The 55,836-nt window shown below is 64.2% G+C and carries 56 protein-coding genes and 1 tRNA gene (1 of these 57 only partly in view); 31 read left to right on the top strand and 26 right to left on the bottom strand.

All coding sequences use genetic code 11. From position 1 onward, the window contains the following. On the top strand, window positions 1-283 hold the 3' end of the coding sequence (locus tag OE747_RS03115) for a DUF1523 family protein (RefSeq protein WP_263827145.1). It extends 362 nt beyond the left edge of the window; the window shows 283 of its 645 coding nt (coding positions 363-645); its start codon lies beyond the left edge, outside the window; the stop codon is at window positions 281-283. A gap of 69 nt (window positions 284-352) precedes the next feature. Next, the gene (locus OE747_RS03110) at window positions 353-781 is read left to right on the top strand and encodes a c-type cytochrome (protein ID WP_263827144.1); all 429 of its coding nucleotides are present in this window, start codon (window positions 353-355) and stop codon (window positions 779-781) included. An 8-nt stretch (window positions 782-789) separates the two neighbouring features. Here the strand turns inward: OE747_RS03110 and OE747_RS03105 are convergent, their stop codons facing one another. Further along, complete coding sequence (locus tag OE747_RS03105) at window positions 790-2,367, bottom strand: beta-1,6-N-acetylglucosaminyltransferase (protein WP_263827143.1); 1,578 nt, start codon at window positions 2,365-2,367, stop codon at window positions 790-792. A 146-nt stretch (window positions 2,368-2,513) separates the two neighbouring features. Between OE747_RS03105 and OE747_RS03100 the strand changes: the two genes are divergently transcribed. Next, on the top strand, window positions 2,514-3,332 hold the full coding sequence (locus tag OE747_RS03100) for a sulfotransferase family protein (RefSeq protein ID WP_263827142.1): 819 nt from the start codon (window positions 2,514-2,516) through the stop codon (window positions 3,330-3,332). 6 nt (window positions 3,333-3,338) lie between these two features. On the opposite strand, the gene OE747_RS03095 is transcribed toward OE747_RS03100, so the two are convergent. Then, window positions 3,339-3,899, bottom strand: coding sequence for a TetR/AcrR family transcriptional regulator (locus OE747_RS03095; protein ID WP_263827141.1), 561 nt, complete (start codon window positions 3,897-3,899; stop codon window positions 3,339-3,341). 132 nt (window positions 3,900-4,031) lie between these two features. Here OE747_RS03095 and OE747_RS03090 point away from each other — a divergent pair, with 132 nt between their 5' ends. Beyond that, the gene (locus OE747_RS03090; RefSeq protein WP_263827140.1) at window positions 4,032-4,451 is read left to right on the top strand and encodes a pyridoxamine 5'-phosphate oxidase family protein; all 420 of its coding nucleotides are present in this window, start codon (window positions 4,032-4,034) and stop codon (window positions 4,449-4,451) included. A gap of 234 nt (window positions 4,452-4,685) precedes the next feature. On the opposite strand, the gene ilvD is transcribed toward OE747_RS03090, so the two are convergent. Further along, a complete protein-coding gene (gene ilvD / locus OE747_RS03085) occupies window positions 4,686-6,518 on the bottom strand; it encodes a dihydroxy-acid dehydratase (protein WP_263827139.1) in 1,833 nt (610 codons plus the stop codon). A 106-nt stretch (window positions 6,519-6,624) separates the two neighbouring features. Here ilvD and OE747_RS03080 point away from each other — a divergent pair, with 106 nt between their 5' ends. Further along, window positions 6,625-7,194, top strand: a complete 570-nt coding sequence (locus OE747_RS03080; RefSeq protein WP_263827138.1) for a helix-turn-helix domain-containing protein — start codon at window positions 6,625-6,627, stop codon at window positions 7,192-7,194. On the opposite strand, the gene OE747_RS03075 is transcribed toward OE747_RS03080, so the two are convergent. From OE747_RS03075 to OE747_RS03060, 4 genes are all read right to left on the bottom strand, one after another. After that, a complete protein-coding gene (locus OE747_RS03075) occupies window positions 7,191-7,964 on the bottom strand; it encodes an isocitrate lyase/PEP mutase family protein (protein WP_263827137.1) in 774 nt (257 codons plus the stop codon). The genes OE747_RS03080 and OE747_RS03075 overlap by 4 nt on opposite strands. Continuing rightward, entirely contained in the window at window positions 7,961-8,614 is a 654-nt protein-coding gene (locus tag OE747_RS03070) for a methylated-DNA--[protein]-cysteine S-methyltransferase (protein ID WP_263827136.1), read from the bottom strand. The genes OE747_RS03075 and OE747_RS03070 overlap by 4 nt, the downstream gene beginning before the upstream one ends. Window positions 8,615-8,677: 63 nt before the next feature. Then, the gene (locus OE747_RS03065) at window positions 8,678-9,325 is read right to left on the bottom strand and encodes a ChrR family anti-sigma-E factor (protein WP_263827135.1); all 648 of its coding nucleotides are present in this window, start codon (window positions 9,323-9,325) and stop codon (window positions 8,678-8,680) included. A gap of 5 nt (window positions 9,326-9,330) precedes the next feature. Further along, window positions 9,331-9,888, bottom strand: a complete 558-nt coding sequence (locus OE747_RS03060; RefSeq protein WP_404818290.1) for a sigma-70 family RNA polymerase sigma factor — start codon at window positions 9,886-9,888, stop codon at window positions 9,331-9,333. A 219-nt stretch (window positions 9,889-10,107) separates the two neighbouring features. Here OE747_RS03060 and OE747_RS03055 point away from each other — a divergent pair, with 219 nt between their 5' ends. The 6 genes from OE747_RS03055 (at window position 10,108) to OE747_RS03030 (ending at window position 15,074) form a co-directional block, all read left to right on the top strand. After that, a complete protein-coding gene (locus OE747_RS03055; RefSeq protein ID WP_263827134.1) occupies window positions 10,108-11,406 on the top strand; it encodes an NAD(P)/FAD-dependent oxidoreductase in 1,299 nt (432 codons plus the stop codon). Beyond that, a complete protein-coding gene (locus OE747_RS03050; protein ID WP_263827133.1) occupies window positions 11,403-12,164 on the top strand; it encodes a DUF1365 domain-containing protein in 762 nt (253 codons plus the stop codon). Before OE747_RS03055 ends, OE747_RS03050 begins: the two co-directional genes overlap by 4 nt. Beyond that, window positions 12,161-13,387 (top strand): MFS transporter, encoded by a 1,227-nt coding sequence (locus tag OE747_RS03045; protein WP_404818289.1) that lies wholly within the window; start codon window positions 12,161-12,163, stop codon window positions 13,385-13,387. The genes OE747_RS03050 and OE747_RS03045 overlap by 4 nt, the downstream gene beginning before the upstream one ends. Next, complete coding sequence (locus tag OE747_RS03040; protein WP_263827131.1) at window positions 13,384-13,962, top strand: DUF3833 domain-containing protein; 579 nt, start codon at window positions 13,384-13,386, stop codon at window positions 13,960-13,962. Before OE747_RS03045 ends, OE747_RS03040 begins: the two co-directional genes overlap by 4 nt. Beyond that, window positions 13,959-14,690: an SDR family NAD(P)-dependent oxidoreductase gene (locus tag OE747_RS03035; protein WP_263827130.1), complete on the top strand. Its 732-nt coding sequence runs from the start codon at window positions 13,959-13,961 to the stop codon at window positions 14,688-14,690. The genes OE747_RS03040 and OE747_RS03035 overlap by 4 nt, the downstream gene beginning before the upstream one ends. A gap of 66 nt (window positions 14,691-14,756) precedes the next feature. Further along, window positions 14,757-15,074: a DUF3775 domain-containing protein gene (locus tag OE747_RS03030; RefSeq protein ID WP_164131190.1), complete on the top strand. Its 318-nt coding sequence runs from the start codon at window positions 14,757-14,759 to the stop codon at window positions 15,072-15,074. A gap of 85 nt (window positions 15,075-15,159) precedes the next feature. On the opposite strand, the gene OE747_RS03025 is transcribed toward OE747_RS03030, so the two are convergent. Genes OE747_RS03025 through OE747_RS03010 form a run of 4 tightly spaced genes read right to left on the bottom strand, consistent with a single transcriptional unit; the run spans window position 15,160 to window position 18,650 of the window. Continuing rightward, window positions 15,160-16,302, bottom strand: a complete 1,143-nt coding sequence (locus OE747_RS03025; protein ID WP_263827129.1) for a saccharopine dehydrogenase family protein — start codon at window positions 16,300-16,302, stop codon at window positions 15,160-15,162. Between the two features lie 3 nt (window positions 16,303-16,305). Further along, window positions 16,306-17,361: a saccharopine dehydrogenase gene (locus tag OE747_RS03020; protein ID WP_263827128.1), complete on the bottom strand. Its 1,056-nt coding sequence runs from the start codon at window positions 17,359-17,361 to the stop codon at window positions 16,306-16,308. 14 nt (window positions 17,362-17,375) lie between these two features. Further along, complete coding sequence (locus OE747_RS03015; protein ID WP_263827127.1) at window positions 17,376-17,990, bottom strand: glutathione S-transferase family protein; 615 nt, start codon at window positions 17,988-17,990, stop codon at window positions 17,376-17,378. 9 nt (window positions 17,991-17,999) lie between these two features. After that, window positions 18,000-18,650: a histidine phosphatase family protein gene (locus tag OE747_RS03010; protein WP_263827126.1), complete on the bottom strand. Its 651-nt coding sequence runs from the start codon at window positions 18,648-18,650 to the stop codon at window positions 18,000-18,002. Window positions 18,651-18,813: 163 nt separating this feature from the next. On the opposite strand from OE747_RS03010, the gene OE747_RS03005 reads away from it, so the two are divergent. After that, on the top strand, window positions 18,814-20,010 hold the full coding sequence (locus OE747_RS03005; RefSeq protein WP_263827125.1) for a Zn-dependent hydrolase: 1,197 nt from the start codon (window positions 18,814-18,816) through the stop codon (window positions 20,008-20,010). A gap of 84 nt (window positions 20,011-20,094) precedes the next feature. After that, window positions 20,095-20,790 carry an SGNH/GDSL hydrolase family protein gene (locus OE747_RS03000; RefSeq protein ID WP_263827124.1) on the top strand — a complete coding sequence of 232 codons (696 nt, stop codon included), beginning with the start codon at window positions 20,095-20,097 and terminating at the stop codon, window positions 20,788-20,790. Between the two features lie 147 nt (window positions 20,791-20,937). Here OE747_RS03000 and OE747_RS02995 read toward each other — a convergent pair whose 3' ends face one another. From OE747_RS02995 to OE747_RS02980, 4 genes are all read right to left on the bottom strand, one after another. Continuing rightward, window positions 20,938-21,336, bottom strand: a complete 399-nt coding sequence (locus OE747_RS02995; protein WP_263827123.1) for an MAPEG family protein — start codon at window positions 21,334-21,336, stop codon at window positions 20,938-20,940. Between the two features lie 67 nt (window positions 21,337-21,403). Beyond that, window positions 21,404-21,691, bottom strand: a complete 288-nt coding sequence (locus tag OE747_RS02990; RefSeq protein ID WP_263827122.1) for a hypothetical protein — start codon at window positions 21,689-21,691, stop codon at window positions 21,404-21,406. Between the two features lie 103 nt (window positions 21,692-21,794). Beyond that, window positions 21,795-22,499, bottom strand: coding sequence for a response regulator transcription factor (locus OE747_RS02985; RefSeq protein WP_263827121.1), 705 nt, complete (start codon window positions 22,497-22,499; stop codon window positions 21,795-21,797). Then, window positions 22,496-24,394 (bottom strand): hybrid sensor histidine kinase/response regulator, encoded by a 1,899-nt coding sequence (locus OE747_RS02980; RefSeq protein WP_263827120.1) that lies wholly within the window; start codon window positions 24,392-24,394, stop codon window positions 22,496-22,498. The genes OE747_RS02985 and OE747_RS02980 overlap by 4 nt, the downstream gene beginning before the upstream one ends. Window positions 24,395-24,628: 234 nt before the next feature. Between OE747_RS02980 and OE747_RS02975 the strand changes: the two genes are divergently transcribed. From OE747_RS02975 to OE747_RS02935, 9 genes are all read left to right on the top strand, one after another. Further along, on the top strand, window positions 24,629-26,620 hold the full coding sequence (locus OE747_RS02975) for an AMP-binding protein (protein WP_404818288.1): 1,992 nt from the start codon (window positions 24,629-24,631) through the stop codon (window positions 26,618-26,620). Between the two features lie 68 nt (window positions 26,621-26,688). Further along, the gene (locus tag OE747_RS02970) at window positions 26,689-27,507 is read left to right on the top strand and encodes an ABC transporter ATP-binding protein (protein ID WP_263388893.1); all 819 of its coding nucleotides are present in this window, start codon (window positions 26,689-26,691) and stop codon (window positions 27,505-27,507) included. Window positions 27,508-27,548: 41 nt separating this feature from the next. Next, the gene (locus OE747_RS02965) at window positions 27,549-28,535 is read left to right on the top strand and encodes a branched-chain amino acid ABC transporter permease (RefSeq protein ID WP_263827118.1); all 987 of its coding nucleotides are present in this window, start codon (window positions 27,549-27,551) and stop codon (window positions 28,533-28,535) included. 82 nt (window positions 28,536-28,617) lie between these two features. Beyond that, entirely contained in the window at window positions 28,618-28,875 is a 258-nt protein-coding gene (locus tag OE747_RS02960; RefSeq protein WP_263827117.1) for a hypothetical protein, read from the top strand. 3 nt (window positions 28,876-28,878) lie between these two features. After that, window positions 28,879-29,955, top strand: a complete 1,077-nt coding sequence (locus tag OE747_RS02955) for a branched-chain amino acid ABC transporter permease (RefSeq protein ID WP_263827116.1) — start codon at window positions 28,879-28,881, stop codon at window positions 29,953-29,955. A gap of 79 nt (window positions 29,956-30,034) precedes the next feature. Beyond that, entirely contained in the window at window positions 30,035-31,318 is a 1,284-nt protein-coding gene (locus OE747_RS02950; protein WP_263827115.1) for an ABC transporter substrate-binding protein, read from the top strand. Between the two features lie 110 nt (window positions 31,319-31,428). After that, window positions 31,429-32,265, top strand: a complete 837-nt coding sequence (locus tag OE747_RS02945; RefSeq protein ID WP_263388890.1) for an ABC transporter ATP-binding protein — start codon at window positions 31,429-31,431, stop codon at window positions 32,263-32,265. After that, the gene (locus tag OE747_RS02940) at window positions 32,253-32,789 is read left to right on the top strand and encodes a hypothetical protein (RefSeq protein ID WP_263827114.1); all 537 of its coding nucleotides are present in this window, start codon (window positions 32,253-32,255) and stop codon (window positions 32,787-32,789) included. Before OE747_RS02945 ends, OE747_RS02940 begins: the two co-directional genes overlap by 13 nt. A gap of 14 nt (window positions 32,790-32,803) precedes the next feature. Beyond that, a complete protein-coding gene (locus OE747_RS02935) occupies window positions 32,804-34,024 on the top strand; it encodes a phenylacetate--CoA ligase family protein (protein WP_263827113.1) in 1,221 nt (406 codons plus the stop codon). A 54-nt stretch (window positions 34,025-34,078) separates the two neighbouring features. On the opposite strand, the gene OE747_RS02930 is transcribed toward OE747_RS02935, so the two are convergent. Further along, on the bottom strand, window positions 34,079-35,230 hold the full coding sequence (locus tag OE747_RS02930; RefSeq protein ID WP_263827112.1) for an adenylate/guanylate cyclase domain-containing protein: 1,152 nt from the start codon (window positions 35,228-35,230) through the stop codon (window positions 34,079-34,081). A 105-nt stretch (window positions 35,231-35,335) separates the two neighbouring features. On the opposite strand from OE747_RS02930, the gene OE747_RS02925 reads away from it, so the two are divergent. Further along, a complete protein-coding gene (locus tag OE747_RS02925; RefSeq protein ID WP_263827111.1) occupies window positions 35,336-37,003 on the top strand; it encodes an ABC transporter permease in 1,668 nt (555 codons plus the stop codon). A gap of 10 nt (window positions 37,004-37,013) precedes the next feature. Here OE747_RS02925 and OE747_RS02920 read toward each other — a convergent pair whose 3' ends face one another. The 5 genes from OE747_RS02920 to OE747_RS02900 form a co-directional block, all read right to left on the bottom strand. Beyond that, a complete protein-coding gene (locus tag OE747_RS02920) occupies window positions 37,014-37,889 on the bottom strand; it encodes an adenylate/guanylate cyclase domain-containing protein (protein ID WP_263827110.1) in 876 nt (291 codons plus the stop codon). Window positions 37,890-38,071: 182 nt separating this feature from the next. Next, window positions 38,072-39,079, bottom strand: a complete 1,008-nt coding sequence (locus OE747_RS02915; RefSeq protein ID WP_263827109.1) for a Fe(3+) ABC transporter substrate-binding protein — start codon at window positions 39,077-39,079, stop codon at window positions 38,072-38,074. 109 nt (window positions 39,080-39,188) lie between these two features. Then, on the bottom strand, window positions 39,189-40,796 hold the full coding sequence (locus OE747_RS02910) for an arylsulfatase (RefSeq protein ID WP_263827108.1): 1,608 nt from the start codon (window positions 40,794-40,796) through the stop codon (window positions 39,189-39,191). Between the two features lie 134 nt (window positions 40,797-40,930). After that, complete coding sequence (gene ykgO, locus OE747_RS02905; RefSeq protein WP_011048967.1) at window positions 40,931-41,056, bottom strand: type B 50S ribosomal protein L36; 126 nt, start codon at window positions 41,054-41,056, stop codon at window positions 40,931-40,933. 77 nt (window positions 41,057-41,133) lie between these two features. Continuing rightward, window positions 41,134-41,208: transfer RNA gene (locus tag OE747_RS02900), tRNA-Val, on the bottom strand. Window positions 41,209-41,358: 150 nt separating this feature from the next. On the opposite strand from OE747_RS02900, the gene OE747_RS02895 reads away from it, so the two are divergent. Beyond that, window positions 41,359-42,219 (top strand): N-formylglutamate amidohydrolase, encoded by an 861-nt coding sequence (locus OE747_RS02895; protein ID WP_263827107.1) that lies wholly within the window; start codon window positions 41,359-41,361, stop codon window positions 42,217-42,219. 112 nt (window positions 42,220-42,331) lie between these two features. Further along, window positions 42,332-43,954, top strand: coding sequence for a DUF4139 domain-containing protein (locus OE747_RS02890; protein ID WP_263827106.1), 1,623 nt, complete (start codon window positions 42,332-42,334; stop codon window positions 43,952-43,954). 15 nt (window positions 43,955-43,969) lie between these two features. On the opposite strand, the gene OE747_RS02885 is transcribed toward OE747_RS02890, so the two are convergent. Continuing rightward, window positions 43,970-45,232, bottom strand: coding sequence for a DNA polymerase IV (locus tag OE747_RS02885; RefSeq protein WP_263827105.1), 1,263 nt, complete (start codon window positions 45,230-45,232; stop codon window positions 43,970-43,972). A gap of 68 nt (window positions 45,233-45,300) precedes the next feature. On the opposite strand from OE747_RS02885, the gene OE747_RS02880 reads away from it, so the two are divergent. After that, a complete protein-coding gene (locus OE747_RS02880) occupies window positions 45,301-45,735 on the top strand; it encodes an NUDIX hydrolase (protein WP_263827104.1) in 435 nt (144 codons plus the stop codon). Window positions 45,736-46,069: 334 nt separating this feature from the next. Here the strand turns inward: OE747_RS02880 and pyrF are convergent, their stop codons facing one another. Next, window positions 46,070-46,804 (bottom strand): orotidine-5'-phosphate decarboxylase, encoded by a 735-nt coding sequence (gene pyrF / locus OE747_RS02875; protein ID WP_263827103.1) that lies wholly within the window; start codon window positions 46,802-46,804, stop codon window positions 46,070-46,072. A 174-nt stretch (window positions 46,805-46,978) separates the two neighbouring features. Further along, entirely contained in the window at window positions 46,979-47,239 is a 261-nt protein-coding gene (locus tag OE747_RS02870) for a hypothetical protein (RefSeq protein ID WP_263827102.1), read from the bottom strand. Window positions 47,240-47,456: 217 nt separating this feature from the next. Between OE747_RS02870 and clpB the strand changes: the two genes are divergently transcribed. Together clpB and OE747_RS02860 are read left to right on the top strand one after the other, a co-directional pair. Next, a complete protein-coding gene (gene clpB / locus OE747_RS02865) occupies window positions 47,457-50,075 on the top strand; it encodes an ATP-dependent chaperone ClpB (RefSeq protein WP_263827101.1) in 2,619 nt (872 codons plus the stop codon). Window positions 50,076-50,233: 158 nt separating this feature from the next. Next, entirely contained in the window at window positions 50,234-50,929 is a 696-nt protein-coding gene (locus OE747_RS02860; protein WP_263827100.1) for a DUF6629 family protein, read from the top strand. Between the two features lie 3 nt (window positions 50,930-50,932). Here OE747_RS02860 and OE747_RS02855 read toward each other — a convergent pair whose 3' ends face one another. Beyond that, a complete protein-coding gene (locus tag OE747_RS02855) occupies window positions 50,933-51,328 on the bottom strand; it encodes a hypothetical protein (protein ID WP_263827099.1) in 396 nt (131 codons plus the stop codon). A gap of 131 nt (window positions 51,329-51,459) precedes the next feature. Continuing rightward, complete coding sequence (locus tag OE747_RS02850) at window positions 51,460-51,897, bottom strand: DUF302 domain-containing protein (RefSeq protein WP_263827098.1); 438 nt, start codon at window positions 51,895-51,897, stop codon at window positions 51,460-51,462. A 113-nt stretch (window positions 51,898-52,010) separates the two neighbouring features. On the opposite strand from OE747_RS02850, the gene OE747_RS02845 reads away from it, so the two are divergent. The 3 genes from OE747_RS02845 (at window position 52,011) to msrQ (ending at window position 55,166) form a co-directional block, all read left to right on the top strand. After that, window positions 52,011-53,564, top strand: a complete 1,554-nt coding sequence (locus OE747_RS02845) for an FMN-binding glutamate synthase family protein (protein WP_263827097.1) — start codon at window positions 52,011-52,013, stop codon at window positions 53,562-53,564. A 105-nt stretch (window positions 53,565-53,669) separates the two neighbouring features. Continuing rightward, a complete protein-coding gene (msrP, locus tag OE747_RS02840) occupies window positions 53,670-54,569 on the top strand; it encodes a protein-methionine-sulfoxide reductase catalytic subunit MsrP (RefSeq protein WP_263827096.1) in 900 nt (299 codons plus the stop codon). A gap of 3 nt (window positions 54,570-54,572) precedes the next feature. Next, window positions 54,573-55,166 carry a protein-methionine-sulfoxide reductase heme-binding subunit MsrQ gene (gene msrQ / locus OE747_RS02835; RefSeq protein ID WP_263827095.1) on the top strand — a complete coding sequence of 198 codons (594 nt, stop codon included), beginning with the start codon at window positions 54,573-54,575 and terminating at the stop codon, window positions 55,164-55,166. The last annotated feature ends 670 nt before the right edge of the window (window positions 55,167-55,836 follow it).

The following is a 55,836-nucleotide window of genomic DNA, read 5'->3' as shown; positions in this document are numbered from 1 at the left end:
TTATGGCTGGCGCAACGAATTTCTGTCGATCTTTCCCAACGCGGTGGCGATCAAGCCGGTGGAGGGGCCCGACGTGCGCCTGATCCCCTGGTTCAACATAATTGTCCTTACCCTGTTGGCGGCGCTGTTCTGGGCGATCTGGGTGCGCTGGCGCCGGTTCCGCGAGGCGCGCATCGACCCAGTGATCGAGGATGTCGAAGACAGTCTCTATGCCGCCGGCGAGGCGATCGAGGAACGCCGCGGTCGGTTCCGGCGTTGGCTCGACAGCTGGAAGTCGAAATAGATTTTCGCGCTTGACCTTACCCCTGCTGTAACCCCCAGACCGGGCACATCGTAGGCACAGGAGCGACCGATGAAACGTGCAGTACTTTTCTTTGTGGTGTTGGCCGTTCTGGCCGGGGCCTATGCCATTTGGGTCCGCCCCCAGGGGCAGGAGGATGCCGCCGCTCCGGCGGCGGGCGCTGCATTGGCGGCCGTAACCGTGCCGGACAGCCTGTCCGAGAACGGCCGGATCGGAGAGCGCCTGTTCCAGGCCAAGTGCGCAACCTGTCATGGTGCCAATGCCGCTGGCCAGCAGGGCATTGCGCCACCGCTGATCCACAAGATCTATGAACCGTCGCACCATGCCGACGAGTCGTTCCATCGTGCGGTCACTCTGGGTGTGCGCGCGCATCACTGGCCCTTTGGCGACATGCCGCCGGTCGAGGGGCTGAGCCGGGGCGATGTGACGATGATCGTGGCCTATGTCCGGGAGGTTCAGGCGGCCAACGGCATCCGTTGAAGGCCGGATCAGTCGGCGAACATGTGGTCGTTCTGCATGATCCGAAGCGCCTGATCCCAGGGGATCGACAGAAACTCGGCCAGCTTGTCGGCATTGTCCTCGGGGGTCGAGGTCTGGTGGATGCGGCCATAGCGCGCAAATCCCGCGTCGCGAATCCGGTCTGACTCGTAAGTCATCTCGTTGCGGATCGTGGGCAACAGCCGTTCCAGCGTTGCCTTGGGCGTGCGTTCACCGGCCAGGCCCACGCGATAGGCATGACCGATCAGATAATCGTCGGTGAACTGGCATTCGATCTCCAGCATCCGGGTGACCGACCTGTCGGAAAAGAAGTCGTGCATCAGGTCCAGATTTGACGGGTCGAGACAGATGACAAGACGATCCGTCTCGAAATACTCAAACAGCATCCGCATCAGGGCGCGGCGGTGCCGGGTCCGTTTCTCCAGCGTCGCCTGAATGCCACCCAGATCGGGCAGGGGCGCGCTTTCTTCGCTGAAGAGGTATTCGATGGTCGGCACGTTCATGACCTGCCGGATCCGTTCCAGCAGCCGCTTGGCCACGTGCCATTTCTTGCATACCACGATCATCAGTTCACGCTCGCGGCCCAGCGAGCTTTCGGTTTCCCAGAACCGCATGGCGAACCGTCGCCCGATTCGGCCGCGACCGGTCAGGAACTTGAACAGGTTTCTGCCCTCGTTCGAGATCTGGAAATCGACATTGTGGGTCGCGTAGAGACGGCCAAGACGCGCCTTGAGCTCCTTTGCTTCGGGGCTGATCTTGCGGGCGAACAGGAAATCCTGGCTCAGCAGGAGGTCATAATGGTCGTTGTAGAAGGTCACCGGCATTCCATAGTCCGAAAACATCAGGAAGGTCAGCGTACGGGTCTCGATCTCATACTCGGGGATCAGGTGCCGGACCAGGGTCTGAAAGAATGTCTCGTCCGGGATCCAGGTGCTGGCGAAAAACCGCATGACGTCGCGGCGGCTGCGGGTGAAATCCAGGATCCATTCGATGGTGCGGCGACGCAGGCACCACCACTGGCTGCCGATCATGATCTGGATGTCTGATGGAATCTCGCGGGTGAGGCCAAGCCGTTTCTGAGCTTCGAACATGGCGTAGAAGCGTTTCTTCTGCGTCCGTTCGTTGAACCAGTGGCGGTAAATCAGCCGCTCTTCCTTCCAGCCGGTCTTGATCCAGTCACTTTCGAAATAGTCGAAGCTTTCGATATAGTCCCGGTCGTGTGCATCCAGAAAGCGGTGCGCGTATTCGGCGGTCTTGATCGCCATGCAGTCGCCCGACAGCATGTAGAAATGGGTGGCGCGCGGAAACTCGTCCACCGCCGCCTCGATGGCGTTCAGCGTGGCCTGCACCAGCGACCATTCACCCCAGCCGCATTTGATGCGGCGGCGGGCAAAGGTGACATTGGGGTTGTCCGCCAGGGCGCTGCGAATGCGGTCATAATCGGCGCGCCTGGCGCGGGCGTCGAAATGGATCGACATGTAGTCGCCCGCGGCCGTCAGGCGCTCGGCCTGCATGACGATCGCGTCAGGGTCCTTGTGGCACAAAAGGATGTAGGCGATTTTTGCCATATCGGAAACGATCGACCCCTGTTTCTGCTCGTTGTTTACCCTGATAAAGGTGAAGACCGATTGAATAAACAGAGTAAATTTGGTTTTTTGGAGCAAACACGCCCGTTCCCGGATTATGGCGACACGTGGCACAGGAGGCAAGGCAGATGGGTTTCCCCGGCACATGGATGACGGAAAGCGAAAGTGTGGTCTATCGGGTGGTGCCGAAATGCGCCTGCTCGACCATCGGGCAGATCATGTATTACTCGGATCACGGCACATTCTTCGATGGCGACATCCATGATGCCCAGCAGGGCCTGCACAAATGGGCGCTCGAGGCCAGCCAGGGGCCGATCAAGCGCAATGTGAAGGCCCACAAATCCTATGCCTTCACCTGTGTGCGTAACCCGTACACACGTATCCTCAGTTCATTCTTCGACAAGATCTGTGGCATTCAGCGCAACGGCAAACGCTACCGTGGCAACCTGGTGCCGATGCTGGTCTACAAATACGGGGTCGAGGTCGGCGGCGACGATGGCAAGCAGGAGTTCGACCAGATCGCCAGTTTCCGCCGGTTTCTGCTGTTTGCGCGCGACACCATCCGCTGGCGGCGCCCGATGGACCCGGACATTCACTGGTCGGCGATGTCGGGCCATATCTCGACCTTCATCTGCAACGGCGGGCGCTACGACAAGATATTCTGGACCGAGGCGTTCAACGACGGCATGCAGGAGGTGCTCGACAATATCGAGACGCCGCACAAGGTCAGGCTCGACAAGATCCCGCGCTTCAACGAGAGCGAGGGGCATGGGCCGAAACGGCTGCACCCGGTCGAAGACTATTTCGACGATCTGTCGAAACATCTGGTCTATGAAATCTACAAGCGCGATTTCGACCTGTTCAAGTATGATTTCGAGAACCCGGGCAACAAGATGCCGATTGACGAGATCGACCTGGACGAAGTGCACGCGAAGCTGGGTGAATAGAGGGGGTCAGGACAGGCCGGGCGGGACACGCGTTTCCGCCAGCGTCAGAAGTTCGGTCACCACGCCCTCAAGCTCCGTCGGGTTCAGCCTGTGGCGCAGGCTGCTGCCCAGATAGCAATCATAGATCAGGTGCGCCTTGCGGCGGGCCACCGGGGATGGGTGACCCATCACGCGGAGAAGATCGGTCAGAAAACCGATGCGCCGGGCGTCGATCTCGTCGACCGCGTCGCGGGCCAGCGCCTCACTTTCGGCCCAGAACCGTATCGGCCATTCCAGGCTTTCCGGCTGGCCGAACGCGGTGTGAAACAGGGTTTTCAGCGCCGCGCGCGGATCGGTCGTGCCTTGCAGATCGGCGATGATCCGGTTGGTCGCCACATGTTTCCAGCGGGCGATCACGGCGGCATGGAAATCGGCCACGTTTTCGAAGTGATAATAGAAACTGCCGCGCGTCATCCCCTGCGCCCGCGACAGCTGATCGGCCTTCAGGGCCACATAGCCTTGCTGCGCCAGGGTCTCCAACCCGATCTCGACCCAGCGTTCAGCGGAGAGTCTTGTGCTGCGCGGCATGGCGCTTCCCTGTTGAACATACAGTTATGTATTTACACTGCGCCATCGCCGTGACTATGTAAAATACATAAATGTATGTTTTTGAGTCGCAGTAGGGCCCGAAACCTGCCCCTGACCTTAAAGAAACCCCGAATGACTGATATCCAGACCCGTATCCGCGCATTGGCTCCCCGCCTGCAACTTGTCTCGCTGGCCACGGTGACCGAGACCGGCGCCCCCTGGGTGCGTTTTGTCGCGGGCCGGATGATGCCTGACCTGTCGATCTGGTTCAGCACCCATCTGAGTTCGCGCAAGATCGCGCATCTGCGCCGCGATCCGCGGGTTCACGTCACAGCGGGGGCCGCGGATTTCACCGCGCAGGAATGGCTTCAGGTCGAGGGGCGGGCCGAGATCTCGACCGCGCAGAGCGACCGCGAGGCCTTCTGGTTCGATGGGCTGCTGGCCTATGTCAGCGGCGTTGACGATCCCGAATATGCCGTGGTCAAGGTGATCCCCGACCGGATCGAGATCGGGGCGATGGGGCGAGAGCCGCTGGTCTGTCAGGCAGGCTGACCGTCTCGGCTTGCCTCGGCAATTGCCCTGTGCCTTTGCAGTTCTTCGGAGCAGCCGGGCAAGCCCGGAGAACGGGGCGCTCCCGCCCGTCGTCGACGTTTCTGACGAAACATCTCCTCCCGTTGGGTCGGGCGCCGCGCCATTGGCGCGGCGCCCGGCTCAACCCCGCAAGGGGGTCCGGCGTCAGCCGGGGACATGTAGCGAGGGCGGGAGCGTCCCGCCCCATGCAACGGTTCAAAGTTGGCGCACAGCACCTTTGGCCGCGCTGGTGGCCAGTTTGGCATAGGCCTTGAGCGCGGTGGACACCTTGCGCTTGCGCGGCTGCGCCGGGTGCCAACCCAGCTTGTCCTGTTCCGCGCGGCGGGCGGCCAGATCCTCGTCGGACACCGCCAGGTGGATGGTGCGGTTGGGGATGTCGATCTCGATCCGGTCGCCCTGGCGCACCAGCCCGATGGTTCCGCCTTCGGCGGCCTCGGGCGAGACATGGCCGATCGACAGGCCCGAGGTGCCGCCCGAGAACCGCCCGTCGGTCAGAAGGGCACAGGCCTTGCCCAGCCCTTTCGACTTCAGATAGCTCGTCGGATACAGCATCTCCTGCATGCCCGGCCCGCCGCGCGGGCCCTCGTAGCGGATCACCACCACGTCGCCTTCCTTGACCTTGCCCGTCAGGATATCGCTGACGGCGGCGTCCTGGCTTTCGCAGACATGCGCGGTGCCAGTGAACTTCAGAATGCTCGCATCCACCCCGGCGGTTTTTACGATGCAACCGTCCAGTGCGATATTGCCGAACAGCACCGCCAGACCACCGTCCTGGCTGAACGCGTGCTCCTTGCTGCGGATCACACCCTTTTCACGGTCGGTATCCAGTTCCTTGAACCGGTTCGCCTGGCTGAATGCCTGCGTCGTCCGCACCCCGCCCGGCGCGGCCTTGAACAGCTCTTCGGCCTCGGGGTTATTGGCAACCGTGATGTCCCATTTTGCAATTGCCTCGGCCATCGAGTTGGTGTGCACCGTCGGCACGTCGCCATGCAGCAGGCCAGCGCGGCTCAGCTCGCCCAGGATCGAGAAGATGCCACCGGCACGGTGCACATCCTCCATGTGGACGTTGTGGATATTGGGCGCGACCTTGCACAGGCAGGGCACCTTGCGGCTCAGCCGGTCGATATCGTCCATGGTGAAGTTCACCTCGCCCTCATAGGCGATCGCCAGCAGGTGCAGCACGGTGTTGGTCGATCCGCCCATGGCGATGTCGAGGCTCATGGCATTCTCGAACGCTTCAAAGGTCGCGACCTCGCGCGGCAGCAAGCCCTTTTCCTCGCCGACATAATGCCGCTTGGTGATGTCGACGATCTTGCGCCCGGCCTCCAGGAACAGTTTCTTGCGGTCAGCATGGGTGGCCAGCGTCGAACCGTTGCCGGGCAGCGCCAGACCCAGTGCTTCGGCGAGGCAGTTCATCGAGTTGGCGGTGAACATGCCCGAACAGGAGCCGCAGGTCGGACAGGCGTTTTCCTCGATCTGTTTGACCTGCTCGTCGGTGAACTTGTCATCCGCCGCCGCAACCATCGCATCCACTAGGTCGATCTTCTTCATGTCCAGATCGGCGATGTCGATCTTGCCGGCCTCCATCGGCCCGCCGGACACAAAGATCGCCGGGATGTTCAGGCGCATCGCGGCCATCAGCATGCCGGGGGTGATCTTGTCGCAGTTCGAGATACAGACCATCGCATCAGCGCAATGGGCGTTGACCATGTACTCGACGCTGTCGGCAATCACCTCGCGCGAGGGCAGGGAATAGAGCATGCCGTCATGCCCCATCGCGATGCCGTCATCCACCGCGATGGTGTTGAACTCCTTGGCGACGCCGCCCGCCGCCTCGACCTCGCGCGCGACCATCTGGCCCAGGTCCTTCAGATGCACATGGCCCGGCACGAATTGGGTGAACGAGTTGACGATGGCGATGATCGGCTTGCCGAAATCGTCGTCAGTCATGCCGGTTGCGCGCCATAGGCCGCGCGCGCCGGCCATGTTGCGGCCGTGGGTCGAGGTTCTGGATCGGTACATTGGCATGGTGCTGTTTCCCTTTTGCCGGTCCCTGAAAAACAAGGTGCGTATGTTATAGCGCACGCTATCCGATGTGCGTTATAACGTACAAGTGGAATCGAAGGGCGGATACATGGACTCGGCTGTGGAATCGGGGGATGTCACCCTCAAACTGCGCGAGGTTCGCGCGGCAACCGGCCTCAGCCTGTCAAAGGCGGCCGAGCTGACCGGGGTTAGCAAGGCGATGCTAGGTCAGATCGAGCGCGGCGAATCAAGCCCCACCATCGCGACGCTGTGGAAGATCGCCAAAGGGTTCCAACTGCCGCTCAGCGCACTGATCGGCCCAGCCTCGCTGCGCGATCCGGCTGACGAGCGGCTGTTTCGCACGGTGACCTTTCCCGGCAGCATCAAGGTCAAGATCGTCTTTCCCTTTGACCCGATGCTTGGCGCCGAAACCTTTCACGTGACACTGGCCCCCGGTCAAAGCTACGAGTCCGCGGCCCATGCCAGCGGTGTCACCGAAGAGGTGTTCGTGCTGCATGGCGCGCTGGAGATTCTGCGCGACGGGGACTGGGTGCCGCTCAGGACCGGGCAGGGGCTGCGCTTTGCCGCCGACCTGCCGCATGGCTATCGCAGCGGTGCCGAAGGCGCCGCCTTTCTCAACATGCACCACTATCCGCAACAACCCGGTGTGCCGGTCTAGCCATCGGTCCCCAGCGCCGATTGTGCCGCCTCGGTCACGCCGTTCATGGCGGTGATCCATGGCATTGGGCCGTGGCTGACACGAGCCACGCTCAGACCCGCCAGGGTCGCGTTGTCCGGCGCCTTGCCGGTCTGCATGATGTTCACCGGCAGCAGGGTCTCGGCGCAGAGCGTTCCGATCAACTCGGGCGTCACCAGCCCGGGGACGAACAACCCGTTCGCCCCGGCAGCGGCATAGATGTGTGCGCGCTCCAGCGCCTCCTCCATCAGCGCGGGATGATCCAAGGGCTTGCTGCCCTGGAAGAACACATCGGTGCGGGCATTGATGAAGAGCGGCACACCGGTTGCCTGGGCGGCGTGGCGCAGGGTTGCGATGCGTTCGGCCTGTTCCTCGGCAGGCAACAGGCCGGTTCCGCCAATCCGACGGTCTTCGAAATTGACACCGACGGCGCCCGCCGCGATCACCCGTTCGGTATTTGTCGCCAGATTCACCCGGGTCTGGGAATATCCGGTTTCGAAATCGAAAGTGACGGGCAGGTCGACGCCTGCCGCGATCCGGGCCAGAATCTGCAAGGCGAACTCAAGCGGGATTTCCTGCCCGTCCGCATATCCCTGTGCCGCCGCAAGCGACCAGCTGCCCGTGGCGATGGCCTTTGCGCCGGCCTTTGCAATTGCACGGGCGCTGCCGGCGTCCCAGGCGTTGTACAGGATCAGCGGCGCACCGGGCCGGTGCAGTGCGGTGAACCGCTCGGCGATAGAAACCTGACTCATGCTTGCGCTCCTTGGATGGGAAAGAATTTTGCCTCGTGATCAATCAGCCAGCGTTTTCGCCAAAGGCCGCCACCATACCCGGTCAGCGCGCCATCGGTGGCCGTAACCCGATGACAGGGAATTACAATGGAGATCTGGTTGGCGCCGTTTGCCCGCGCCACGGCGCGCACCGCCTGACTGCGGCCCATCCGTTTTGCAAGCTGTCCGTAAGAGATTGTTGTCCCGGCGGGCAGAGTGATCAGTGCGGCCCAGACATCGCGCGTGAACAGGGTGCCATGCAGCGCCAGAGGCAGGCCAAATCGGTCTCTGCGACCTTCGAAATACTCTGACAGTTGTCGTTCCAGCCGATCCGTCAACGGGTGGTGACCAAAGCCCAGATCACCATCGCAGGCTCGATAAAGCCTGCGAACCTGCTCCGGCAAGATCCGGCGATCGGCGAATTCCAGCAGGTGCAGTCGGCTGTCATCGCAACCCGCCACCATGGTGCCCAGCGGCGTGTCGAGACGCGCCAAACGCAGGCCCGCCTGTCTGGGAAAGGCGTCGGTTGCCAGCGACAGCATCGCCGCCACACTGTCACGCAACGCTTGCGGCGTGGCGCAAGCGTCCACGCCGCTGGCGTGCCGGTCCTCTCTACAGGAAACAAAAGTCATGCGCCTATACTAGCGCGATGACGGCCAACCCGCAGTCGGTTTTTCGAACATGTGAAGTAACAGTCAGATCCGCAGGAAAGGCTGAACCAACCGGGGGATCCAGCTGTTGAACCGCAACGGCGCGTCGGTCACCGCCAGGCAGATGCAATCCTCTCCCGGATCGGCCACCGGCATATGCTCCAGTTCTTCGTCAGCGACCTCGACATCGCCGCGCGTGAACCGGTCCACCTCGTCCGAAAAAGCTCCTTGCAACACCATGGTCAATTCGACGCCACGATGCCCGTGGTCGGGCACGGCGGCCCCGGCGGGGATGAACAGCAGCCGGGCCGAGGCCGCGCTGCTGGTCGGCAGGATCGCCTGCCGCACGCCCATACCGACGGGTTTCCAGCGGATAGCCGAAACATCGCCCCCCACATAGTCGCGCAAAGGCTGGGGCAGCACCGAACAGGCATTGCGGCGCCTGGCGGGTACGGCAGTGCCGGTGCTGATGCGGGCAAATGTCGCCTCCAGCGCATCGGCGGCCATCGCCTCGGTGCCGCACTCGGCCAGCAGGCAGCCGCCCACAGCCTCCAGCGCTTCGGCCTGGGCGCGGCAGCTGTCGCAGAGCGACAGATGCGTTGCGACCATCAGGTTGAACGCCTCGGGCAGATTACCGGCGGCATAGGCTGTCAACAGCGTATCGGTCAGGTGGTGTTTGATTGTTTCTGTCATGGTCGTCACTTCATCGCGTGGCGCAATCGGTCGAGCGCCAGTCTGATTCTGGATTTGATGGTCCCCAGCGGAAGGCCGGTGCGGGCGGCGATCTCGCGGTGGCTGAGATCGCCGAAATAGGCTTGTTCGATGAGTTCGCGCTGCGCGTCGGGAAGGGCACGGATTGCCACACGCAACATTTCGGTTTCCTGCTGCATCGCCATCACATCGGCGACAGGCGGTTCAGGTTCTGGCCCCCAGGGCAGGTCTTCGGGCTCTGGCCTGCGATCCTTGCGCAGGGCGTCGATCCGCCGGTTGCGTGCAATGGTGAAAATCCAGGTCGAAACGGTCGCCCGTGTGGGGTCGTACAGGTGCGACTTGTTCCACACCGTCGCCATGACCTCTTGCGCGCAATCCTCGGCCAGGGTCGGGGAGGCGCCGGATCGCATCAGAAAAGACTTAACGCGCGGCGCAAAATGGGCAAACAGCTCGGCAAAGGCGGCCCTGTCCTGAGCCTCTACGATACGGCCGAGGTGACCGCTCCAATCGTTCTCTGCCCGCGCCCCGTCCTGTTTCCGGTCCAAGTGCTTTCCTTCGCTCGCGTCCTTGCACATAGGGCCACGCCGCCCGACCGGGCTTTCCCCGTCAAGGCTGGCGTCGGGCCGGTCTGTGTTCGTTGCGATCAACATAACCACGATACGGCGCCCGGGCCAAAGCGGATCAGTCACAGGCAAAGGATTTTCTTTTCATCCGATTCCGCCCGCGGGCCGTACATCTGACATGAAGTTAAGGCGGAGCAAGACATGCCATTTGAACTGAATGGGGGCGTGCCCCGACGGATCGCCGTGATCGGGGGCGGTATCTCGGGCATGGGGGCGGCCAACCTGCTGGCCGATACCCACAACGTGACACTGTTCGAGGCCGAATCCCGGCTGGGTGGCCATGCCCGGACCGTCGTCGCCGGCAAGCGCGGCGATCAGCCCGTCGATACCGGCTTCATCGTGTTCAACAATGCCACCTATCCCAATCTGATCGCCCTGTTCGACCGCCTCGGTGTGCCAATCGCCAAAAGCGACATGAGCTTTGCTGTGTCGGCCGAGGGCGGTGCGGTCGAATACGCGCTGCACGGGGCTGACGCCCTGTTCGCGCAGCGGCGCAACCTGATGCGTCCGGGCTTTCTGCGCATGGTGCGCGACCTCTTCCACTTCAACGCGCATGCAGCCGATGCCGCGCGGGACCGCTCTATCACCGTCCGACAGCTTCTCGACCGTCTTGGAACCGGCGACTGGTTCCGGCGCTATTACCTTGAACCCTTTTCGGGCGCGATCTGGTCGACGCCCAAGGAGAATATCCTCGATTTCCCGGCTCACGCGATGATCCGCTTCTTTGAAAACCACGCTCTGCTGACCTACTCCGGCCAGCATCAATGGTACACGGTCGAGGGCGGCTCGGTCGAATATGTCAGCCGGCTGGAACAGGCGATGCGCCGCAAGGGCGTGTCGCTGGCACTGGGTGCGCCTATCGTCGGGGTGCGGCGCACCGAGCTTGGGGTCGAGATCCGGATGCGGGGCGGCGAGTGGCAGGTGTTCGACGAGGTTGTGTTTGCCACCCATTCCGACACCACCCTGGCGCTGCTTTCCGATGCCACCCGGCGAGAAAGCGCGGCCTTGGGCGCGGTCCGCTACCAGCCGAATGAGGCGGTGTTGCATTCCGATCCCGCAATGATGCCGAAACGGCGCAAGTGCTGGGCCAGCTGGAACCATACCGAGGAAAAGGGCGCCAATGGCGGACCTATCGGCCTGACCTACTGGATGAATTCCTTGCAGCCGATCCCGCAGGATGACCCGCTGTTCGTGACACTGAATGCCAGCCATCGCATCCGCGAGGAACATATCCATGATGTGACCACCTTTGCCCATCCTGTGTTCGACGCAGGTGCGCTTGCCGCGCAAGAGGATCTGGCGCGGATGAACGGAACCAACTCGACCTGGTTCTGTGGCGCCTGGATGAAAAACGGGTTTCACGAGGACGGGCTGGCCAGCGCCATCGACGTGGTAGCAGGCATCAACCGCACCGTCGCCTTGCCGGTTGCCGCGGAATGAGCGCGATGGTCGAACATATCCCGGCCCATACCTTCCATGGGCGCAAGGGCGCGGTGCGGAACGCGTTCCGCTATTCGGTGGACTATGTGTTTCTCGACCCCGAGGCGCCCGTATCCGCGCCGCGCCTCTTCTCGCGCGACCGCGCGAACCTGTCGGGCGTTTTCGACCGCGATCACGGTGGCAGTCCGGGGCAGGGGCGCGGAGCGGCCTGGCTGCGCGAGCAGTTCGATCTGTTTCAACTGCCCCAGCCTGCCCGGATCGCGCTGCTGACCCAGCCGCGCCTGTTGGGGCATGTGTTCAATCCGGTCAGCTTCTGGTTCTGTTTCGATGCGCAGGATGCGCTCTATGCCGTGGTGGCCGAGGTGACCAACACCTATGGCACCCGCCACAGCTATCTGTGCCACAAGCCCGATCTTTCGCCGATCGGCCCGCAGGACCGGTTGGGCGCGACCAAGCTCTTGCATGTCTCGCCCTTTCAGCCGCGCGAGGGGTCTTACACCTTCCGCTTTGACCTGAGCGCGGACCGGCTTGGGGTCTGGATCGATTATGGCCGCGAACGGGGCGGGCTGGTGGCCACGCTGACCGGCCACAGGCGACCATTGACCAACCGGGCGATCCTGTGGTCGGCGCTGCGCCGTCCGTTCGGCGCGCGCCGGGTGCTGGCGCTGATCCACTGGCAGGCATTGAAACTCTGGTGGAAAGGTGCGCGGTTCCGCTCGGAACCCTCGCCCAACAGCCCGGATGTGAGCCGGGGATGACCATGTCCGTGCCCCTGCCGCGCGCAGCACCCCTGACCGGCTACGCGCTGTTTGCCGCCATGTTGGCGGCAGCGGGCCTGCCGATCTATCTGCATGCCCCCAAGTTCTATGCCGATACCTACGGCGTCAGCCTGACGGCGCTGGGGGCGGTGCTGTTCGGATTGCGGCTCGTTGACGTGGTGCAGGATCCGGGACTTGGCTGGCTGGCCGCTCGCTTGCGCCGCCATCTGCGGGTTGCGGTACCGGTGGCGGCGGCGGTCATGGCAGGCGGCATGCTCGGTCTCTTTGCCGTAACCCCGCCAATTCCGCCGCTGAGCTGGTTCGCGCTGATGCTGGTGCTGGTGTTCTCGGCCTTCAGCTTTCTGACCATCTGTTTTTACGCACAGGGCGTGACCAATGCCACCGGTTTGGGCGGTCATATCCGGCTGGCGCGCTGGCGCGAGGCGGGCGCACTCTTGGGCATCTGCGCCGCCGCCGCCGCGCCGGTCCTGTTGCCGGGCGGCTATGCCGCCTTTGCCCTGGCTTTTGTTGGTCTCGCCCTTGTCGCGACGGTGGCGCAGCGCACGGAATGGCGCGCAGGCCCGGTGCCGAATACCGGCTTTGCGCCCGTTCTGCGCGACCCCGTCGCGCGGCGCCTGCTGCTGATCGCGGGGCTGAACGCGGCACCGGTGGCGGTCTCCTCGACCCTGTTCCTGTTCTTCGTGGCAGACCGGCTGGAAGCGCCCGGCGCCGAGGGGCCGTTGCTGATCCTGTTCTTTCTGAGCGCCGCCGCTGGCGCGCCGCTCTGGGGCATGCTGGCCGAGCGGCGGGGTGCCCGGCCGACCCTGATGGCCGGTATGGCGCTGTCAATCGCGGCTTTTGCGCTGGTGCCACTACTGGGCCCGGGCGACGTGGCGGGCTTTGCCCTGATCTGTGCCGTGTCCGGTATCGCTCTGGGTGCCGACATGACCCTGCTGCCCGCGCTCTTTGCCGCCCGCATGGCGCGGGTGGCGCCGGGCGCCGCGCCGGGCTGGGGCCTCTGGGCCTTTGTCACCAAGTTCACCCTGGCGCTGGCCGCGCTGGTGCTGCTGCCGATGCTCGATGCCGCCGGTTACTTACCCGGCGCGACCAGCCCGGCAAGCGCCCTGACGCTGCTATCGCTGCTTTATGCCGCGCTGCCCTGCCTGCTCAAGGCGGCGGCGCTGGGCCTGTTGGCCCTGACCGATCCGGAGGACATGTCATGACAGATCCGATCCTTTTCACCTTGCTGGGTGTCGCGCTGACGGTGACCGCACTGCTGCTGGTGCGCCGCTATGCGGGCTTCTCGGCGCAAGCGCCCGGCGACTATGCCGGGGCGGGACCTCAGTTCGACCTGCGCAGCCATCTGAACGGGCCGATTTCCTGCGAGGGCGTCATCTATGGTCCGACCGGCCGCGTCGCCTCGCGCTTTACCGGCGCGTTCGAGGCGACATGGGAGGGTAATCGCGGCACCATGCGCGAGCGCTTTCACTATGACAGCGGCACCGTGCAGGATCGCGAATGGCAGCTCAGTATCGGCAACGATGGCCGGATCCAGGCCAGTGCACCTGACGTGATCGGCACCGGCCGGGGCGATCAGAGTGGCCCGTCGGTGCGCCTGCTCTATCGTCTGCGCCTGCCCGAAGGTGCCGGTGGCCATGTGGTCGACGTGACCGACTGGATGTATCTCACCCCGGGCGGCGCCATCGTCAATCGCTCTGAATTCCGCAAGTACGGGATAAAGGTCGCGGAACTGGTTGCCACCATGCACCCCGCCAACGTGGAGCGCTCTGCTGCATGACGGACTGGACCGGCAAACGATACTGGCTGGTCGGCGCCTCCGAAGGGCTGGGCGCGGCGCTGGCCCAGCAGATGAGCGCCGCCGGCGCGCACCTCGTGCTCTCCGCGCGCGGGCGCGACGGGCTGGAGCGCCTCTCAGCCCGCTTGCCGGGCCCGGCAGAGGTGCTGCCAGTGGATATCGCCGATGACGGCAGCGTCGCTGCCGCCGCGCATGCGCTGGGCGAGATCGACGGCGTGGTGCTGCTGGCGGGTGTCTATTGGCCGATGCGGGCACAGGATTGGGACAGCGCCCGCGCGGTGGCCATGGCGGATGTGAACTTCACCGGTTACCTGCGGGTGCTCGGGGCCGTGGTGCCGGGCATGGTGGACCGCGACCGGGGCCATATCGTCATCACCGGCTCGCTCGCCGGGTTTGGCGGGCTGCCGGGCGCCATCGGCTATGCGGCGTCCAAGGCGGGTGCGATGGCGCTGGCCGAATGCCTGCATGCCGACCTGCACCGCACCGGCGTCGCGGTGCAACTGGTCAATCCCGGTTTCATCCGGACCCGTCTCACCGATCTCAACACCTTCGCCATGCCGATGCTGATGGAGCCGGAAGACGCCGCTCGCGCAATGTTCCGGCACATGAACAGCCGCCGTTTCGCCACCAGTTTCCCTGCACCTTTCGCCTGGCTGTTCCGGTTCGGACGTTTCCTGCCGCAGTGGCTCTATGTCCGTCTGTTTGCGTGAGATCAAAGACGGAACCCGCCATGCCTGTTTGATGAAAGACAGGATATGCGAACAGGAGACTTGGGAATCATGGAAATTTCGGCACGCAAGGTGGCGCAAGTGGCGCTGATGGCCCGTGAGCTGGGGCGCGCCGAAGGCGAGCTGCGCGCCTTCATCGACCGGATGAGCGAGGACGAACAGGCCGAGCTGGTGGCGATCATGTGGATCGGACGCGGCAGTTTCGAGGCGGAGGAGTTCGAAGAGGCCATCGCGACCGCGCGGGCCGAGGCGACGACGCCCTGCGCCGATTACCTGCTGGGCTCACCGCATCTGCCGGACCATCTGGAAAACGGACTCGATGCGCTGGGCATTTCGGCAGAGGATGTCGAAAACGATCTGATGTAGGTCCCGGTGGAGGGGGGCGAGGGGCTCTGCCCCTCGCGCTCCCCGGAGTATTTTTAGCGAAATGAAGGCGCAGGCGCGTCGCAGGTCAGGCGGCGTGGTTCACGATCTGCAAGTGCTGCGCCAGTTTGCCCACCTCATCCATCCAGCGGGCCAGCAGTTTCGGATCGCTGGAGGCGGCGTGTACCCCGGCGGGGATTTCGCGGTTCAATACCGCCTCGACCGCCAGCGAGACCGGGATCGAGACCAGCCGCGCCATGGCGGTGCCGCGCGCGTCGCCCCAGGCATCCATCACATATGATTTGTGCCAGACCGCGCGCCCATCCTTCTCGGCCTTCAGCCCCACGCAGAGAACGACCCGGTCGGGTTCACCTTCGTCATAGGCGTTCTCGGCCCAGAACTGGTCGGACATCTGCTTGAGCCGGGCATCACCCTCAGGGCCTTTAAGCGCTTCGATTTCACGGAACACCGGGGTCCAGGCCTCGGCCCAGCCGTTGAGCCGCAGGGTGCCGCGCACGAATTCCTTCACGGGCCAATGCTCTTCGAAATGGTACTGGCCCATGAAGGGCAGCGAATCGCGGTTGGGATAGACCTCGAAGCTTTCCGGCGTGGGCAGCGGCGCGGTGTAACTGCTGATCGCATCCCAGGGCCGCGCCACATCGAGCGGGGCATAATCGCGGATCGAGCGCGAGGGCGAGCGCAGCGCCTTGAGCACGCCCAGCGGCGACCAGCTGAACTTGTAGCGGAACGGGTTGGGATGCTTCGGGATGCCGCCGCAATAGGAGATGAAACTCAGGTGGTTCTGGGCGTCGAAGGCATCAGAGGCGCGGTAATCGGCCACCAGTTCATGCGCCATCAAATGGTCGATGCCGGGATCAAGGCCGATCTCGTTTACCAGGCTCACACCGGCGGCGCGGGCGCGGTCGTCCAGCGCGCGCATTTCGGGCGCGATGTACGACGACGAGACGAAATGCGCGCCCTTGGAGATCGCCAGTTCCGCCAGCGGCACGTGCCAGTCACCGGGCAGCATCGAGACCACCAAGTCGCCCTTGGTCAACACCGCGCCCAATGCGTCGATGTCGAATGCGCGGATGTCATCGGTCAGGTCGCCCAGCTCGGCCCGCGCCTTTTCGACGGTTCGATTCCAGACGGTGACGGGATGGCCCGCCTCGATCAGGCGGCGCAGGCCGGGAATGGCCGACAGGCCGGTGCCACACCAATGGATGGTCATCGCTCAGATCCCTTTCATATGGGTTTTGAATTCGGCCTCGGCCCGGCCCCAGACCCCTGTTTCCAGGTCGGTCAGTGTCAGCAGCGAGGGCAGGAGTTGCGCGGCATAGTCCTGGCTGCTTTCAACCGGCAGCATCGAGGGCAGGTTGTCGATCGCCATCACGTCAAGCACCGGGTCCTCGGCCACGCGCAGCACCGGCGCGTCCCAGCTGGTGGCGCGATCATAGACCGGCACCGGGTTGTAATCGCTGTCGGGGTCGCAGGCCACGTCGCCGATGGCGGTCAGGGCGCGGGGGGCGCCCAGTGCCTCGCGTGGCACAAAGACCGGCGTGCCGGGGCGGGCGAAGATGCAGTTGAGGAATATGTCATGGGCCAGGATCTCGGGGAACGGTCCGCCGCTGGCGGTCTCGGCCATGTCCCATTTGGTCACTTCGACCCCCATCGCGGTGCAGAGATCGGCCGCCCCGGTGCCGACCCGGCCCAGCGCGCCGATTACGATGGCGCGGGGGCGCGGCGCGCCAGTGGCGTCGAGTTCCGCGGCAAGCGCTGCGTTCAGCGCGTCCTTGCTGGGATAGACACCGACCGGGCCGCAGATGCCGCCCTGCTGCTGCGCGGCCCAGGCCTTGAGCGTCACGGCAGCCCCTGCATAACCCGCCCAATAGCCGAATGCCGCGACCCGGCGGCCGGTCTCGTCCACCAGATATTCCAGATCGTAAAGCGTGCCGCCCCCGGCCTTGAACCGCTCCAGCAAGCGGCGGCCCGAATGCTGCCCCTTGAAGGCATGGCCGAACATGATGTGGCGGTGCGGCAGGGGGGTGCCGTCCTCGGGCAATTCCTTGAGCCCAAAGATGATGGCGTCGCGCGGGGCATCCGGCCAGCTGTTCTCGGGCGCGATCTCGCATCCAGCGTCGCGGTAGCCGCCCAACTCAATCGCGCGGACCGAGCTTTCCTCGACCGTGACCCGAAGACCGGCGGCGATCAGGGCGGCGGCGCCTTCGGGGGTCAGTCCGACCCGTTCCTCGTTGGGGCGCTGTTCGGCCCGGACCCAGAGATGCGTCATGTCTTGTCCTTTGTTCAAAGCAGACCGGCGGCCTTGACGGCCTGAACCGAGGCGCGCGCGTCCATCGCGGCGCGGAAGGCGCGGATTTTCGGGAACGGTTCCAGGTCGACACCGTCGCCCTCGAGCCAGCCGGTTACCACGTAGAGATAGCAATCGGCGATGCAAAGCGCCTCACCCAGCACAAAGGGGCCGCGCAGCCCGTTTGTCTCGACATGGGCGGCAGAGGCGGTCATCGTCTGGGGCACCTTGGCGCGCATGTCGGCCCAACTGCTCTCCTGATCGGCCCAGCGCGCGCCGCGCATCTTGTGGGCGTGGTTCACATGCATGGTGGAGGCAAGGTAATACATCACCTCGCGCATGCGGGCGCTGAGCAGCGGATCGGTGGGAACCAGCTCCTTGTCGGGCGCGCTCTCGGCGATGAATTCCAACAGCGCACCGGTCTCGGTCAGGATGCCGCCCGGCACCGCCAGCGCGGGCACCCGGCCCTTGGGGTTGATCTGGTGGTAGGCGGGTTTGGTCTGTTCGGCGGCGCCAAAGTCGAGCTGAACCTTCTCATGCTCGATCCCCGCCTCGTGAAGTGCGATGGCGACGGCCACGGAAATGGTGCCGGGTGCACAATAAAGCTGCATCGGATCCCCCTAGAGATGCGTCTGGGCAAACTGCCGCTCTGGGGCCTCCAGATGCGGGACGGCGTTGAACAGCACCGGGCTGAGATGTGTGCCGATCGGGTAGAGACGATGCATCGACGTGTTCATGATGGCAAGAGCCACCCGCGCCATCGCCGGTATGTCCAGCCCCATCGCCTGACGCATCACCATCGAGATGAGCCCGCCCGAGGTGACCACGATGGCCGGACCCGCCCCCTGGGCGATTTCGGCGAGCGCGGCCTGAACACGGGTTTCGAACTGCTCGAAGCTTTCGGGCGCGTCCTGGATGCGGCCTTCGGCCCAGGCGGTGAAGGTCATCGGCAGGTGCTCGACAAAGCCTTCGCGATCCTCGGGGATGGTGATTCCGTGCTGCGCCTCGAAAAGCTGGGCGAGGGTGAAATACTCGATCTCGTTCAGGCGCGGGTCCTGTACCACATCGGCCAATCCCATGCTGGCGGCCGTCTCCAGGTGGCGGGTAAGGGTGCCGCAATAGACGCGCGGATGATGGGCGCGGGTGTCGGCCAGATGCGACCCCAACCAGCGCGCCTGCTGATGGCCCAGCTCGCTCAGCCGGTCATAGCTTTCCTCGTCGCGGGCGGCGGTATTGGCCTGGCCATGACGGATAAGGGTGATGTGAGACATGTCATCCTCCGCTTCGGGCAGACTCTTAGGCAAGGATCGGGCCGGGGGCCAGAGGGGTTTGGCGCCGGGCGCGTGAATTTCCCGGCTGCTGGCGCGTGTGGTTGGTTGCGGATGCCTCCGGCGGGAGTATTTTTGGCGAAATGAAGGGATGGGAGGACAGGCGATGACGGTGAACGCGGAGCGGTTTATGGAGGATCTGCACAAGCTGCGCAGCTTTGGCGCGGCGGGGCTGGGCAAGGGCGTGGTGCGACCGGCCTATTCCGAGGCGGATATCGCGGCGCGTCGCTGGCTGGCGGGCCGGATGGAGGAGGCGGGGTTGCAGGTGCGGTTCGACCCGGTCGGCAATCTCTTTGGTTTGGCACAGGGGCCGTCGCTGCTGATGGGATCGCATTCCGATAGCCAACCCGAGGGCGGCTGGCTGGACGGCGCGCTGGGGGTGATCGCGGCGCTGGAAATCGCCCGGAGCAGCGCGAGGCCGGTTTCCGTGGTCAGTTTCCAGGACGAGGAGGGGCGATTCGGGGTCACTACCGGCTCGGCCATCTGGTCGGGGCATCTGCCGCTGGCCGAGGCGGATGGGCTGAGTGATCACACGGGCGTGTCCTTTGCCATCGCGCGGTCCGCAATGGCGGATCTGACAGGCGATTTTGTCGATCCGTCGCAGTTCACCGGCTTTGTCGAGATGCATATCGAACAGGGGCCGACGCTGGATACCGAGGGCGAGCAGATCGGGGTGGTTGGCGATATCGTCGGGATCCGCGACATGAAGGTGACATTCGAGGGGCAGCAGAACCATGCCGGCACCACGCCCATGCATCTGCGCCGCGACGCGTTCCAGGCGCTGGGTGAGTTCAACACGCGGCTGGGAGAGCGATTCCGCAACGTGGTCACCCCGCGCACGGTCTGGACCATCGGTCATGTCAGCCTGCACCCGAACGCCTCGTCCATTGTGCCCGGGCGGGCGCGGTTCTCGATGCAGTGGCGGGATGGCGACACCACGCGGCTGGCACGGATGGAGGAGATCATCCGCGCCACCGCGCAGGAGGTGGCCGAGGCGCGCGGCATGAAGCTGAGCTTTGGCCCGCTCCTGGGGCTGGAGCCGGTGGCGATGGACCCGGCCCTGCGTGCGGCACTGGAACAGGGCGCCGAAGCGGTGGCGCCGGGGCGGTGGCGGCGCATGCCGTCGGGCGCACTGCACGATGCCACCAATGTGTCGCGCCTGATGCCGGTGGCGATGCTCTTCGTGCCCTCGATCGGCGGGATCAGCCACGATTTTGCGGAAGACACGGCTGAGGCGGATCTGGTTGCGGGCCTGCGGGTGCTGGACCATGCCGTTGCCGCACTGGGCCGGGGCAACGAATAACCGGCCATTAGCCATTTTTTGGCCGTGTTCCTTTGTCAATCTGCACGCGTCTATTGTTCAGAGATACACGAGGGCCAGCCGCCAATGCTTCGTAAATTCATTGTTCTGTTGGGCCTCAGCGGCCTGCTTTTCGCCTGCCAGGACAGTGTCCGGCACAATCAGGATGCGCGTATCCTGGCGATCGGCGATTCGCTTCTGTCGTGGAACTCCGCCTTTGGCAGCTCGATCCCCGATGTGATCTCCAAGGAACTGGGTCAACCGGTTGTCGACCGCTCGGTCAGCGGCGCCTGGATGCTGACCCGGAACGAAGACAAGGACGGTCGTGGCGTGAACGTGCCCTATCAGTACGAGCCGGGCGCCTGGGAATGGGTCGTCGTCAACGGTGGCGGCAACGACCTGCTGTTCGGTTGCGGCTGCGGCCGCTGCGACGCCCTGATGGACCGTTTGATCACTGCTGATGGAACGGCGGGACAGATCCCCGATCTGGTGCGCCGGATCCGTGCCGATGGGGCAAAGGTGCTCTACACCGGATATCTGCGCAGCCCCGACCTGCTCACCCCGATCGAGCATTGCAAGAACGACGGCGATGAGCTGGAGGCACGGGTCGCACGTCTCGCCGCAGCTGAAGAGGGGGTGTATTACGTCTCGATGCAGGATGTCGTTCCGCCGGGTGGGCTGACTTATTTTGCGCCCGACCGCATCCATCCCGCGCGCAAGACCAGCCGAAAGGTGGGCGAACGGCTGGCCTCGGCGATCCGACAGCTGAATGCGCGCCCATAAGGCGACAGCGGGATCTCGCCGCATCCGGCGCAAGTCATCGAGGTTCGACAGGCCAGGATCTTTGACCCGGGCCGCGCCGTTCGCGAGATTTTGGTCCCCTTGTTCCGGTCTCGCCGGGTGGATTTCGTGGCGTGACCGGGTACCGCTTCAGATCAGTCCGAGCAGCCGCAAGGCCAGGGCGACCGAGGATAGCGCGGCCAGGGCAAAGGCCAGAGTCCTGAGCACCGGAACACCGAGGCAATAGATGATGTAATGGGCGAAAATGCCCACGAAGAACGTCATCGCCAGCGTTCCGGCATAGGCATCTTCGGGTATCTTTATCATCGCCATCACGGCGAGCGGGGCAAAGGCGGCAAAGGCCTGGATCGCGACGTTGTGCGCCCGCATCGCCCGCTGTGCCCAAGGCGTTTGCGGAACGGCGTTCGGGTCATAATTCGCCATGGCGCCCATCAGGCCGCGAACCATGATCCGATCCAGAATATAGGGCAACCAGGCGATGGCCACCCAGAGCCCGGTCAAGGCGGTATAGAATTCGAGTGTTGTCATGATATGTGTCCCTCCCACAAGTTACATACCATATTTTGTGTCGCTTTGGGCCTGAGAAATGTGCCAGTCAGCTGTGCGCGATCAACGGGATACGCTGCTCCACCCGGACCCTGCCGCGCGCCTCGTGCAACTTGGCCCGCGCCGCTGCCAACCGCTGCAAGGCGCGGTCGCGTTCATCATAGAGACGGCGGACCCGGGAACCCGGATTGCCGATCATCAGATACCCCCGGCCGATTGCGCCCGGAACCAGCAGCGCCGCCTGCTCCAGCCCCTGCCGCCATGCAATGTCGGCCCTGACATAGCGGCGCATGGCCTTGTCCAGCATGCGCCTGCGAATCTCCAGATATGGGTGCATTGCAGCCTCCCTCCCAAAGGAACTGCGGCGGGCGCTGGCCCGCCTGTGCTTCGGTCCGCGCATGTTCATTTTACCGTCGCTGGCCGGTCCCGGTCAACCGGGCCTAGCGCCAGCTGACATCGCCCAGAAAGATATATCCAGCCCCATAGATCGTCTTGATCAGGCGCGGGTTCTTGGGGTCTTCGCGCAGTTTGGTGCGCAGGCGCGAGATACGCACATCCATCGCCCGGTCAAAGCTTTCGCCCGCAGCACCCCCCAGCGCCTCCTGCATCTGCGCCCGGCTGATCAGCCGCTTGGGGCTCTCCAGGAACAGCCGCAGCACCTCGCCCTCGGCATGAGAGAACGGGGTTTCCGTGCCGCTTTCATCCTCCAGCGCATAGCGGTCGAAATGCGCGGTCCAACCGTTGAAACTGGCGATATCGCCGCCCTGCACCTCGCCACGCATCCCGTCGCGCAGCCGCGCGCGGATGCGCGCCACCACCTCGGCCGGGTCAAACGGCTTGGTGATGTAGTCGTCAGCCCCCAGTTCCAGCCCGGTCACCCGGTCCTGCACCTGCGCCCGACCCGAGATGATGATCACCGTCGCCCCCTGTTCCAGCGCCAGACGATGCACCAGCGCAAGACCATCGGTATCGGGCAGCGACAGGTCCACCAGGCAGACATCCGGCGTCACCCGTTTCAGCGAGGCTTCGAATTCGCGGGCGCGCGAAAAGCTCTGGGTGCGGAACCCGGCCTCGGCCAGCGCCTCGGTCAGGATCAGCCGGATTTCCGGCTCGTCGTCCAGGATGGTCACAAGAGGGGCGGTCATGTCGTCTCCTCGGTGCGGATCAATGCGCTGAGTTGTGCGCGGGTAAAGGGCTTGCGCAGCACCGGGCCGCGCGTCAGGGCCTCGCGGTGCAGCGGATCGGACGGCGGCAGCGAGGTCATCAGGATACAGGGCAGCGCGCGCGGCAGGCGTTTCAGCAGGTCGATGCCGGTTGCGGCGCCTTCCAGCTTGATATCCGACAGCACCAGCGCGATATCCTCGATATCGGCGGCCAGCGCACTCGCCTCATCGGCCGAGGTCGCCTCGATCACCGTATGCCCCAGATCGACCAGCATGTCGCGGAAGGTCGCGCGCAGGTCTTCGTTATCCTCGACCAGCAGCGCCAATCCGCCCTGCGCATTGGGCGCGGCGCGATAGGGCAGGCGCAAAGTGACGACCGCGCCCGTGGGCGAATTGCCCAGACGCATGTCGCCGCCCGCCAGCTTGACCATGTCATAGACCATCGGCAGACCCAGGCCCGAGCCTTCGCTGCCCTTGGTGGTAAAGAACGGGTTCAGCCCGCGCTCCAGCGCCTCCTTGGAAAAACCGGGGCCGGTATCGGTCACCGCGATCTCGATCCAGATCCGGCCGATGGCATGGGCGCTGACCGCGATCAGCCCGTTGGTCCCACAGGCGTCGCGCGCGTTCAGCACCAGGTTCAGCAGCGCGTCCTGCAACATGCCCGCATCCAGCATCAGCGCCTCGTCAGGCGTATGGTCCAGCACGCTCAACCCGATGCCACGCGGCAGGGTGGGGGTGGCCAGCAGCTTGAGGTCATCGAGCAGCCCGTGCATGTCGGTGGCGCGCGGCCGCAGGGTGCGGTTGCCGGTCATGTCGGCGATCCGGTTGAGCAGCCGTCCGCCCCGCTGTGCGGTGGCCTGAGTTGCCGTGACCAGCTCGGCGGCCTCTTCGGGCAGATCCATCTTCTCCATCTTCGACATCATGCCCAGGATGATGGTCAAGAGGTTCGAAAAATCATGCGCCAGTCCACTGGTCATCTGCGCCGCCATTGCACGGCGGCGGGATTGTTGCAACGCCACGCGGGTCTGGGTTTCGGTGGTCACATCCATTGACAGGATATAGACTCCGCCGCTGCCATCGGGAGTGAACGCCACCCGGATGCGCCGTCCGTCATGTGCCTCGTTGAACTCGAAAACCGGGCTGTCGCCGCCATAGGCGGCCTGAAGATGCGGCTCGATCTTGGCAAAGGCCTCGGGCCCCAGCGCCTCCGAGATATGTAGCCCCACGATGTCCGAGGGCCGCCCCGGCATCACCGCGCTCAGCCGCCGGTTGGAATAGGTGTAATGCCCGTCCCGATCCGCATGGGCGATATGGGCCGGCATCATCTCGGTGGTCAGGCGGGTGCGCGCCTCGATCTCGGTCAACTGCCGCTGCGCCTCTTCCAGCGCGCTGATGGTGGCGGCCAGCTTGCGGTTGGTGGTGCTCAGCTCCTCGGCATGGGCCAGCAGCTGGCCCGATAGCTCCTCGGATCGGGCGCGCAGCAGCTCCTCGACCCGCTTGGTGCGGGTGATATCGGTATAGACGGTCACCCATCCGCCCTGCGGCAGCGGCGCGCCCTCGATCGAGATGACCTGACCATTGGCCCGGATGCGTTCGAAGTAATGTGGCACAAAGGCGCGCGCCTGCTGCACCCGGTGCTGCACCAGCGCGTCGATATCGGCGACCTCGCCGTAGTCGCCGCGCTGGGCGAGATAGCGAATGGTGTCGTCGAACCGCGCGCCCGGACGGATCAGCCGGTCGGGCAGATGAAACATTTCCTGAAAACGGCGGTTGCAAACCGCCAGCTGCAAGTTGTTGTCATAGATCGACAGGGCCTGGGCGATCAGGTTCAGCCCGGCCGAGGTCATCGTCTTGATCCACTGTTCGCTTCTGTCCACGGCGTCCGGCCTCCCGCTCTCTGCCTAGCACCACAAAATTCGTCAGAACAAGGGGTGGCGGTCCCGGGGGTTACCGTGTCGCGGTTACCGGACACGCTGTTACAATTCGTAAGAATTGGGAAAACATCACGTAAACTTTCCCCGCGACCAATGGCGCTGTTCCTGATCTGGGGCAGAATCGCAACGATCCGTCAGGGTCACGCGGTCACGTCCGGCCCGAAGGAGCGGGTCGGAATGGGGAGGAGAAAGACATTGGTCCAGTCGCAGTCGGGCGCTGGGGGGCTTCAGTCCCTTCCGGCGCTGCTTCACCGCAACGCAACCCAGTTCGGGAATGCCCCGGCCTATCGGGAAAAGGAATTCGGCATCTGGCAATGCTGGACCTGGGCCGAAGCCGCGGCCGAGATTCGTGCCATGGCGCTGGGTTTTCTGGAGATCGGCGTCGAAAAGGGCGACCACATCGCCGTCATCGGCCGCAACCGTCCGGCACATTACTGGTCGATGGTCGCCGCCCAGATGGTCGGCGCGGTACCGGTGCCGTTCTATCAGGACGCGGTGGCCGAAGAGATGACCTATGTCATGGAGCATTGCGGCGCCAAATACATCGTCTGCGGTGACCAGGAGCAGGTCGACAAGGTCATCGAGATCCAGGAGAAGGTGCATCAGGTCAAGCACATCCTCTATACCGACAAGCGCGGGATGCGGAAATACGACCACTCCCAGATGAACGCGCTGCACGACATCATGGCCGAGGGCCGCGCCGGGCACCACCGGCTGGATGCCGAACTGGATCGCCGCATCGCCGAGATCACCTATGACGACACCTGCGTGATGCTCTATACCTCGGGCACCACGGGCAAGCCCAAGGGCGTGGTCCTGTCCAACCGCAACGTCATCGAAAGCGCCAAGAACTCGGCGGATTTCGACCATCTGACGCGCGGCGAGGACATCCTCTCCTACCTGCCGATGGCCTGGGTTGGCGACTTCATCTTCTCGATCGGACAGGCCTATTGGTGCGGCTTCTGCGTGAACTGCCCCGAAAGCCCCGACACGATGATGACCGACCTGCGCGAGATCGGGCCGACCTATTTCTTTGCCCCGCCGCGCGTGTTCGAAATGCAGCTGACCAACGTGATGATCCGGATGGAGGATGCAAGCCCGCTGAAACGGCGGATGTTCCACCACTTCATGGCCCATGCCAAAAAGGTCGGCGGCCGCATCCTGGACGGCAAGCCGGTCAGCTTCGGCGACCGCCTGAAATACGCGCTGGGCAACATTCTGGTCTACGGTCCGCTCAAGGATACGCTGGGCTATGGCCGGTTCCGCGTGGGCTACACCGCGGGCGAGGCGATCGGGCCGGAAATCTTCGATTTCTACCGCTCGCTGGGCATCAACCTGAAACAGCTCTACGGCCAGACCGAGGCTACCGTGTTCATCACCGTGCAGCCCGATGGCGAAGTGCGTGCCGACACCGTCGGCGTGCCCGCGCCGGATGTCGAGATCAGGATCGACGAGAAAGGCGAGATCCATTACCGCTCGCCCGGTGTGTTCGTCGAATACTACAAGAACCCCGAAAGCACCGCCTCGACCAAGGATCCCGAAGGCTGGGTCGCCACCGGCGACGCGGGCTTCATCGAGGAAGGCACGGGTCACCTGCGCATAATCGACCGCGCCAAGGACGTGGGCAAGATGGCCGACGGCAGCATGTTCGCGCCCAAATATGTCGAGAACAAGCTCAAGTTCTATCCTGACATCCTTGAGGCCGTGCTGTTCGGCAATGGCCGCGACCGCTGCGTCGCCTTCATCAACATCGACCTGACCGCGATCGGCAACTGGGCGGAACGCAACAACATCGCCTATGCCTCGTACCAGGAACTGGCGGGACACCCGCGCGTGCTGGAAACCATCTCCAAGCATGTGGAAGAGGTGAACAGGTCGGTTGCCGCCGACACCATGCTGTCGGGATGCCAGGTGCATCGCTTCGTTGTCCTGCACAAGGAACTGGATGCCGACGATGGCGAGATCACCCGGACCCGCAAGGTGCGCCGCGGCTTTGTCGAGGACAAGTATGCCGACATCATCGCCGCGCTCTATGACGGCTCCGACAAGGTCTCGACCGTGACCGAGGTGACCTATGAGGATGGCCGCAAGGGCGCGATCAAGGCAACGCTGACCATCTGCGACGCCAAGATCCAGACCGTGGCACCGCATAAGGTGGCCGCCGAATAAGCGCCGGCAGGGCGCGCGGCGCGCGCCCACCGCACTGGACCCCGGTCCGACAGACAAGGGAGACACCGATGCTCGACGCATCTGAGGGATATATCACCGAGGACGGCCGCAAGATCGGCGGCGTGGTGATGGAAATGAAGAACATCACCCTGCGGTTCGGCGGCGTGGTGGCGATCAAGGATATCAGCTTTGACATCCGCGAGGGCGAGATCCGCGCGATCATCGGCCCGAACGGCGCCGGCAAGTCCTCGATGCTGAACGTGATCTCGGGCTTTTACGTGCCGCAAGAGGGCGAGGTCTGGTTCCACGGCAAGAAGCGCCCGGCGATGCGCCCCTATGAGGTGGCCCGCCAGGGCATCGCGCGCACCTTCCAGAACATCGCGCTCTTCGAAGGCATGAGCGTTCTGGACAACGTGATGACCGGGCGGCTCAACTTCATGAGCGCGGGCCTGCTGAGCCAGTCGATCTGGCGCGGCAAGGCCGAGCGCGAAGAGGTCGAAAATCGCGAGGCGGTGGAAAAGATCATCGACTTCCTCGAGATCCAGCACATCCGCAAGACGCCGGTGTCGCGCCTGCCCTACGGCCTGAAAAAGCGGGTCGAACTGGCCCGCGCGCTGGCTGCCGAGCCGAAACTGCTGCTGCTGGACGAACCGATGGCGGGCATGAACGTCGAAGAGAAAGAGGACATGAGCCGCTTCATCCTCGACGTGAACGACGAGTTCGGCACCACCATCGCGCTGATCGAACATGACATGGGCGTGGTCATGGACCTGAGCGACCGCGTGGTGGTGATGGATTACGGCAAGAAGATCGGCGACGGCACGCCCGACGAGGTGCGCAACAACCAGGAGGTCATCGACGCCTATCTGGGGGTGGCACATGACTGATCTTCACCTGAACGACACGACGAAAACCGGGGGCGCGGGACATGTCTGATCAACTGATTTTTGCCACCGAGGTGATCCTCAACGGCCTGATGGCGGGCGTGCTCTATGCGCTGGTGGCGCTGGGCTTCGTGCTGATCTACAAGGCGTCGGGCATCTTCAACTATGCCCAGGGCGTGATGGCGCTGTTCGCGGCGATGACCCTGGTGGGGATCATGAATGGCCAGGTGCCGTTCGCGCATCTGATCAACGCGATCTTCGGCGCCCATATCACCCATTTCGGATGGAACGTTCCGGCGCTGCTGGCGATTATCCTGACCATGGGCGTGATGGTCCTTCTGGCCTGGGCGGTGCAGCAATTCGTGATGCGCCACCTGGTCGGGCAGGAGCCGATCATCCTGTTCATGGCCACCATCGGGCTTGCCTATTTCCTCGAAGGCGTGGCCGACCTGATGTGGGGCTCCGAGATCAAGACGCTGGATGTGGGTCTGCCGCAGGGTCTGAACGTGTGGATCGACGACACCACCTATGGCATCCTGGGCTACGGCTTCTTCATCGACAATCTCGATATCGTGGCGACCGTGATCGCGGCGCTTCTGGTGGCGGCGCTGGTTGCCTTCAGCCAGTACACCAAGCAGGGCCGGGCGATGCGTGCGGTGGCCGACGACCACCAGGCGGCGCTGAGCGTCGGCATCTCGCTGAACTTCATCTGGGTGCTGGTCTGGTCGGTCGCGGGCTTTGTCGCGCTGGTCGCGGGCATCATGTGGGGCACCAAGTCGGGTGTGCAGTTCTCGCTGTCACTGATCGCGCTCAAGGCGCTGCCGGTGCTGATGCTGGGCGGCTTCACCTCGATCCCCGGCGCCATTGTCGGCGGGCTGATCATCGGGGTCGGCGAGAAACTGTTCGAATTCGCGATCGGCCCGCTGGTGGGCGGCGCGACCGAGAACTGGTTCGCCTATGTTCTGGCGCTGATCTTCCTCGTGTTCCGGCCGCAGGGTCTGTTCGGCGAGAAGATCATCGAAAGGGTCTGAGGTTCCGGTGGGCGACCCCGTTGCGCGTGCCGCGCAACGAGACCCGCCCGCCCGGAACCTTCGCAAGGAAGGGAGGAGACGGATGAACAAGCTGATCGCCATCGTCAATGTCGTCGCCTGGTCGGGATTCTGGGCCTTTGGCTACATCGCCCTGACCGCGCAGGACCTGAGCGACCAGCAGCTGCTCATCGCCAGCCTCCTCGCCTTTGCAGGGTTCATCATGGGGATCGCCGCATATCTGCGGCTGGTTCGGGCCGCCGAAGCGAGCGGCTATGCGAAAAAGACAAATCAACTCGACACCGCGGCCCGCAACCGCGCGCAGTCCGAAGGGGGCATGTAAGCGATGTTCTACCGTGAAGCCGGAGATTTCAAAACCTCCTACCAGTCCGACAGCCAGACCTTTCCGATCAAGTTCGACCGGTATCGGTACTACGTGGTTTTGGTGGTGGCCTTCGGGATCATCCCGTTCATCATCAACGACTATTGGGCGAACTCGCTGCTGCTGCCCTTTCTGATCTACGCCATCGCCGCGATCGGGCTGAACATTCTGGTGGGCTATTGCGGCCAGGTCAGCCTGGGCACCGGCGGGTTCATGGCCGTGGGCGCCTATTCCTGCTACAAGCTGATGACCGCCTTCCCCGAGACGAGCATGTTCATCCATGTGATCCTGTCCGGTGGCATCACGGCGATTGTCGGCGTGTTGTTCGGCCTGCCCAGCCTGCGGATCAAGGGGTTCTATCTGGCGGTGGCGACGCTGGCGGCGCAGTTCTTTCTGGTCTGGCTGTTCAACCGGGTGCCGTGGTTCTACAACTACTCCGCCTCCGGCCAGATCAACGCGCCCGAACGCGACGTGTTCGGCATCATCATCACCGGTCCCAACGCACCGGCCTGGGCCACCTACCTGTTCTGCCTGATCTTCCTGACCCTCTGCGCCCTGATCGCCCGCAACCTGACCCGCGGCACCATGGGCCGCACCTGGATGGCGATCCGCGACATGGACATCGCCGCCGAGATCATCGGGGTGAATCCGCTCAAGGCCAAGATGACCGCCTTTGCCGTCAGCTCGTTCTTTGTCGGCATCTCCGGCGCGCTGTTCTTCGCGCTCTATCTCGGCGCGGTCGAGGTTGGCGAGGCCTTTGGCATCCAGAAATCCTTCCTGGTGCTGTTCATGGTGATCATCGGCGGCCTCGGTTCGATTTTCGGCTCTTTCGCTGGCGCGGCCTTTCTGGTGCTGCTGCCGGTGGTGCTCAAGGTCGTTGGTGCAGACATGCTTGGCTGGCCCACGGATATCGTGGCGCATTTGCAGCTGGTGATCGTCGGCGGGCTGATCATCGTGTTCCTGATCATGGAACCTCACGGGCTGGCGCAGCTGTGGCGCGTGGCCAAGGAAAAACTCAGACTCTGGCCCTTCCCGCACTGACGCGGACAGGTCCAACCCGATACGGGGGGCGGTTCCCCCCGTACACCAACATCGGTCTAACCAAGGGAGGAGACACCCGATGAAGATGAAACTGGCAACCGTGGCGCTGAGCGCCCTGATCGCCGCCGGCCCGGCGCTTGCTGACCTGACATTCCCGTCGCTCAGCTATCGTACCGGTGCCTATGCCGCGAGCGGCATTCCGTTCGCAGACGGCTATGCCGACTATTTCACGCTGCTCAACGAGCGGGATGGCGGCATCGGCGGCGTCAAGGCCAACGTGCTGGAATGCGAAACCGGCTACAACACCGAGAAGGGCGTTGAATGCTACGAGTCGACCAAGGGCCAGGGCGCCCTGGTGTACCAGCCGCTGTCGACCGGTATCACCTATCAGCTGATCCCCAAGGCAACCGCCGACGGCATCCCGATCCACTCGATGGGCTATGGCCGCACGTCGGCCAAGAACGGCAAGGTGTTCTCGAACGTCTTCAACTATCCCGCCAACTATTGGGATGGTGCCTCGGGCGCGGTGAACTACCTGCTGGAAATCAACGGCGGCGACATCAAGGGCAAGAAGATCGCCCTGGTCTATCACAACTCCGCCTATGGCAAGGAACCGATCCGCACGCTGGAAGAGCTGTCGAAGAAGCATGGCTTTGAACTCAGCGCCCTGCCGGTCGACCACCCGGGCCAGGAGCAGAAGTCGCAGTGGCTGCAAATCCGTCGCGACAAGCCTGACTATGTCCTGATGTGGGGCTGGGGCGTGATGAACCAGGTCGCCGTTCAGGAAGCCGCCAACATCCGCTTCCCGATGGAAAACTTCATCGGCATCTGGTGGTCGGGTTCGGAAAACGACGTGTTGCCCGCCGGTGATGCCGCCAACGGCTACAAGGCGCTGACCTTCCACAACGTCGGCACCGACTTCCCGCTGTTCGACGATCTGAAGAAATACGTGATCGACGCGGGCAAGGCGGCTGGCGCCGGTGACCAGGTTGGTACCGTGCTCTACAACCGCGGTCTCTATGCTGCCATGCTGGCAGCCGAAGCCGCGAAGAAGGCACAGGAGATCTCGGGCAAGGCCGACATCACCGCCGCCGACATGCGCGACGGCATGGAAGCGCTGGAGATCACCGAAGCGAAGATGGCCGAACTGGGCCTGCCGAACTTCGGTCCGACCTTCTCGGTCAGCTGCGAGAACCACGGCGGTGACGCCCTGGTGGGTGTGACCCAGTGGGATGCGACCTCCAAGACCTGGTCGCTGATCTCGGACTTCAAACCGACCGACGGCGAAGTCATCGGCGCGCTGATCGAGGAAGATTCGAGCGCCTACGCGACCGAGAACAACATCGCGCCGCGCTGCAACTAAGCGCAGGACCGGGCCCGGGATCCGGGCCCGCATCGAACCCGGGACGGCGGTCCGCCGCCGTCCCACCCCGATCATCCCCGGCGAACCGGGGCCAATGAGGACAAGCGCGGATGCTGGATGCGGCAAATACCACGGATGCGCAGGTGGAAACCCTGCTGGAGGTCAACAATATCGAGGTGATCTACAATCACGTGATCCTCGTGCTCAAGGGTGTCAGCCTCACCGTGCCCAAGGGCGGGATAACCGCGCTGCTGGGTGGCAACGGCGCCGGCAAGACGACCACGCTCAAGGCGGTGTCGAACCTGCTGCATTCCGAACGCGGCGAGGTGACCAAAGGGTCGATCAAGTATCGTGGCGAGACCATTCACGAACAGGATCCGGCCGCGCTGGTGACCAAGGGCGTCATCCAGGTGATGGAGGGCCGCCATTGCTTCGAACACCTGACTGTCGAGGAAAACCTGCTGACCGGCGCCTATACCCGCAAGGATGGCGGCGCCAACATCCAGCGTGACCTGGAGATGGTCTATAACTACTTCCCCCGCCTCAAGGAGCGTCGCCGCAGCCAGGCGGGCTATACCTCCGGCGGTGAACAGCAGATGGTGGCGATGGGGCGGGCGCTGATGTCGCGGCCCGAGACCATCCTGCTCGACGAGCCCTCGATGGGTCTGGCGCCGCAGCTGGTCGAAGAGATCTTCGAGATCGTCCGCGACCTGAACCAGAAAGAGGGCGTGTCCTTCCTGCTGGCCGAACAGAACACCAACGTGGCGCTGCGCTATGCCCACTATGGCTATATCCTGGAATCCGGTCGCGTGGTGATGGATGGCCCCGCCAAGGAACTGCGCGAGAACCCGGATGTGAAGGAGTTCTATCTTGGCATGTCCGATGAGGGCCGCAAGAGCTTCCGCGATGTGCGCTCCTATCGCCGCCGCAAGCGGTGGCTGAGCTGATGCCGGGAGGGCTAACAGAGGCGATTTCGTTCGTCAAAGGTGCCTCGGAGCTTGTCGGGGCGCTTAGGTCCGAAGCTAGGACATCAAACGAGAGGAAAAATGCGGCATCGCTTCAGGCACTGCTGGACGTGCTTCGAGATATCTACTTTGCCCCAAGTGGCACACGAGCTGTCTTGGAGTTGTTGGCAGACGGACAGAGACCTAGTGAAGAACTGATTTCAACAGTTTTGCCCCGTTTCAATGACTTCGAGTATCGGTGGGAACGACGCCGGAGTCTGATCGATTTTGAAAGTGATGCTGCTTCGAGGCTTGGTTTTCACGCTCGCGAAACTCTTCATCGGATCAAAGTCGGGAAAGGTGGAGTAAGGACGAAAGTTCAAGAGTTGTTGAATGAACCACTAACCCTTGGTGGTGAGGTTCTGAGTGATCAAGCTACTGAATTACTGGGCGAGATCCAAAGATTGAATACTCAGATCGCTGATGCCGAGGAGATGATCATGAACCTCATGAAAGAAATTCAGTGATGCGGGATGGAAAGATGACTGACTTCTTCGACGGCCTCGAAACCCGTACCGACGATCAACGCGCCGCCGATCTGGCCTCGGCCTTGCCAGAGCAGATCGCCCGCGCGAAAACCGCGCCTGGCTTTGCCCGGTTGCTGGCCGATATCGACCCGGCCGCGATCACCGATGCCCAGGCGCTGGCGACGCTGCCGGTGCTGCGCAAGTCGGAACTCAGCCGGTCGCAGGGCGAACACCCGCCCTTTGGTGGCTTTACCGTCAAGCCCGCGCATGGGTTTGCCCATGTGTTCCAGTCGCCCGGCCCGATCTATGAACCGGGCGGTACCGATCATGACTGGTGGCGCATGGGTCGCTTCCTGCATGCCGCCGGGATCGGGCAGGGCGATATCGTCCAGAACTGTTTCGGCTACCACCTCACACCCGCCGGGATGATCTTTGAAAACGGCGCCCGGGCGGTCGGGGCGGCGGTGCTGCCCGCCGGAACCGGCCAGACCGAATTGCAGGTGACCGCCGCGCGCGATATCGGCTGCACCGCCTATGCCGGTACGCCCGATTACCTCAAGGTGATCCTGGACAAGGCCGAAGAGATGGGCGTCACGCTCAGCTTCACCAAGGCCGCCGTGGGCGGCGGCGCGCTGTTCCCGTCGCTGCGCAAGGAATATGCCGATCGCGGCATCTCGTGCCTGCAATGCTATGCCACCGCCGATCTGGGCAATATCGCCTATGAAAGCGTGGCGATGGAGGGGATGATCGTCGACGAACATGTGATCGTCGAGATCGTCACTCCCGGCACCGGCACGCCGGTGGCGCCGGGCGAGGTGGGCGAGGTCGTGGTGACCTCCCTCAATCCCGACTACCCGCTCATCCGCTTTGCCACCGGCGACATGTCGGCGGTGATGGCGGGCGCCTCGCCCTGCGGCCGCACCAACATGCGGATCAAGGGCTGGATGGGCCGCGCCGACCAGACCACCAAGATCAAGGGCATGTTCGTGCGCCCCGAGCAGGTGGCGGCCCTTGTCGACAAGCATTCCGAAATCGTCAAGGCACGGGTGATCGCCACCCGCGTGGGCGAGATGGATGCGATGACGGTCCAGATCGAAAGCCCCGGCGGCGACAGCAACGCCTATGCCCGTTCGGTCGCCGAGGTGCTCAAGCTGAAAGGCGCGATCGAGGTCGTGGCTCCCGGAAGCCTGCCCAAGGACGGGCTGGTGATCGAGGACCAGCGCCGCTACGACTAGGCGCCCGACCGTATCGGACAACAGGACCCCGCGCCGTGGCGCGGGGTTTTCTGTTCAGCCCTCGGGCGCAAAGACCGCAACCGGATCGGCCACACCCTTGACCACGTGCCGCCCCTTGTCCCGGTATCTCCGGCTGGACAGTTGCGCCACGTCGCCGGTGACCAGAACCGGCTCTTGCAACGCGGCGCACAGCCCCTCGACCCGCGCCACAAGGTTGACCGCCGCGCCGATCACGGTGAAATCCAGCCGTTCGCGCCCGCCGATATTGCCATAAAACACCTCGCCCAGATGCAGCGCCACACCGATGCGCACCGCCTCGGGCCAGTCCGGCGCCGCCATTGCCGCCCGCAGGTCATCCACCGCCGCCTCGGCGCGGGCAACCGCGCCTTCGGCATCCTGTTCAACCGGAAAAATCCCCAGAACCGCGTCGCCGATGAATTTCAGCACCTCGCCACCCTGGTCCAGAATGGCCCGGGTGATGCCTTCGAAAGCCTGGTTCAACAGGCCAATCACCTGCTCTGGCGGGTGCTCTGACGCGATCCGTGTGAACCCCCGGATATCGCTCATCCAGATCACCGCGCGGAGCGTGTCGCCGTCGCCGCGATGGATCTGCCCCTCCAGCACCCGCCGCCCCGCGCGCTGGCCCACGAACGTATCCATCAGCGTCTGCGCCAGCCGCCGCTGCACATGATGCTCGACCGCCACCGCAAGCGGCGGCACCAGATCACGCAACAGCGCGCGTTCGTCTGCGGAAAACCCGCCCGCCCGCTTGGTCTGGAGCGTCAACCCCTTGTAACTGCCATCGGCAAAGGGCAGGGCAAGCCCCAGGTAATGGGTGAATCCATCCGCCCGCAACTCGGCCCCGATGCCATATTCGCCCGGCGCGGCGACCGCGCCCAACCGCCAATCGACATCCTCGCCCCGGGCATAGATCGGATGCATCGGACTGTTGTGCAGCCGCTCCATCCCGACCTCGTCCCAGATCAGCTCGTTCTCCTTGGCGCCCGCGCCCGGCACCCAGATCGAGAAACTCGACCGCGCGATCGGATGCATCAGCGGCGCGCCGATCGTGGCCCGGTCGATGCGGAACCCCGCCGCCATCAGCCGCGCAACCAGCCCGTCGAGCACCGCCGCCAGACCGCTTTCGGCCCGCGCGCCGGTCAGCAGCCATCGGGTGATCTCGGCAGAGGTTCGGGTTGTCGTCATCGCGGCATTCCGTGGCAGAGGGCGCAAAAACGCGCAGCAGGCACTGGTATTTCCGACTAATCTGGTCGATTAAGGGGGAAAAGCAAACCCCGGACCAGACCCGCCATGGCCGAGATCCAGTATTCCGAACACGGTTCGCGCCGCCGCACGGCGCTGGGCACCCGCGTTCTGGGCGCGCTGGCCTATGCCATCGCCGCCGCCTGCTTGCTGCCGATGGTCGCCGTGGCGCTGGCGGCGCTGACTGGCGGCACCGATACGCTCGGCCACCTGCTCTCCACGGTTCTGCCCGGATACGCGGCAACCACGCTGTTGCTGGTGCTGCTGGTGGCGGCCGGAACCTTCTGCCTGGGGGTTGGCGCGGCCTGGCTGGTGACGATGACCCGCTTTCCCGGCGTCCGCCTGATGGAGATCGCGCTGGTCCTGCCGCTGGCCTTCCCGGCCTATGTGCTGGCCTATGCCTATACCTTCGTGCTTGACCACCCCGGCGTGGTGCAGACCACCCTGCGCCAGCTCAGCGGCTGGGGACCGCGCGACTACTGGTTCCCCGAGATCCGCTCGACCGAGGGCGCGGCGGTGATGCTGATCCTCGTGCTCTATCCTTACGTCTATCTGCTGGCGCGCGCCGCCTTCCTGCAACAAAGCGCCACCGCCTATCTTGCCGCCCGCGCGCTGGGGTCCAGCCCCTGGGCGGCGTTCTGGCGGGTGTCGCTGCCGATGGCCCGACCGGCTATCGCCGGTGGCGTGCTGCTGGCGGTGATGGAGACCATCGCCGATTTCGGCACCGTGGCCTATTTCGGCGTGCGCACCTTTGCCACCGGCATCTATACCAGCTGGTTCTCGATGGCCGACCGTGCGGCGGCGGCACAGCTGGCGCTGTGCCTGCTGGGCTTTGCCCTGATGCTGGCGGTGGCCGAGCGCACCCAGCGCGGCAAGGCGCGCTACTACCAGTCGGGCCGTCGCCACGCCGCCATGCCCGCGGGCGCGCTGAAAGGCTGGCGTGCCGCGGCGGCACTGGTGCTCTGCGCCATACCCGTTCTGCTGGGCTTTGTCTTGCCGGTGGTGATCCTGGTCCTGATGGGGCTGGAATCGGAACAGGACCTGCTGTCGCGGCGCTATGTCGGCTTTATCCGCAATTCGCTGATCCTGGCGGGCACGGCGGCGGTGGTCACGGTCACGGCCGCAATCTGTGTCGGTTTCTTCCAGCGCCTCCGCCCCGGGCGTTCGGCCCAGACCTCGGCCTATCTGGCGCGGCTGGGCTATGCGGTGCCGGGGGGCGTGATCGCGGTGGGGCTGATGGTGCCCTTCGCCTCGTTCGACAACGCGCTCGACGGCTGGATGCGGGCGACCTTCGGCGTCTCCACCGGCCTTTTGGTCACCGGCTCGATCTGGCTCCTGGTGGCGGCCTATATGGTGCGCTTCCTGGCCGCCGCGCTCAGCGCCTATGAGGGGGGCCAAAGTACCGTGCATGCCAATATGGACGCCGCCGCCCGCTCGCTGGGGCAGACGCCCTTTGGCACGCTGCGGCGTATCCACCTGCCGATCCTGACGCCGTCGCTGATGACCGCGCTGCTCATCGTCTTTGTCGACGTGATGAAGGAACTGCCGGCAACCCTGATCATGCGGCCCTTCAACTTCGACACGCTGGCGGTGCAGGCCTATCGTCTGGCCAGCGACGAGCGGCTCGAAGGTGCCGCCGTGCCCTCGCTGGTCATTCTCGCCGTGGGCCTCTTGCCGGTGATCCTGATCTGCCGCCAGGTCGGGCGCGGAAAGTAACCGCGCCGCCTCACTCGGGGATCAGGTCGTTGGTGGCATAGCTCAGCCGCGCGCCCGCCGCGCTCTGGTCTCCGGTCCCGAATAGCAGCACACCGGTGCCCATCAGGGGCACCGCCCGCCGGTGCACATCGACCGCGGGCCCGTCCTCGGGCAATACCGCGCTGCCCGCGCTGGAATGGTCGGCATATTCCAGAACCGCGCCGCGCAACTCCAGCCGTCCATGCTGGCGCGACACCCAGGGCTCGCTCAGCCGGATGTCGCAACCCTCGGCGCGGCCCACGGTCAGGCTCTGCCCCTCGGACAGGTGCCAGACCCCGTCGACGCTACGGAACTCGGCGCTCTCGGTACGCGCCCGCGTCAGCGCCGCAAAGCCCCCGGCGATGGTGGTGCGCCCGTCGCTGGCGCCCTGGGTGATCGAATAGACCCGTGTCGCCTCGGACTTGCCTTTCAGCCGGATCCGCCCGATCGGCAGGAATGCCTCACGCGCGCCGTCGTCCAGTGCCTCGACCGCCGCGTTCCCGGCCAGGATCTCACCCGCCTTGGCCAACGTCGCCAGCCGTGCCGCCACGTTTACCGCGTCGCCGAACATGTCGCCCCGGGTCTCCTCGGCCTCACCCCAATAGAGACCCGCATGAAGGTTCAGCCCATGCGGCCAGGGTTCGGCCAGCATCTGCCGCGCGGCGGCATAACCCCCTTCGGGCGCGTCGAACCGGCAAAGCGCATCGTCGCCCTGCATCTTGATGCAGCGTCCGCCGTTCTCCTCGGCGATCTCGCGCAACCGCGCCAGCATCGCGCCGACGCGCTCCATCGCCGGCTGCTGGCCTAACCTGTCATAAAGCGCGGTGCTGCCGGTGATGTCGGCCAGCAGGACAGATGTCATCGGCATGGTTCAACCCCGATGGAAGCAAAAAGGAACGTCAGAGAATACTGGCCCCAGCCTACGCCCCGGCTCCGGCCCGCGCAAATGAAAAGGGGCAGGCACCATGGCCCGCCCCTTCATTTTGCCCAACATACTCCGGGGGAGTCGCGCCCCGCGCGACGGGGGCGGAGCCCCCTCCGCCGGGTGGCTTACTTCCAGCCGACCTCGTTGAATATCTTCTGCGCCTCGGGGATATTGGCCGCCACATCCGACAGGTTGACCGCATCCGCCTTGAACGCGCCCAGCGCCGCCACGTTCTCGGCCAGGGCAACACCCTCAACCGCCGGGAACTCGTCATTGCCGTTCGAGAAATAGACCTGCGCCTGATCGCTGGCGAGGTATTCGAGGAACTTGATGGCATTGTCGCGGTTGGGCGCATGGGCGGCCACACCGGCGCCCGACAGGTTCATATGCGCGCCGTTGCCGTCCTGGTCGGGGAACACCCAGCCGATCATGTCGCGGCTGTCGGACAGGCCCTTGACATCGGTTCGGATCGCACGGGCAAAGTAATAGGTGTTCGACACCGCGATCTCGCACTCGCCCGACACGATGCCGCGCAGCTGGTCGGTATCGCCGCCCTGCGGATCGCGCGCCATGTTGGCAACCACGCCCTCGGCCCAGGCCTTGGCCGCGTCGCGCCCCTCGTGGGTGACGATGGCGGCCAGCAGGGTCTGGTTATACTCGTTGGTCGACGAGCGGATACAGACCTGCCCCTTGTATTTCGGGTCGGCCAGGTCGGCATAGGTCATCGGCGGCTCGCTCACGTCGGCCTTGTCGAAAAAGATGATCCGCCCGCGCTGGGAAAAACCGAACCACTGGTTGTCGGCGTCTTGCAGGTTGGCGGGAATACGCTCTTCCAGGATCGGGCTGTCGATGGCTTGCAGAATGCCCGCCTCCTTGGCGCGCGACAGGCGCGAGGTGTCGACGGTGATCAGGATATCGGCGGGCGAGTTCGCGCCCTCGGCCTGCATCCGGGCGACCAGCTCGTCGGCCTTGCCCTCGATCCGGTTGATGCGGATGCCGGTGGCCGCCTCGAAATCCGAATAGAGCCGCTCGTCGGTGTCGTAATGGCGCGACGAATAGACGTTCAACTCGCCCTCTGCGACAGCCGATGTGGCGATCAGGGCGGCGGCGATTGCGGTGGTGGTCTTCATCATGGCAGGGGTCTCTCGCGATTCCGGTTATCTGACTGATTTAGTCAATTACCTGAAACTCACGGTGATGCAAGTTAAAACCGATTATTTCAGTCGGGTAATTCTGCCGCAGTCATCCTTCGGCATTGTCCATCTGCCAGGCGGCAAGCAGCCGGGGCAGGGCGATGGTCCAGTCCAGCACGCCGGTCTTGTCAGCCCAGTCCTGATACTGGGCCACCAGCGCCGTTGCCCGGCTGGCCTCGCCCCGGATCAGGTCGTGCAGCTCGGTCCGGTCCGCTTCCATATCGTACAGCTCCCAGTCCTGCCCGTGCAGCCGCACCAGCTTGAACTGGCCCAGCCGAATGGCGCTGTTGCCCTCGTGCTCGAAAAAGATCGGCTGTTCGCGCTCCCAGTCCTTGCCGCGCAGCAGGCCCAGCAGGCTCTCGCCTTGCAGCGGCTGCATTCCATGCCCGCCCAGCTCCGCAACAGGTTGCGCGCCCGCGACTTCCAGGATCGTCGGCAGGATATCGACCACATGACAGGCGGCGTGCAGCGGCACAGGCGCCGCGATCCTGCCGGGCCAATGGGCGATCAGCGGGGTCGAGATGCCGCCCTCGTGCACGTAATGCTTGAACTTGCGGAAAGGCGCGTTCGACACATTGGCCCAGGGCTTGTCATAGCTCTGATAGGTCAGAGCGCTGCCGGGCATGATCTCGGGCCGGTTGCCCATCTCGATATGCCGCCCGTCATGGGTGGTGTCGGGAAAGAACTTGGCCCAGCCGTCCTCGGCCATGAACTCGGCGCATCCGCCATTGTCGCTGAGAAACAGGATGAGCGTGTTGTCGAACTGTCCCAGCCGTTTCAGCGCCGCCAGAAGCGTGCCGATGGACTGGTCCATCCGGTCCACCATGGCGGCATAGGTGGCCATCTTGCGCGCTTCCCAATCCTTGTGCGGTGCGGCCTCCCAGGGGCAGACATCCTCGTCGCGCGGGCTGATCTGCCAGTTGGTCTGAAACAGGCCCATCGCGTTCATCGTCTCGTGGCGGCTGCCGCGCAGCGCGTCCCAGCCGCGCCCATAGACCCCGTCATAGCGCGCGATATCTTGCGGATGGGCATGCAGCGGCCAATGCGGCGCGGTATGGGCGAGGTAGAGGAAAAAGGGTTGCTGCATCTCCACCGCCTCCTCGACCATGCCGATGGCCTTGTCGGTGATCGCGTCGGTGAAATAGAAATCGTCCGGCCAGGTTTCGACGCGGGTATCGTCCTCCAGCATGTAATGCGGCGAGAAGAAATGCGTGACGCCGTCGACGATGCCATAGAACCGGTCGAACCCGCGCTGGCGCGGGGTGGGGTGGTCGACATCGCCCACCCGCCAGCTGTCCACCTCGCGCGCCATGAAATCCCCGCCGACATGCCACTTGCCCGACATGCAGGTGCGATAGCCCGCCGCCCGCAGGTGCTCGGCGATGGTGGCGCAGTCGTTGCGCAGAAAGCCGCGATAGGCGGGCGTGCCCAGATCGGCCCCCATATGGCCGATCCCGGCATTATGCGGGTAAAGCCCGGTCAACAGCGACGCCCGTGTCGGGCAGCAGCGCGCGCAATTGTACATCGCCGTCAGCAGCGCCCCGTCACGCGCCAGCCCGTCGATATTGGGCGTGCGGATCTCGGAGCCGGTACAGCCCAGATCGGCAAACCCCAGGTCGTCGGCGAGAATGAGAATGATGTTGGGCTTGTCGGACATGGCGGCCTCCCTCTGCACAAGAGAAGCCTAACGCGCCCCGGCCCGGTGCGGGAACCAGGAAATCGCCGCCCCGAAACAACAAAACCGCGCCCAAAGGCGCGGTTTTGATTGAAGCTCGAATGTCTTGCGACAGTTCAGCCCTGGCGGGCTTTGAACTTGCGCTGCGTCTTGTTGATCACATAGACGCGGCCTTTGCGACGCACGACGCGGCAGTCCCGGTGGCGGGACTTGAGCGAGCGGAGCGAGTTCCTGACCTTCATGGTCGTCTCCAATTCCTGCGGCGCGGGCCAGCGCCTGGGTTACGCGGGTCCCCTGTGCGAACAGAGGCATGAAATCATGGTGGGCGGTACAAGGTTCGAACTTGTGACCCCTACGATGTCAACGTAGTGCTCTACCACTGAGCTAACCGCCCATGATTGCCGTCGCGCGCCTGCCCCAGAACGTAATGGGGCGCGGTAGCCCGCGCCGGTAAGCGGGGTCTATAAAAGGAGTCGGCGGGGGGATCAAGGGCTTTTGACCGAACTATTTTCCGGTCTATGATTTTGTTCAACAAGGAGCGTCCATGGTCCAAGCCGCCTACAATCTGTCCCTGCCGGGAAACCGCACCTCCTGCGTGGTATTTGCCTCGCCGCATAGCGGCTCGCACTACCCGCCGACCTTCCTGACCCAGACCATACTGGACAATCATTCGATTCGCTCCTCCGAGGACGCCTTTGTAAACACGCTGTTCGACGCCGCCCCCGATTTCGGCGCGCCGTTTCTTACCGCCGTCGCGCCCCGCGCCTATCTCGACCTCAACCGCAGCGCCGACGAGCTTGACCCGGCCCTGATCGAGGGCGTGCGCAAGGGCGGTCACAACCCGCGCGTCGCCTCGGGCCTGGGGGTGATTCCCCGCGTCGTGGCCGGAGGTCGGGCGATTTATCGCGGCAAGCTGCCCCTGGCCGAGGCGACCGCGCGCGTCAACCAGGTCTGGCGCCCCTATCACAACCGGCTTCAGCGGCTTCTGGACGAATCGCATGCGCGGTTTGGTCAGGCGATTCTGATCGACTGCCATTCGATGCCGCGCGAGGCGCTGGATGGCACCAGCCGCTCCCATTCCAAGCGACCCGAAGTGGTCCTGGGTGACCGGTTCGGCGCCTCGGCCTCGTCCGAGGTGGTCGACCGGGTCGAGGCCGCCTTTGCCACAGCCGGGTTGCACGTGGTGCGCAATTCGCCCTTTGCAGGCGCCTATGTGACCCAGGCCTATGGCCGCCCCTCGCGCCGCCAGCACGCGATCCAGATCGAGATCGACCGCGCCCTCTATATGGACGAGGCGACGATCAGCCCGAACGCCAATTTCGACGCGATGCGCGCGCTCTTGCGCGGCGTGGTCGCCGATATCGCGGCCATCGGGCCGGAGCGCATGCCACTGGCGGCCGAGTAGGGGCGGCCACCCGCCGCACCAGGCCGACGGGGCCGCTTTCAAGGAAAGCGGTTCCTATACCCCGCCCCGCGTGCAAAACTCGGCCCGCTACCCGTTTGAAGGAACCTTCTCGATGCGCGCCGCCCTTGTTCTTGCGTTCTGCCTGACCTCTCCCGCGCTGGCCGACACGTTTGTTCTGCGTGGCAGCCCGCAGGCGGTCACCGTCTATCCCGGGGTTGCCCGGGTCACGCGCCACCTGTCGCTGGATCTGCCCGCTGGCACGCATCAGATCGTTCTGCCCGACCTGCCGCCGGGCGCCGCCCATCAGACCCCGCGCATCGCGGTCACAGGCGCGGTTCTGGGCGCGGTCTCGCTGCGCGACAGCGCCCTCGACCCGCTGGCCGGCACCGACTCTCCCGCGATCGAGGCGGCGCGCGCTGCGGTCAAGGATGCGCGGGCGGCGCTGGACGGGCACGCCGATGCCGAGGCGGCCATCACCAGCCGTTCTGACGCCGCCGCCGCCCAGATCGCCTTTCTCGAACGGTTGGGCGGGGGGGATGCGCTGTCGGCGGATGCCACGGCGCTGGACGATCTGGTCTCGGTTGTCGGCACCCGGGTGCTGCAAGCCCGCCGCGACATGCTGGCCGCCCGGCAGGAATTGCGCGGCATGGCCGACGCACGCGAGGATCTGGAAGCGGCCCTTCGAGACGCCGAACAGGCGCTTGCCGCCCTGCTCACCGCGGGTAAGGATCGGGTGCAGGTCGTCGCCGCCCTCAACACCGACACCGCCGCCACCGCGCGGATCGAGCTGTCATATTTTGTCGAGGCAGATTGGCGCCCCACCTATGAATTCTCGCTGGCGCAGAGCGAACCGGCACAGTTGTCGATCAAGCGCGGCGCCGAGGTTGCACAATACAGCGGCGAGGATTGGCGCGATGTGATGCTGACGTTGTCCACCCTGCGGATCAGCGACACCATCGCCCCCCGCGATCTGTCGCCGCTTTGGCTGCGGATCGAGAAACCGGCCCCGCCGCAGCCCGCCCCGAAATTGCTATCACGAACAGAAAGCCTGTCCGAACCGTTGGCCGAGGCGCCGGTGATTTTCGACGAGGCCGCAGGCGCCTATGCCAGCTTTAACGACGTTGAGGCCAGCTATGCCTTCCCGAACCCGGTCACCGTGGCCAACGATGTCGACCAGGTGCGCCTGGCGCTCGATACCCTGGGGTTCGAGGCCGAGATCTTTGCCCGTGCCGTGCCGCTCCACGACGAAACGGCCTTTCTGATGGCGACGTTCACCAATACCTCGCCCGAGCCGATTTTCGAGAGTTACGAGAACAGCTTTTCGCTCGACAACACCCTCATCGGGCGCGGAAACACAGACCAGATCCCCGCCGGTGCCGAGGCGACGCTGGCCTTTGGTCCGGTCGAGGATCTGCGGCTGGATCGCGTCCGTCTGGACAAGAACGAAGGCGACAGCGGCATCATCAACCGCACCAATACCAGTCGCGAAGAGGTGCGGATCACAATCGAAAACCTCGGCGCCCGGAACTGGCCCGTCCGGTTGCTCGATCTTGTCCCGGTCTCGATGCAAGAGGATCTGGTGATCACCCATTCCGCCACCCCGCGCCCCGACATCGAAAACCCCGAGGACAAGCAGGGCCTGCTGGAATGGCGGTTCGACCTGGCGCCGGGCGCGGAAAAGTCGATCCTGCTCAGGCATGACATGCAATGGCCGCTGGACATGATCCTGCGCTGACCCCCGGCACCGGGTTCAGCGCATCCCGCGCCCCTTGATGATCGCGTCCGACCCGAACCGTCGGCGGATCTCGTCGGTGGCGCGCTCGGCGCGCGCCCGCTGCGCCGCCTGCGGGTCGAGCAGGTCGCCCGACACATCCGCCTCGGCCTCGGGGCACAGATGCGAGAGCCCGCAGCCCAGCAGGCGATAGGGCCCCTGATCCCCCAGCTGGTCGAACAGCGCGCGCGCGGTGCGATAGATCCGATCGGCCATCTGGGTCGGGTCGCGCAGCGCCTGTTGCCGCGACAGGATACGGTGATTGGCGCGTTTCAGCTTCAGCGTCACCACCCGCCCCGCCAGCCCGCGCGCCTTTGCCCGGTCGGCCACCTTTTCCGCCATCCGCCAGATATGGCCGTCCAGCACGTCTATACTGGCTGTGTCCTCGAAAAACGTGGTCTCGTTGCTGATCGACTTGATCGGATCATGCGCCGAAACCCGCCGGTGATCCTCGCCGCGCGCCAGATGCCACAGCCGCTGGCCCATGGCCCCGAACCGGGCAACCAGCGCCTCCTGATCCCAGCGCAACAGGTCGGTAAAGCTGCGAATGCCCGCGCGCTCCAGGCTCTCTTGCGCCGCCGGTCCGATGCCCCAGATCAGCCGCACCGGCTTGTCGCGCAGGAATTCCGCCGTCTCGGCCCGCCCGATCACCGAAAACCCGCGCGGCTTGTCCAGGTCCGAGGCCACCTTGGCCAGAAACTTGTTGTGGCTGAGCCCGATCGAGCCGGTCACGCCCAGCTCGTCCTTCATCCGCTTGACCAGCCGCGCCAGCATCACCGCGGGTGGATGCCCATGCAGCCGCTCTGTGCCGGACAGGTCCATGAACGCCTCGTCCAGCGACAGCGGCTCCACCACCGGGGTCAGCTCGTCCATCATCGCGCGGATCTGTTTCGACACCTCGGCATAGACCGACATGCGCGGCTTGATCACCACCGCATCGGGGCAGAGCTTCAGCGCCTGAAACATCGGCATGGCCGAGCGCACGCCGCGAATGCGCGCCACATAACACGCGGTCGAGACCACGCCGCGCCTGCCGCCGCCGATGATCACCGGCTTGTCGGCCAGGTCCGGATTGTCACGCTTTTCCACGCTGGCATAAAAGGCATCGCAATCCATATGCGCGATGGTCAGCGTGTCCAGTTCGGGGTGGCGCAGCACCCGTGGGCTGCCACAGGTCGGACAGCGCCGGGCCTCGCCGGTCCGGGCCAGGCATGCGCGGCAAAGTCCGGGTGCAGAGCTCATCGGGTGTATCCGAACGGAGAACGGGTTATATCACCCCTATCTAGACCGACTCGCAGCGGAGAGAAAAGGTGACACAGGACCAGACGGAGTTTTCCGGCGCCAAGCTGGCCCTGTTCCTGGGGCCGTCGCTGCTGGTGATCCGCCGCGACGACCGGGCCGATATCCCCTGGCCTGATCATTGGGACCTGCCCGGCGGCGGGCGCGACGGCGATGAAACCCCGCTCGACTGCGCTCTGCGCGAAACCCGCGAAGAGGTCGGGCTGATGGTGCCCGCTGATCAGGTGATCTGGCGTGTCAGTTACCCCCGGCCGCGTGGCCGCGTCTGGTTCTTTGCCGCGCATCTGCCCGCGAGCTGGGGCACGCAGGTCGTTCTGGGCGACGAGGGTCAGGAATGGCGGCTGATGCCGCCGCATGACTATGTCCGCCACCCCAAGGCGGTGCCGCATTTCGCCGAACAACTGGACAAATATCTTGGCAGCCCCGAATTCCGGCGGCGGGTCTGAACAGGTGATCCAAAACAATCTGTCGAGAAAGACCCCCCGCACACTGGGCGGGGGGAGGTAACGAACCTCAGGAAGACATGGTTCGTTGGGGAGTGTCTCGAGGATTAGGGTCGCTCAAAATCCCGCGGCGGAGTAGGCCCGAGTCGGCAAGACCCAAAACTCACCTTTTTGATGTGTTTTTGGGGGCACAGCGGCAAAATGGCGCGGAAATCGCGGAAAGACCTGTTTTTCAGGCTGTTAGGCAGGAAATCAGGCTGACGTAGGGTCACTTGATGCCTGCGCCGCGCCGCTCTTCAAGAACTTTTTGCCCCCGGTCGGCACCGCCGCGCCGGTGTCAGGCCCGGTTCGGCGCGATGGCTTGCGGCGAGGTCATTTCCCGCAGGATCGCTGCGACCGCGGCGCGCGGGTCGGCGGCGCGCACCACCGGACGGCCGACCACGATGTGGTCGGCACCATCGGCGATGGCGTTGGCGGGCGTGGCCACCCGTTTCTGGTCGCCCAGATCCGCGCCCGCCGGGCGCACCCCCGGCGTCACGATCAGCCGCCCGGACGCCTCGGGTAGGGCGCGGATGGCGGCGGCCTCCTGCGGGCTGGCGATGATCCCGTCGGCCCCTGCCGCAAAGGCACGCGCGGCGCGTTCGATCACCAGTTCGCTGACCGTACCGGGCAGCATCAGCCCGGCATCCAGGTCGGTGCGCTCCAGCGAGGTCAGGATGGTCACAGCGAGGATCTTAAGATCCTTGCCACCGGCGCCTTCCTTGGCGGCGCGCACCACATGCGGATCGCCATGCACGGTCAGGAAATCCAGATCGTACTGTGCCAGCCCGCGCACCGCCGCCTCGACCGTGTTGCCGATGTCGAAGAGTTTCATGTCCAGGAAGATGCGCTTGCCGTGTTCCTGCTTCAGCTCGTTGGCCAGCGCTAGCCCGCCACCCGTAAGCATGCCCAGCCCGATCTTGTAGAACGTCACCATGTCGCCCAGCCGTTCGGCCATGTTCAGCCCGTCCAGCGCGTTGGGGACGTCAAGGGCGACGATCAGGCGATCGTCTGCAAGGGGGGTATCGGTCATCTGGGGATCCTCCGGCAGGGGTCGCCCGTACATAGAGGGCAGGCCCTGCCGAGGCAAGCGCGGATCGGAATGCACCCGCAAGGTGCGGTCCCGCGCCTGAACGCCCCCTTGAGGGGGCATTACAGCCTTGGGCCGGGCGCCGCGCATCCGCGCGGCGCGGGCACGCCGACCGGGTTACGCCGCGCCCAGGGCGAGGCCTTCGTCGATCCGGAGTTCCTGCTTGCCCGAGCGGAATTCAGGCATCCGCCGCATCTGCCGCAACGCGTCGCCAACAAAGGCCTGCGCGCGCGAGACCGGATTGGCCTCGCCCGGAAGATCGAGTGAGCAGAACAGCGTCACGATTCGGTCGGCAAGCGTCAGGCAGACGCTGGCGGAATGGCGCGAGGTGTTGGCGCAATAGCTGTAGCGCGAGATTTCGATATTGGTGATCAGCATCACGGGTCTCCATGTTCTGGAACCATGTGACACCGGAAATATTGCCAAATAGGGGCGACAATAGGGGAAAATAGGGAAAACTGTATCAGATTGAGGCTTCTTGGGGCCAAGCTCTTGAAGCCGGGGGAATAGTTCCCAGATTGGGTTCGAGGCCCATACCGCCGCGTGCTGCTAGGCAGGCGCAGGCAAGACAGGGCGCTTGGAAAAGGAGAGAAAGATGGACTTGTCCAAGTTCACCGAGCGTGCACGCGGTTTCGTGCAGGCGGCGCAGACCATTGCACTGCGCGAGGGGCACCAGCGGCTGGCGCCCGAACACCTTCTCAAGGCATTGATGGATGACGATCAGGGGCTGGCGAGCAACCTGATCACCCGCGCCGGTGGCGCGCCGTCGCGCGTGGTCGAGGCGCTGGACGTGGCGATGTCGAAACTGCCCAAGGTCAGCGGCGACGCGGCCCAGGTCTATCTCGACGGCCAGACCGCCAAAGTGCTGGACGAGGCAGAGCAGATCGCCAAGAAGGCGGGCGACAGCTTTGTTCCGGTCGAGCGTGTGCTGATGGCGCTCTGCATGGTCAAATCCAAGGCCAAGGAGGCGCTGGATGCCGGTTCTGTGACCGCGCAAAAGCTCAACGAGGCGATCAACGACATCCGCAAGGGCCGCACCGCCGATACGGCGAGCGCGGAAGAGGGCTATGACGCGCTCAAGAAATACGCCCGCGACCTGACCGAGGCCGCCGCCGAGGGCAAGATCGACCCGATCATCGGACGCGACGAGGAAATCCGCCGCTCGATGCAGGTGCTCAGCCGCCGGACCAAGAACAACCCCGTCCTGATCGGTGAGCCGGGCGTCGGCAAGACCGCCATCGCCGAGGGCCTGGCGCTGCGCATCGTCAACGGCGATGTGCCCGAGAGCCTGCGCGACAAGAAGCTCCTGGCGCTCGACATGGGCGCGCTGATTGCCGGTGCGAAATATCGCGGCGAGTTCGAGGAGCGGCTCAAGGCCGTGCTGAACGAGGTGACCGCCGCTGCGGGCGAAATCATCCTGTTCATCGACGAGATGCACACGCTGGTCGGTGCCGGGAAATCCGACGGCGCGATGGACGCGGCCAACCTGATCAAACCGGCGCTGGCGCGGGGCGAATTGCACTGCATCGGTGCCACCACGCTGGATGAATACCGCAAATACGTGGAAAAAGACGCGGCGCTGGCCCGCCGGTTCCAGCCGGTGATGGTCGAGGAGCCGACCGTCGAGGACACGATCAGCATCCTGCGCGGCATCAAGGAGAAATACGAGCTGCACCACGGTGTGCGCATCTCGGACTCGGCGCTGGTCTCGGCGGCGACGCTCAGCCATCGCTATATCACCGACCGGTTCCTGCCGGACAAGGCGATCGACCTGATGGACGAGGCGGCCAGCCGCCTGCGGATGGAGGTCGACAGCAAGCCCGAGGAACTGGACCAACTCGACCGTCAGATCCTGCAAATGCAGATCGAGGAAGAGGCGCTGAAGCGCGAGGACGATGCCGCATCCAAAGACCGGCTTGCCACGCTGCAAAAGGACCTTGCCGAGTTGCAGGAACGCAGCGCCGAAATGACCGCCCAATGGCAGGCGGCACGGGACAAGCTGGCCTCGGGGCGTGACCTCAAGGAACAGCTCGACCGTGCCCGCGCCGAACTGGAGATTGCCAAGCGCGAGGGCAACCTGGGCCGCGCGGGTGAACTCAGCTATGGCATCATCCCGGGGCTGGAGAAGCAGCTGGCCGAGGCGGAAACCCGCGAGGACACCGGCTTGATGGCCGAGGAAACCGTCCGCCCCGAACAGATCGCGGCGGTGGTCGAACGCTGGACCGGCATCCCGACGTCGAAGATGCTCGAAGGCGAGCGGGAGAAGCTTCTGCGCATGGAAGACGAGCTGCACAAGCGCGTCATCGGCCAGAACGCGGCCGTCACCGCCGTGGCCAACGCGGTGCGCCGCGCACGCGCTGGGCTCAACGATGAAAACCGCCCGCTGGGCTCGTTCCTGTTCCTCGGGCCGACCGGTGTGGGCAAGACCGAACTGACCAAGGCGGTGGCCGAATACCTCTTTGACGACGACGCCGCGATGGTGCGCATCGACATGTCCGAGTTCATGGAGAAACACGCGGTCGCCCGCCTGATCGGCGCGCCTCCGGGCTATGTCGGCTATGACGAGGGCGGGGTGCTGACCGAGGCGGTCCGCCGCAGGCCCTATCAGGTGGTGCTGTTCGACGAGGTGGAAAAGGCCCACCCGGACGTATTCAACGTGCTCTTGCAGGTGCTCGACGACGGCATGCTGACTGACGGTCAGGGCCATCATGTCGACTTCAAGCAGACGCTGATCGTGCTGACCTCGAACCTCGGCAGCCAGGCGCTCAGCCAGCTGCCCGAAGGCTCCGACGCCAGCGCGGCGCGGCGCGACGTGATGGATGCGGTCCGCGCGCATTTCCGGCCCGAGTTCCTGAACCGGCTCGACGAGACGATCATCTTCGACCGTCTCAAGCGCGCCGATATGGACGGGATCGTGTCGATCCAGCTGGCCCGCCTGGCCAAGCGTTTGGCCACCCGCAAGATCGGGCTGGACCTGGACGACGCGGCGCGGACCTGGCTGGCGGATGCGGGCTATGACCCGGTCTATGGCGCCCGCCCGCTCAAGCGCGTGATCCAGCGCGACCTGCAAAACCCGCTGGCCGAGAAGCTGCTGGCGGGCGAGATCAAGGACGGCGAGACCATCGCCATCACCGCCGGGGACGAGGGGCTGATCATCGGCGACCGCGTGGTCAGCTCGAACCGCCCGCGCCCGGATGACGCTGTGGTCCACTGATCCGCGACACTGCAACAGAAAGGCCCGCCAGCACCGGCGGGCCTTTTCTTATCCGGCATTGTCGGTTGAGCATCCCTGCCAACGAAAGGAGCCGCCCGGACAACCGGGCGTTTGCCCCTCCCGCTCCTGTCGCCTAAGCTTGCGCCAAGGAGGCTCCCATGTGCTTTTCCGCCACCTCAAGCTTTGTCGCCGGCACCGTCCTGATCGCGGGCGGGGCGGTCTCGTTGCGCAGGGCGCGCGACCTGCGGCCGCGGTTCCTCGGCTTTGCCGCATTTCCCCTGCTCTTCGGGGTCCAGCAGATGTCCGAGGGTATCCTGTGGCTTTCGCTCGATGGCCCGGACGTGGCACAGCCCGGCGGTGCGGCGCTGGTGTTTCTGTTCTTTGCCTATTGGTTCTGGCCCTTCTGGGTGCCACTCTCCGCAGCCCTGGTCGAGCCTGACCGCACCCGCCAACGGCTGTTTGCGGGACTGGCCGCCTTTGGCTTCTGCCTTGGCGCGGCGCTGTACCTGCCGGTGCTGGTCAACCCCGACACGCTCGACATCTATCTGGTCCGGCATTCGATCCAGTATGAAAACCCGGGCATGTTCCCCGGCGAGACCGCCAAGACGATCGCACGCCTCGTTTACGCCCTGGTGATCTGCCTGCCGTTGCTGGGATCCTCCCATCGGCAGGTGCGCATCTTTGGTGTGCTGATCGTGGCCTCGGTCGCGGCGGGCTTTGTCTTTGCCGCCTATGCCTTCACCTCGATCTGGTGTTTCCTGGCCGCGCTGATCTCGGGTTACATCGTTTACATGATGTCCGCCCTGGCGCGCGACGACCGCGCGGGCGACCCGGCACGGCGCACCCAGTCCTGAGCCTTACCCGCTGGCGGTCCGCTCGTCACAGGTCTTCTTGGCCTGACTGACCGTCAGCGTGTTGCCGATGATCCCGACATCATTGGTCAGGGCAGGGGCGCTTCCCTGAGGCGGCGGCGCAAAGCCAAAGGTCACCGCCCGTTCACCCGGTCGGGCACGGCTGGGCGATGGCCCCTGCCAGACATAGATGCGCTGGCTGCCGGGCAGGCCCAACCGGGTCAGCGCATGGTCGCCCACGCCGCACCAATAGATCGCGTTTTCGGAAAACGCGGCCACCACCTCGATCAACCCGCCCGCCACCGGATAGGCGGCCGATCGGGATTCGTTTCCAGCCGCCGCCGCGGTCGCGGTCACAATGGTTGCCAGACTTGCAATGTGGCACAGATCAACTCTCGGCATCAGGGCGCTCCTTTCCTCTGAAAGGGATACGCGCGGAGGCCCGGAACGGATCGAAACTGGCCGTTCTTGATGGTACAAAACGGTCAATCCCACCCTGGAGCGGCGTACAAAACGGTCAATTTGGTCCGAATTTACTGGTCGACGGCCTCGCGCACGATTCCGTCCAAGAGCCCCTGAACCTCCTGCATCGGCCCCTCGGGATAGCCTCGGAACCCGACCAGCACCTCTTCCGATCCGGCTTTCTGGGCGACGAAGATCCCATAGGGGCAGAACACGATGTTCATCGGATCCGCCTCCATCACCCGGCGCGATACGGTGGCCGAGCAGAACGTGTAAACCTCGGCCTTTTCAAACAGAACCACGTCCGATCCCACGTCGGCCCGGGTGCGCTCCAGCATGTCCCCCACATGGCTGACATGGTCTATGACCAGCCCGCGTCCGACAATCGCGCTTTCCACGGCAAAGGCGACATCGGAAAAACTTTCGTCGGTTGAATAGGTTACCATGTCCTGAGCGGATACGGCGGTTGCGGTTGCCGCAAGTGTCAGTGCCAGCATTAACTGTTTCATAGCGCTTCTCCCTTTGTGATGTGACGCGCCTTGCACGACGCGCCAATCGGTTACAGTCTTGAACCACAGATCACATCCGTCCTTGAGACATATCAATATATCGGAGTTCCGGCATGGGTTTCGCGTATAATTCCATTGAAGTGATGGCCATCATCTTCATCGGCGTCCTTGGCCTGGCCGCGCTTCTGTTTGTCGTCCTTTTCTTTGTCGACAGGTTCCAGACACAGGATGCGATCCGTCGAAACTACCCGGTAATCGGGAGATTTCGTAATATTTTCACAGAGTTAGGCGAGTTCTTTCGGCAGTATTTCTTTGCCATGGATCGCGAGGAAATGCCGTTCAACCGGGCGCAGCGCAACTGGGTCTACAATGCCAGCGAGGCCAAGGGGAACACGGTGGCCTTTGGCTCGACCCGCAACCTGAGCATCCCCGGTACTCCGATTTTTATGAACGCGCCCTTTCCGCCGCTCGACGACCAATATGCCACGACCGAACCGATGCTGATCGGGCCGACCTGCCGCCAACCCTATCTTGCGCCGTCCTTTTTCAACATTTCTGGCATGTCCTATGGCGCGATTTCCAAGCCCGCGGTCAAGGCCCTGTCACGCGGCGCAAAGGTGGCGGGGGTCTGGCTGAACACTGGCGAAGGCGGCTTGTCGCCCTACCACCTCGAAGGGGGTTGCGACATCGTTTTTCAGATCGGCACGGCCAAGTTCGGGGTGCGTGATGCCGAGGGTAACCTGAGCGACGAGAAACTGCGCGAGGTGGCGGCGCTGCCCCAGGTCAAGATGTTCGAAATCAAGCTGAGCCAGGGTGCCAAACCGGGCAAGGGCGGCATCCTGCCCGCTGCCAAGATCGATGAGGAGGTCTCGAAAATCCGTGGCGTTCCAATGGGTAAGGACGCGATCTCGCCCAACCGGCACCGCGAGGTCGACGATTTCGACGGGTTGCTCGACCTGATCAATCACGTGCGCGAGGTCACCGGCAAGCCCGTTGGGATCAAGACCTGCATGGGCTCGGCCGACCCCTGGTTCGAGTTTTTCCGCAAGATTCGCGAACGCGGCGACGACAGCGCGCCGGACTTCATCGCGGTCGATGGTGGCGAGGGCGGTACCGGCGCGGCGCCCATGCCGCTGATCGACCTGGTGGGCCTGCCGCTGCGCGAGGCGCTGATCCGCATGGTCGACCTGCGCGACCTTGCGGGCCTGCACGACCGCATCCGCATCATCGCCGCCGGCAAGCTGGTCGCCCCGGGCGACGTCGCCTGGGCAATTTGCCTAGGCGCCGATTTCATCGCTTCTGCGCGTGGGTTCATGTTCTCTTTGGGATGCATCCAGGCGCTTAAGTGCAACAAGAACACCTGCCCGACCGGGATCACAACCCACATCCCCTCTCTGCAAAAGGGGCTTGTGGTGCAGGAAAAGGAAAAGCGTGTGGCCGCCTATGCGCGTGCCGTGATCGGCGAAGTCGAGACCATCGCCCATTCGGTCGGTGTGGCCGAACCCCGGCAGATGCGCCGACGGCATGTCCGGATCGTCTGCGACGATGGAACCTCGGTGCAGATGAATGACCTTTACCCTTCGGTATTGCTCGGCGCCGAGGGCGTGGCGCGGGCGCGCGGCAACAAGCAATTCGAGGAGGGGTTGAAGCGTCTCGGCGTTGTCTGACGCGTCAATTGTTTCAGGTTGGCAACGCAGCTGTGAAGCGAGTTGCGTTGGCGGTTTGGTCCGTCGGCTCTACACTCTTCGGATGTGAAAGTAACGGAGTGCCCGATGGCCCATCGCTGGAACAATGACCTTAGCCGTGCCGACATCACGCCCGAGGCCGCTTTCTTGAACCGCCGCCATGTGTTGGCCGGTCTGGCCGCAAGCGGCCTGACGGCGGTTGCCGGGCGGGCAAGGGCAGAAACGCTTGAGCCGAACAGTTGGGAAGAGATCACCGGTTACAACAACTTCTACGAGTTCGGCACCGGCAAGGGCGACCCGGCGGAATACGCCCATCTGCTGACCACCAAGCCATGGTCGGTCAAGATCGACGGCATGGTCGACCGGCCCGGCGACTATGACTTTCAGGACATTATGTCGGAAATGACGGTCGAGGAACGAATCTATCGGTTCCGCTGCGTCGAGGCCTGGTCGATGGTGATCCCCTGGAACGGGTTCGAACTGGCAGATCTGCTTGCCATGGCCGGGGTAAAGGAGGGGGCGAAATACGTCGCCTTTGAAACTCTCTACCGGCCCGAGGAAATGCCCGGCACCCGCTATCCGGTGTTGGAGTGGCCCTATCGCGAGGGGCTCAGGCTGGACGAGGCGATGCACCCGCTGACCCTGATGGCGACCGGCATTTATGGCAGGCCGCTGCCCAACCAGAATGGCGCGCCGCTGCGGCTGGTGGTGCCATGGAAATACGGGTTCAAGTCGATCAAGTCGATCGTGCGGATCACCCTGACCGACAAGGAGCCGCCGACCAGCTGGAACATGGCGATCCCCAGCGAATACGGGTTCTACAGCAACGTGAACCCCGAGGTCAGCCACCCGCGGTGGAGCCAGGCGAGCGAACGCAAGATCGGTGGCGGGTTCTTTGTCAAACGGGTACCGACATTGATGTTCAACGGGTACGAAAAAGAGGTCGCCGGGCTTTACGAAGGTATGGATCTGGCGAAATACTTCTGAACCGTGGATCGTGTGAACGGATATCTCCGCCGGGTGCCGGTTTGGCTGGTCTATATGATTGGCGTTTTACCTGTACCGGTTTGGCTGTGGCTTGGGATAACCGGGCAGCTTGGCATTGATCCCGTCAAGGAGATCGAGCATCGGCTTGGCGAACTGGCGTTGCAAAGCTTGATCCTTGGTTTGGGGATCACTCCCTTGCGGCGCTATCTCGGTCTCAATCTGATGAAGTTCCGCCGCTCAATTGGCGTGTTGGCGTTCTACTATGTCAGCTGCCACCTGCTCGTCTGGCTGGTGCTGGACGTTCAGATACCGGCCCAGATCTGGGCGGATATCCTCAAGCGCCCCTATATCACCATTGGTATGGTCGGGTTCGCGCTCTTGCTGCCGCTGGCGATGACCTCGAACAACTGGTCGGTGCGGAGGCTGGGTAACGCGTGGCGCCGTTTGCACCGTCTTGTCTACCCAGCGGTCGTGTTGGGCGCGATCCATTACCTGATGCTGGTCAAGGGATTCCGGTTCGAACCGCTGATCTATCTCGGCATGATTCTACTTCTTCTTGCACTGAGGTTACCAGCCTTCCGGCGCCGAACAGCTTGATGACCCGACTTTGTCGGGGGGGATTTTCCGGGGAGCAAGTACTGCCCGATGATTCCGTGAGGGCGGTTGGTGGGGCGATCTTCGAGAGGAACTCTGCTGTTGTGGTGAGCCCGTGCTTTGCCCTCATGTTCGGGGGATCGCCGGATTCTCCCGGGGATTCTGGTTACCAGAGCTTGTCAGCGAGCCGGGTTTCTTGGGGTTTGGTGATGCTGGGGCTTTCTAACCGTATGAAATCATGGGGCTCCGAAGATTTTGGAAGTTTTTTGATTTTTTTGTAAAAAGGGCCTTGCGGCTGTTGGGGAGAGACCGTAGATAGCGCTTCACCGGCGGCGCTGAGGTGCTGCGGACGGGTCGGAGAGACGGCTGGACACGCTGGAGAGACGGCGGCATTCGAGGTATGATCGGGGCGGGCGCGCTGAGGGATTGGCGCATCGGTCTTGTTTTTGGCCTCTGGGTTGCAGTGCTGTTTGACATTGATGGATGACTGAAGAGATATGCGGGCGGTTTGGTTCGTTTCGATGGACGAATGTCTGTATATCGCACTCTTAGGTGATGGTGTTTGCGTCCGAGTGGCGTGAGCGGTAGCGCCGATAATGGAGTGTCAGCTTCACTGTTTGAGCGTGCAACGTTTCTTTTGGAACGATGTACATCAGACAGATGACTCTTGGTT

This window comes from Ruegeria aquimaris (assembly GCF_025751555.1).
GTDB lineage: Bacteria > Pseudomonadota > Alphaproteobacteria > Rhodobacterales > Rhodobacteraceae > Ruegeria_B > Ruegeria_B aquimaris.
The sequence above is the reverse complement of the archived record's forward strand: the minus strand, read 5'-3'. Positions and strand labels throughout refer to the sequence as shown.

Bases quoted from the DNA above. Each gene is read 5' to 3' on its own strand.
- OE747_RS03070 (WP_263827136.1), bottom strand. From the start codon at position 8,614: ATGACTTTTGTTTCCTGTAGAGAGGACCGGCACGCCAGCGGCGTGGAC.
- OE747_RS02955 (WP_263827116.1), top strand. From the start codon at position 28,879: ATGTTCTACCGTGAAGCCGGAGATTTCAAAACCTCCTACCAGTCCGAC.
- OE747_RS03035 (WP_263827130.1), top strand. From the start codon at position 13,959: ATGACGGACTGGACCGGCAAACGATACTGGCTGGTCGGCGCCTCCGAA.
- OE747_RS03055 (WP_263827134.1), top strand. From the start codon at position 10,108: ATGCCATTTGAACTGAATGGGGGCGTGCCCCGACGGATCGCCGTGATC.
- OE747_RS03080 (WP_263827138.1), top strand. From the start codon at position 6,625: ATGGACTCGGCTGTGGAATCGGGGGATGTCACCCTCAAACTGCGCGAG.
- OE747_RS02925 (WP_263827111.1), top strand. From the start codon at position 35,336: ATGGCCGAGATCCAGTATTCCGAACACGGTTCGCGCCGCCGCACGGCG.
- OE747_RS02935 (WP_263827113.1), top strand. From the start codon at position 32,804: ATGACTGACTTCTTCGACGGCCTCGAAACCCGTACCGACGATCAACGC.
- OE747_RS02850 (WP_263827098.1), bottom strand. From the start codon at position 51,897: ATGAAACAGTTAATGCTGGCACTGACACTTGCGGCAACCGCAACCGCC.
- OE747_RS03105 (WP_263827143.1), bottom strand. From the start codon at position 2,367: ATGGCAAAAATCGCCTACATCCTTTTGTGCCACAAGGACCCTGACGCG.
- OE747_RS02995 (WP_263827123.1), bottom strand. From the start codon at position 21,336: ATGACAACACTCGAATTCTATACCGCCTTGACCGGGCTCTGGGTGGCC.
- OE747_RS02920 (WP_263827110.1), bottom strand. From the start codon at position 37,889: ATGCCGATGACATCTGTCCTGCTGGCCGACATCACCGGCAGCACCGCG.
- OE747_RS03005 (WP_263827125.1), top strand. From the start codon at position 18,814: ATGACGGTGAACGCGGAGCGGTTTATGGAGGATCTGCACAAGCTGCGC.
- OE747_RS03075 (WP_263827137.1), bottom strand. From the start codon at position 7,964: ATGAGTCAGGTTTCTATCGCCGAGCGGTTCACCGCACTGCACCGGCCC.
- OE747_RS03045 (WP_404818289.1), top strand. From the start codon at position 12,161: ATGACCATGTCCGTGCCCCTGCCGCGCGCAGCACCCCTGACCGGCTAC.
- OE747_RS03095 (WP_263827141.1), bottom strand. From the start codon at position 3,899: ATGCCGCGCAGCACAAGACTCTCCGCTGAACGCTGGGTCGAGATCGGG.
- ilvD (WP_263827139.1), bottom strand. From the start codon at position 6,518: ATGCCAATGTACCGATCCAGAACCTCGACCCACGGCCGCAACATGGCC.
- OE747_RS02885 (WP_263827105.1), bottom strand. From the start codon at position 45,232: ATGAGCTCTGCACCCGGACTTTGCCGCGCATGCCTGGCCCGGACCGGC.
- OE747_RS02945 (WP_263388890.1), top strand. From the start codon at position 31,429: ATGCTGGATGCGGCAAATACCACGGATGCGCAGGTGGAAACCCTGCTG.
- OE747_RS02915 (WP_263827109.1), bottom strand. From the start codon at position 39,079: ATGATGAAGACCACCACCGCAATCGCCGCCGCCCTGATCGCCACATCG.
- OE747_RS03015 (WP_263827127.1), bottom strand. From the start codon at position 17,990: ATGCAGCTTTATTGTGCACCCGGCACCATTTCCGTGGCCGTCGCCATC.
- OE747_RS02855 (WP_263827099.1), bottom strand. From the start codon at position 51,328: ATGCCGAGAGTTGATCTGTGCCACATTGCAAGTCTGGCAACCATTGTG.
- OE747_RS02965 (WP_263827118.1), top strand. From the start codon at position 27,549: ATGTCTGATCAACTGATTTTTGCCACCGAGGTGATCCTCAACGGCCTG.
- OE747_RS02970 (WP_263388893.1), top strand. From the start codon at position 26,689: ATGCTCGACGCATCTGAGGGATATATCACCGAGGACGGCCGCAAGATC.
- msrP (WP_263827096.1), top strand. From the start codon at position 53,670: ATGGCCCATCGCTGGAACAATGACCTTAGCCGTGCCGACATCACGCCC.
- OE747_RS02985 (WP_263827121.1), bottom strand. From the start codon at position 22,499: ATGACCGCCCCTCTTGTGACCATCCTGGACGACGAGCCGGAAATCCGG.
- OE747_RS03100 (WP_263827142.1), top strand. From the start codon at position 2,514: ATGGGTTTCCCCGGCACATGGATGACGGAAAGCGAAAGTGTGGTCTAT.
- OE747_RS03110 (WP_263827144.1), top strand. From the start codon at position 353: ATGAAACGTGCAGTACTTTTCTTTGTGGTGTTGGCCGTTCTGGCCGGG.
- OE747_RS03010 (WP_263827126.1), bottom strand. From the start codon at position 18,650: ATGTCTCACATCACCCTTATCCGTCATGGCCAGGCCAATACCGCCGCC.
- OE747_RS03065 (WP_263827135.1), bottom strand. From the start codon at position 9,325: ATGACAGAAACAATCAAACACCACCTGACCGATACGCTGTTGACAGCC.
- OE747_RS02895 (WP_263827107.1), top strand. From the start codon at position 41,359: ATGGTCCAAGCCGCCTACAATCTGTCCCTGCCGGGAAACCGCACCTCC.
- OE747_RS02910 (WP_263827108.1), bottom strand. From the start codon at position 40,796: ATGTCCGACAAGCCCAACATCATTCTCATTCTCGCCGACGACCTGGGG.
- pyrF (WP_263827103.1), bottom strand. From the start codon at position 46,804: ATGACCGATACCCCCCTTGCAGACGATCGCCTGATCGTCGCCCTTGAC.
- OE747_RS03000 (WP_263827124.1), top strand. From the start codon at position 20,095: ATGCTTCGTAAATTCATTGTTCTGTTGGGCCTCAGCGGCCTGCTTTTC.
- OE747_RS02870 (WP_263827102.1), bottom strand. From the start codon at position 47,239: ATGCTGATCACCAATATCGAAATCTCGCGCTACAGCTATTGCGCCAAC.
- OE747_RS03090 (WP_263827140.1), top strand. From the start codon at position 4,032: ATGACTGATATCCAGACCCGTATCCGCGCATTGGCTCCCCGCCTGCAA.
- OE747_RS03050 (WP_263827133.1), top strand. From the start codon at position 11,403: ATGAGCGCGATGGTCGAACATATCCCGGCCCATACCTTCCATGGGCGC.
- OE747_RS02960 (WP_263827117.1), top strand. From the start codon at position 28,618: ATGAACAAGCTGATCGCCATCGTCAATGTCGTCGCCTGGTCGGGATTC.
- OE747_RS02950 (WP_263827115.1), top strand. From the start codon at position 30,035: ATGAAGATGAAACTGGCAACCGTGGCGCTGAGCGCCCTGATCGCCGCC.
- clpB (WP_263827101.1), top strand. From the start codon at position 47,457: ATGGACTTGTCCAAGTTCACCGAGCGTGCACGCGGTTTCGTGCAGGCG.
- OE747_RS02930 (WP_263827112.1), bottom strand. From the start codon at position 35,230: ATGACGACAACCCGAACCTCTGCCGAGATCACCCGATGGCTGCTGACC.
- OE747_RS03040 (WP_263827131.1), top strand. From the start codon at position 13,384: ATGACAGATCCGATCCTTTTCACCTTGCTGGGTGTCGCGCTGACGGTG.
- OE747_RS02860 (WP_263827100.1), top strand. From the start codon at position 50,234: ATGTGCTTTTCCGCCACCTCAAGCTTTGTCGCCGGCACCGTCCTGATC.
- OE747_RS02890 (WP_263827106.1), top strand. From the start codon at position 42,332: ATGCGCGCCGCCCTTGTTCTTGCGTTCTGCCTGACCTCTCCCGCGCTG.
- OE747_RS02975 (WP_404818288.1), top strand. From the start codon at position 24,629: ATGGGGAGGAGAAAGACATTGGTCCAGTCGCAGTCGGGCGCTGGGGGG.
- OE747_RS02990 (WP_263827122.1), bottom strand. From the start codon at position 21,691: ATGCACCCATATCTGGAGATTCGCAGGCGCATGCTGGACAAGGCCATG.
- OE747_RS03020 (WP_263827128.1), bottom strand. From the start codon at position 17,361: ATGACGCATCTCTGGGTCCGGGCCGAACAGCGCCCCAACGAGGAACGG.
- OE747_RS03025 (WP_263827129.1), bottom strand. From the start codon at position 16,302: ATGACCATCCATTGGTGTGGCACCGGCCTGTCGGCCATTCCCGGCCTG.
- ykgO (WP_011048967.1), bottom strand. From the start codon at position 41,056: ATGAAGGTCAGGAACTCGCTCCGCTCGCTCAAGTCCCGCCACCGGGAC.
- OE747_RS02845 (WP_263827097.1), top strand. From the start codon at position 52,011: ATGGGTTTCGCGTATAATTCCATTGAAGTGATGGCCATCATCTTCATC.